At 59.6% G+C, this 57,671-nt stretch carries 48 protein-coding genes, 2 pseudogenes and 2 riboswitches (1 of these 52 running past the window's edge); of the genes and pseudogenes, 39 read left to right on the top strand and 11 right to left on the bottom strand.

The features are described 5' to 3' along the window. On the top strand, positions 1 to 1,024 hold the 3' portion of the coding sequence (locus CIC07_RS24290; protein WP_083688150.1) for a DEAD/DEAH box helicase. 389 nt of this gene lie to the left of the window's left edge; only the last 1,024 of its 1,413 coding nucleotides appear in the window; its start codon lies beyond the left edge, outside the window; the stop codon is at positions 1,022 to 1,024. Positions 1,025 to 1,321: 297 nt separating this feature from the next. Here CIC07_RS24290 and CIC07_RS24285 read toward each other — a convergent pair whose 3' ends face one another. Continuing rightward, positions 1,322 to 1,474, bottom strand: coding sequence for a DUF1540 domain-containing protein (locus tag CIC07_RS24285; protein ID WP_076357431.1), 153 nt, complete (start codon positions 1,472 to 1,474; stop codon positions 1,322 to 1,324). A 230-nt stretch (positions 1,475 to 1,704) separates the two neighbouring features. On the opposite strand from CIC07_RS24285, the gene CIC07_RS24280 reads away from it, so the two are divergent. The 7 genes from CIC07_RS24280 (at position 1,705) to CIC07_RS24250 (ending at position 10,735) form a co-directional block, all read left to right on the top strand. Beyond that, positions 1,705 to 3,405, top strand: a complete 1,701-nt coding sequence (locus tag CIC07_RS24280; RefSeq protein WP_076357433.1) for a methyl-accepting chemotaxis protein — start codon at positions 1,705 to 1,707, stop codon at positions 3,403 to 3,405. Between the two features lie 137 nt (positions 3,406 to 3,542). Beyond that, a complete protein-coding gene (locus CIC07_RS25790; RefSeq protein ID WP_083688152.1) occupies positions 3,543 to 4,730 on the top strand; it encodes a cupin domain-containing protein in 1,188 nt (395 codons plus the stop codon). A gap of 169 nt (positions 4,731 to 4,899) precedes the next feature. Further along, the gene (locus CIC07_RS24270) at positions 4,900 to 6,054 is read left to right on the top strand and encodes a DUF3500 domain-containing protein (protein ID WP_076357435.1); all 1,155 of its coding nucleotides are present in this window, start codon (positions 4,900 to 4,902) and stop codon (positions 6,052 to 6,054) included. Between the two features lie 122 nt (positions 6,055 to 6,176). Beyond that, positions 6,177 to 7,019: a KPN_02809 family neutral zinc metallopeptidase gene (gene ypfJ, locus CIC07_RS24265; RefSeq protein ID WP_076357437.1), complete on the top strand. Its 843-nt coding sequence runs from the start codon at positions 6,177 to 6,179 to the stop codon at positions 7,017 to 7,019. Between the two features lie 139 nt (positions 7,020 to 7,158). Further along, complete coding sequence (locus CIC07_RS24260; RefSeq protein ID WP_175619192.1) at positions 7,159 to 8,127, top strand: AAA family ATPase; 969 nt, start codon at positions 7,159 to 7,161, stop codon at positions 8,125 to 8,127. Next, positions 8,127 to 9,230 (top strand): DUF58 domain-containing protein, encoded by a 1,104-nt coding sequence (locus tag CIC07_RS24255; RefSeq protein ID WP_076357441.1) that lies wholly within the window; start codon positions 8,127 to 8,129, stop codon positions 9,228 to 9,230. Before CIC07_RS24260 ends, CIC07_RS24255 begins: the two co-directional genes overlap by 1 nt. Next, entirely contained in the window at positions 9,227 to 10,735 is a 1,509-nt protein-coding gene (locus CIC07_RS24250) for a hypothetical protein (protein ID WP_076357443.1), read from the top strand. Before CIC07_RS24255 ends, CIC07_RS24250 begins: the two co-directional genes overlap by 4 nt. Positions 10,736 to 10,799: 64 nt before the next feature. Here CIC07_RS24250 and CIC07_RS25575 read toward each other — a convergent pair whose 3' ends face one another. Next, a complete protein-coding gene (locus CIC07_RS25575) occupies positions 10,800 to 11,585 on the bottom strand; it encodes a hypothetical protein (protein WP_240923499.1) in 786 nt (261 codons plus the stop codon). 304 nt (positions 11,586 to 11,889) lie between these two features. Between CIC07_RS25575 and CIC07_RS25570 the strand changes: the two are divergent. The 6 genes and pseudogenes from CIC07_RS25570 to CIC07_RS24225 all read left to right on the top strand — a co-directional run. Then, positions 11,890 to 12,162, top strand: a pseudogene (locus tag CIC07_RS25570) (phospholipase D-like domain-containing protein); the annotation flags it as partial. A gap of 27 nt (positions 12,163 to 12,189) precedes the next feature. Beyond that, positions 12,190 to 12,336: a hypothetical protein gene (locus tag CIC07_RS25565; RefSeq protein WP_240923522.1), complete on the top strand. Its 147-nt coding sequence runs from the start codon at positions 12,190 to 12,192 to the stop codon at positions 12,334 to 12,336. 532 nt (positions 12,337 to 12,868) lie between these two features. After that, positions 12,869 to 13,639: an HAD family hydrolase gene (locus CIC07_RS24240; RefSeq protein ID WP_076357445.1), complete on the top strand. Its 771-nt coding sequence runs from the start codon at positions 12,869 to 12,871 to the stop codon at positions 13,637 to 13,639. Between the two features lie 93 nt (positions 13,640 to 13,732). Further along, positions 13,733 to 14,941, top strand: a complete 1,209-nt coding sequence (locus CIC07_RS24235; RefSeq protein WP_076357447.1) for an MFS transporter — start codon at positions 13,733 to 13,735, stop codon at positions 14,939 to 14,941. 155 nt (positions 14,942 to 15,096) lie between these two features. After that, positions 15,097 to 15,873, top strand: coding sequence for a tyrosine-protein phosphatase (locus CIC07_RS24230; RefSeq protein WP_076357449.1), 777 nt, complete (start codon positions 15,097 to 15,099; stop codon positions 15,871 to 15,873). Continuing rightward, positions 15,867 to 16,664, top strand: coding sequence for a GNAT family N-acetyltransferase (locus CIC07_RS24225; RefSeq protein ID WP_076357451.1), 798 nt, complete (start codon positions 15,867 to 15,869; stop codon positions 16,662 to 16,664). The genes CIC07_RS24230 and CIC07_RS24225 overlap by 7 nt, the downstream gene beginning before the upstream one ends. Before the next feature lie 105 nt (positions 16,665 to 16,769). Here CIC07_RS24225 and CIC07_RS24220 read toward each other — a convergent pair whose 3' ends face one another. Next, positions 16,770 to 17,714: an aldo/keto reductase family protein gene (locus CIC07_RS24220; RefSeq protein ID WP_076357453.1), complete on the bottom strand. Its 945-nt coding sequence runs from the start codon at positions 17,712 to 17,714 to the stop codon at positions 16,770 to 16,772. 154 nt (positions 17,715 to 17,868) lie between these two features. Between CIC07_RS24220 and CIC07_RS24215 the strand changes: the two genes are divergently transcribed. Further along, positions 17,869 to 18,201, top strand: a complete 333-nt coding sequence (locus CIC07_RS24215) for a winged helix-turn-helix transcriptional regulator (RefSeq protein ID WP_048745775.1) — start codon at positions 17,869 to 17,871, stop codon at positions 18,199 to 18,201. 84 nt (positions 18,202 to 18,285) lie between these two features. On the opposite strand, the gene CIC07_RS24210 is transcribed toward CIC07_RS24215, so the two are convergent. Further along, positions 18,286 to 19,236, bottom strand: a complete 951-nt coding sequence (locus tag CIC07_RS24210; protein WP_076357455.1) for a cation diffusion facilitator family transporter — start codon at positions 19,234 to 19,236, stop codon at positions 18,286 to 18,288. A 268-nt stretch (positions 19,237 to 19,504) separates the two neighbouring features. Here CIC07_RS24210 and rlmN point away from each other — a divergent pair, with 268 nt between their 5' ends. From rlmN to greA, 5 genes and pseudogenes are all read left to right on the top strand, one after another. Continuing rightward, positions 19,505 to 20,596, top strand: coding sequence for a dual-specificity RNA methyltransferase RlmN (gene rlmN, locus CIC07_RS24205; protein ID WP_076357457.1), 1,092 nt, complete (start codon positions 19,505 to 19,507; stop codon positions 20,594 to 20,596). 233 nt (positions 20,597 to 20,829) lie between these two features. Next, complete coding sequence (locus CIC07_RS24200; RefSeq protein ID WP_234992984.1) at positions 20,830 to 21,096, top strand: YnfA family protein; 267 nt, start codon at positions 20,830 to 20,832, stop codon at positions 21,094 to 21,096. 99 nt (positions 21,097 to 21,195) lie between these two features. Further along, positions 21,196 to 22,254 carry a GNAT family N-acetyltransferase gene (locus CIC07_RS24195; RefSeq protein ID WP_076357461.1) on the top strand — a complete coding sequence of 353 codons (1,059 nt, stop codon included), beginning with the start codon at positions 21,196 to 21,198 and terminating at the stop codon, positions 22,252 to 22,254. Positions 22,255 to 22,273: 19 nt separating this feature from the next. Further along, a pseudogene (locus CIC07_RS24190) lies at positions 22,274 to 22,495 on the top strand (GNAT family N-acetyltransferase); the annotation flags it as partial. A 203-nt stretch (positions 22,496 to 22,698) separates the two neighbouring features. Further along, positions 22,699 to 23,172: a transcription elongation factor GreA gene (gene greA, locus CIC07_RS24185; RefSeq protein ID WP_076357463.1), complete on the top strand. Its 474-nt coding sequence runs from the start codon at positions 22,699 to 22,701 to the stop codon at positions 23,170 to 23,172. A 142-nt stretch (positions 23,173 to 23,314) separates the two neighbouring features. On the opposite strand, the gene CIC07_RS24180 is transcribed toward greA, so the two are convergent. Together CIC07_RS24180 and thrC are read right to left on the bottom strand one after the other, a co-directional pair. Continuing rightward, on the bottom strand, positions 23,315 to 23,929 hold the full coding sequence (locus CIC07_RS24180) for an HD domain-containing protein (RefSeq protein ID WP_234992957.1): 615 nt from the start codon (positions 23,927 to 23,929) through the stop codon (positions 23,315 to 23,317). Positions 23,930 to 24,166: 237 nt separating this feature from the next. Further along, complete coding sequence (gene thrC / locus CIC07_RS24175) at positions 24,167 to 25,555, bottom strand: threonine synthase (RefSeq protein ID WP_076357465.1); 1,389 nt, start codon at positions 25,553 to 25,555, stop codon at positions 24,167 to 24,169. A 420-nt stretch (positions 25,556 to 25,975) separates the two neighbouring features. Between thrC and CIC07_RS24170 the strand changes: the two genes are divergently transcribed. Beyond that, on the top strand, positions 25,976 to 26,563 hold the full coding sequence (locus tag CIC07_RS24170) for a DNA-3-methyladenine glycosylase (RefSeq protein ID WP_076357467.1): 588 nt from the start codon (positions 25,976 to 25,978) through the stop codon (positions 26,561 to 26,563). A 202-nt stretch (positions 26,564 to 26,765) separates the two neighbouring features. Here CIC07_RS24170 and CIC07_RS24165 read toward each other — a convergent pair whose 3' ends face one another. Continuing rightward, positions 26,766 to 27,347 carry an NAD(P)H-dependent oxidoreductase gene (locus CIC07_RS24165; protein WP_076357469.1) on the bottom strand — a complete coding sequence of 194 codons (582 nt, stop codon included), beginning with the start codon at positions 27,345 to 27,347 and terminating at the stop codon, positions 26,766 to 26,768. Between the two features lie 180 nt (positions 27,348 to 27,527). Between CIC07_RS24165 and CIC07_RS24160 the strand changes: the two genes are divergently transcribed. The 10 genes from CIC07_RS24160 to CIC07_RS24115 all read left to right on the top strand — a co-directional run bounded on the left by CIC07_RS24160 (position 27,528) and on the right by CIC07_RS24115 (position 42,744). Next, on the top strand, positions 27,528 to 28,547 hold the full coding sequence (locus CIC07_RS24160) for an AraC family transcriptional regulator (RefSeq protein ID WP_076357471.1): 1,020 nt from the start codon (positions 27,528 to 27,530) through the stop codon (positions 28,545 to 28,547). Positions 28,548 to 29,311: 764 nt separating this feature from the next. Continuing rightward, positions 29,312 to 30,751 carry an FAD-binding oxidoreductase gene (locus CIC07_RS24155; protein ID WP_083688164.1) on the top strand — a complete coding sequence of 480 codons (1,440 nt, stop codon included), beginning with the start codon at positions 29,312 to 29,314 and terminating at the stop codon, positions 30,749 to 30,751. A gap of 11 nt (positions 30,752 to 30,762) precedes the next feature. Continuing rightward, positions 30,763 to 31,317 carry an MFS transporter gene (locus CIC07_RS24150; protein WP_083688166.1) on the top strand — a complete coding sequence of 185 codons (555 nt, stop codon included), beginning with the start codon at positions 30,763 to 30,765 and terminating at the stop codon, positions 31,315 to 31,317. Between the two features lie 62 nt (positions 31,318 to 31,379). Then, positions 31,380 to 31,483, top strand: a riboswitch (purine riboswitch). Positions 31,484 to 31,637: 154 nt separating this feature from the next. Further along, entirely contained in the window at positions 31,638 to 32,267 is a 630-nt protein-coding gene (locus CIC07_RS24145; RefSeq protein WP_076357473.1) for a xanthine phosphoribosyltransferase, read from the top strand. Beyond that, positions 32,261 to 33,565: a nucleobase:cation symporter-2 family protein gene (locus CIC07_RS24140; RefSeq protein ID WP_076357475.1), complete on the top strand. Its 1,305-nt coding sequence runs from the start codon at positions 32,261 to 32,263 to the stop codon at positions 33,563 to 33,565. The genes CIC07_RS24145 and CIC07_RS24140 overlap by 7 nt, the downstream gene beginning before the upstream one ends. Before the next feature lie 119 nt (positions 33,566 to 33,684). Then, positions 33,685 to 33,770: riboswitch (cyclic di-GMP riboswitch) on the top strand. A gap of 126 nt (positions 33,771 to 33,896) precedes the next feature. Next, positions 33,897 to 34,790: a hypothetical protein gene (locus CIC07_RS24135; RefSeq protein WP_076357477.1), complete on the top strand. Its 894-nt coding sequence runs from the start codon at positions 33,897 to 33,899 to the stop codon at positions 34,788 to 34,790. A gap of 124 nt (positions 34,791 to 34,914) precedes the next feature. After that, a complete protein-coding gene (locus tag CIC07_RS24130) occupies positions 34,915 to 37,122 on the top strand; it encodes a family 2 glycosyl transferase (RefSeq protein ID WP_200801151.1) in 2,208 nt (735 codons plus the stop codon). Next, positions 37,119 to 40,199: a hypothetical protein gene (locus CIC07_RS24125; protein WP_076357479.1), complete on the top strand. Its 3,081-nt coding sequence runs from the start codon at positions 37,119 to 37,121 to the stop codon at positions 40,197 to 40,199. Before CIC07_RS24130 ends, CIC07_RS24125 begins: the two co-directional genes overlap by 4 nt. A gap of 37 nt (positions 40,200 to 40,236) precedes the next feature. Further along, positions 40,237 to 41,289 carry a HEAT repeat domain-containing protein gene (locus CIC07_RS24120; RefSeq protein ID WP_076357481.1) on the top strand — a complete coding sequence of 351 codons (1,053 nt, stop codon included), beginning with the start codon at positions 40,237 to 40,239 and terminating at the stop codon, positions 41,287 to 41,289. Between the two features lie 30 nt (positions 41,290 to 41,319). Continuing rightward, a complete protein-coding gene (locus CIC07_RS24115; protein WP_076357483.1) occupies positions 41,320 to 42,744 on the top strand; it encodes a glycosyltransferase family 2 protein in 1,425 nt (474 codons plus the stop codon). Between the two features lie 158 nt (positions 42,745 to 42,902). Here the strand turns inward: CIC07_RS24115 and CIC07_RS25895 are convergent, their stop codons facing one another. Beyond that, positions 42,903 to 43,784, bottom strand: a complete 882-nt coding sequence (locus tag CIC07_RS25895; RefSeq protein ID WP_083688168.1) for a general stress protein — start codon at positions 43,782 to 43,784, stop codon at positions 42,903 to 42,905. 316 nt (positions 43,785 to 44,100) lie between these two features. On the opposite strand from CIC07_RS25895, the gene CIC07_RS24105 reads away from it, so the two are divergent. The 4 genes from CIC07_RS24105 (at position 44,101) to lepB (ending at position 46,703) form a co-directional block, all read left to right on the top strand. Beyond that, the gene (locus CIC07_RS24105; RefSeq protein ID WP_076357485.1) at positions 44,101 to 44,595 is read left to right on the top strand and encodes a hypothetical protein; all 495 of its coding nucleotides are present in this window, start codon (positions 44,101 to 44,103) and stop codon (positions 44,593 to 44,595) included. A gap of 77 nt (positions 44,596 to 44,672) precedes the next feature. After that, positions 44,673 to 45,455: a hypothetical protein gene (locus CIC07_RS24100; RefSeq protein WP_076357487.1), complete on the top strand. Its 783-nt coding sequence runs from the start codon at positions 44,673 to 44,675 to the stop codon at positions 45,453 to 45,455. A gap of 79 nt (positions 45,456 to 45,534) precedes the next feature. Beyond that, entirely contained in the window at positions 45,535 to 46,044 is a 510-nt protein-coding gene (locus CIC07_RS24095; RefSeq protein WP_076357489.1) for a hypothetical protein, read from the top strand. 35 nt (positions 46,045 to 46,079) lie between these two features. Next, positions 46,080 to 46,703 carry a signal peptidase I gene (gene lepB, locus CIC07_RS24090; protein ID WP_083688170.1) on the top strand — a complete coding sequence of 208 codons (624 nt, stop codon included), beginning with the start codon at positions 46,080 to 46,082 and terminating at the stop codon, positions 46,701 to 46,703. A gap of 84 nt (positions 46,704 to 46,787) precedes the next feature. Here the strand turns inward: lepB and CIC07_RS24085 are convergent, their stop codons facing one another. Then, on the bottom strand, positions 46,788 to 47,420 hold the full coding sequence (locus CIC07_RS24085) for a response regulator transcription factor (RefSeq protein ID WP_240923498.1): 633 nt from the start codon (positions 47,418 to 47,420) through the stop codon (positions 46,788 to 46,790). 278 nt (positions 47,421 to 47,698) lie between these two features. Next, complete coding sequence (locus CIC07_RS24080; RefSeq protein ID WP_076357491.1) at positions 47,699 to 48,715, bottom strand: LLM class flavin-dependent oxidoreductase; 1,017 nt, start codon at positions 48,713 to 48,715, stop codon at positions 47,699 to 47,701. Positions 48,716 to 49,017: 302 nt separating this feature from the next. Here CIC07_RS24080 and CIC07_RS24075 point away from each other — a divergent pair, with 302 nt between their 5' ends. Both CIC07_RS24075 and CIC07_RS24070 read left to right on the top strand, forming a co-directional pair. Beyond that, positions 49,018 to 50,769 carry a methyl-accepting chemotaxis protein gene (locus tag CIC07_RS24075; protein WP_076357492.1) on the top strand — a complete coding sequence of 584 codons (1,752 nt, stop codon included), beginning with the start codon at positions 49,018 to 49,020 and terminating at the stop codon, positions 50,767 to 50,769. A gap of 138 nt (positions 50,770 to 50,907) precedes the next feature. Beyond that, positions 50,908 to 52,968, top strand: a complete 2,061-nt coding sequence (locus CIC07_RS24070) for a catalase (protein ID WP_076357494.1) — start codon at positions 50,908 to 50,910, stop codon at positions 52,966 to 52,968. Between the two features lie 55 nt (positions 52,969 to 53,023). Here the strand turns inward: CIC07_RS24070 and CIC07_RS24065 are convergent, their stop codons facing one another. Further along, positions 53,024 to 54,307: an MFS transporter gene (locus tag CIC07_RS24065; RefSeq protein WP_083688172.1), complete on the bottom strand. Its 1,284-nt coding sequence runs from the start codon at positions 54,305 to 54,307 to the stop codon at positions 53,024 to 53,026. A gap of 224 nt (positions 54,308 to 54,531) precedes the next feature. Here CIC07_RS24065 and CIC07_RS24060 point away from each other — a divergent pair, with 224 nt between their 5' ends. Further along, complete coding sequence (locus CIC07_RS24060) at positions 54,532 to 56,355, top strand: ABC transporter substrate-binding protein (RefSeq protein ID WP_076357496.1); 1,824 nt, start codon at positions 54,532 to 54,534, stop codon at positions 56,353 to 56,355. Between the two features lie 73 nt (positions 56,356 to 56,428). Beyond that, positions 56,429 to 57,331, top strand: a complete 903-nt coding sequence (locus CIC07_RS24055; RefSeq protein ID WP_076357498.1) for a LysR family transcriptional regulator — start codon at positions 56,429 to 56,431, stop codon at positions 57,329 to 57,331. The last annotated feature ends 340 nt before the right edge of the window (positions 57,332 to 57,671 follow it).

Raw genomic sequence — 57,671 nt, 5'->3', positions numbered from 1 at the left:
TATCCTGATCGCGACGCCGGGCCGTCTGATCGACCTCATCAACCAGAAGCATGCCGATCTGCAGCATGTCGAAGTGCTTGTGCTGGACGAAGCCGACCGCATGCTCGACATGGGCTTCATCAACGACGTGAAGAAGATCATGACCAGGCTGCCCGCCAAGCGGCAGACGCTGTTCTTCTCCGCTACGATGCCTCCGGAGATCGCCCGTCTCGTGGAGTCGCTGCTCGTGAATCCGGTCAAGATCGAAATCACCCCGGTGTCCTCGACGGTCGATCGGATCGAGCAGTCGGTGTACCTCGTCGACAAGGAAAACAAGCTGTCCCTGCTTACCCATCTGCTGCAGGACGAGACGATCTCCTCGGTGCTTGTCTTCACCCGCACGAAGCATGGAGCGGACCGCGTCGCGAAGGGTCTGGCGAAGAAAAGCATATCCGCCCAGGCGATTCACGGCGACAAGTCCCAGAACGCGCGACAGGCTGCTCTGAGCAACTTCAAGAAGGGAGCGACGCGGGTGCTCGTAGCGACCGATATCGCCGCCCGCGGCATCGATATCGACGAGCTGTCCCATGTCATCCAGTTCAATCTGCCCAACATGCCCGAGACGTACGTGCACCGGATCGGCCGTACAGGCAGGGCCGGACATAGCGGAATCGCCGTTTCGTTCTGCGAGGTGGAGGAGCTTCCTTACCTCAAGGATATCGAGAAGGTGACGAAGAAGAAAATCCCGGTTGTGACCGACCATCCATACCCGATGCTGGGGGCTCCGGCACCGTCGGAGAAGCCGGCCGCGCAGGCGAAGCAAGGCTCCTCCAAGGGCGGAGGCGGCCAAGCGAGGCAGGGCGGCCGCGGCGGCCAAGGCGCGCAGGCGAAGCAAGGTTCCCAGGGAAGCGGAGGCGGCCAAGCCAAGCAGGGAGCCGGCCAAGGCGGCCAGTCGGGGCAAGGAGCCAAGCAGGGCTGGCAGCGCCGCGGCGGACAGCGCCCGGCAGGAGAGCGCACCGCGGCTCCGGCGAACAAGGGCCGCTAAGCAGCGGCCAGGAACGCATCAGCAAGCAAGAGCGGCGTCAGCCGTCCGGCCAGGAGGCCGGGCGGCTTTTTTGCGTCCAAGGCTTGGCTTCTAGGCGGGATCTGATGGCGCTCGGAGCGGCAGGCGTCCTCGGGTGGGGAAGATGGCAATCGAGGCATTCGAGGGGCTGATTCAAGCTGGCAAGGGGAGTCGGTTGAACATTTTTCGCCAACAGTGATAATCATTATCACTGTTGGTTATGCTAGAGGGGAGCCGGAAATGAAAACGGACAGCCGGCGGTCGGCTGTCCGAGTGGATTCAAATTTTCGGTTCGAACGTTTTGCAGTCCGTCTCTTCGGAATTGCTGGCTTTTTTGCTGTGGCTGACGACATAGATGGACGTAGCCGCGCATTGATTGCCGGCAGCCCAGTGCCGGCAGGAGTTCACTTCGCAAAGAACATCCTTGGCCATTGCCTTCACCTCCCTGCTTGTTAGCATGGCCGAACGGCCGGGGAGCTTATACCTTGGCCGCTTCCACGCGCCGTCGATTCGCCCGCAAGCTGATGCCCGGCAAGTTCCTCGATGATCTCTATTCCATCCAAACTGAAAGCCTGCCAATCACTTTTTACCATTCCTCAATATTTTTCTCCACTCCGTCGATAACATACGTATCTTTTGACACGGAGGGATCCACTGACCCCATGAAGATTAATTTCAACATTAGAATGAAGCTGATCAGCAGCTTTGTTTTGGTTTCCTTGTTGTTTGGACTGTCATCCGTCTTTACGATCCACAACGTGGAGGATACGAAGAAATCCTATGACTACATCGTCAATACGGCCGGTGAACTGAGGTCTCTCGCCCAATCCATCCAGACCGATTCCGCGGTGCAGATCAGCGCTTTCCGCGCATATATGCTGTATGGAGACGCCAAGTACAAAACCCAGATCTATGACGCCAACAGCCGGATCGACGCCGCCGTCAAAAACGGGCTTGAGCTTGCCGTATTGGAGGAGTCCAAAAAACGCCTGAAAGAGATTGGCGAGGCCAATCAGCAATTCAAGCAAGTAACCGTGAAGGTGATGAACAGTTATTTGAGCAATAAGAAAAAGGCGGCGGAAGAAGGCGTCACGATCATTCTTCCCGTCAGCGAATCCATTACGAGCCAGGCGGATTCCATGGCGGAATGGATGGGCGGCACCGTCATCCCCGACAATGTCAAGAAAGCGGGAGACCAGGCGCATGCAGGCTTGATCGCCGTCATCGTCATCAGCACGGCCGCCGCTCTGGTCGCGCTGGCGTTGGGCAGCCTCGTGTCGTGGTTCCTCACCCGTCCGCTCATCCGGCTGTCCGCTTCGGTGAAGCGGGTCGCGGAGGGGGATCTGACGGGGGACAAGCTCGTCATCCGCGGACGGGACGAAATTCACCGACTGAACGAAGCCTTCCATGAGATGACGGTCGGACTGAAAGAAATGATCGGGGGCATTGCCGGAAGCGCCGGACAGCTGGCCGCATCCGCCGAGCAGCTCAAGGTAGGGGCGCAGCAGTCGGGCAAGGCTGCCGAGACGGTCGCCTCCGCGATTCAGGAAATCGCGGGCGGCGCCGAGATGACGACGGTGCGGCTGGATCAGAACCAGAACGCCCTCCAGGAAGTGCTTGGAGGCGCCAAGCTCATCTCGGCGGGCTCCGAGAGCGTGCTGCAGTTCTCCCGACAGACGTTCGGCGAGGCGGAGGATGGAAGCCGGTATGTGGAGGACAACCTGAACCAGATGAGATTCATCCATGAGTCGGTCCAAAGATCCAATGAGGTGATCGGCTCTCTCTCCGGACGTTCCCGTCAGATCGGCGGCATTCTGAAAGTCATCGCAGATCTGGCCCGGCAGACGAACCTGCTCGCCCTGAACGCGGCGATCGAAGCCGCCCGCGCCGGCGAACACGGCAAAGGCTTCGGAGTCGTGGCAGGCGAAGTAAGGGCGCTTGCGGAGCAATCGCAGCAATCGGCCAAGAACATCGCCGCCTTGATCGCCGGCATCCAGCAGGACACGGAAGCATCCGTCGCCATCATGAGCGAGGTCGTCGCTGGCGCGCAGCAGGGACTGAGCATCTCGGAGCTCACCTCGGAGAAGTTCTCCCGGATTCTGTCCGGCACCGAAAACATGATCCCGCATATCGAGGAAATGGCGGCCGTTGTGAAGCAGATTACGGGCAGCATTCAGGAGGTCGCCGACTCGGCCTCGCAGATCGCCGGCATCGCCCAGTCCCATGCGGCCGGTTCGGAGGAAGCCGCGGCCTCGACCGAGGAGCAGCTCGCATCGATGGAAGAGATCCATGCTTCGGCCAGCAGCCTCTCCGCCATGGCGGAAGAAATGAAGCGGATGGTCGACCGGTTCAAGATCGAATAGGTGGAGGAAGCGCGGGCTTGTGCCCGTGCTTTTTTCTTTTTTTGGATGCAGGAACGGGCTTGCCGGCAGGAGGAGCAGATCAGCCGTTCTGGGCATACAGTGAACTAGACTGCAACCTAGAGTGGAGGAACAAGATCGTGACCGATTCCGTCCTGCAATCCCCGAATCTGACCTTATGCGCAGACTCCAATGAGGTGCTGAATTTCAAGCGAGATTCGCACAACTACATTACGCAGCTGTTCGGCGAGCAGCTCCCGGCCATCCGGACCGGCCTATTCAACGTTCACTTGACGAAAGGCATCATCGTTCAGCCCCATTGGCATACCAATGTGACGGAGCTGGTCTTCGTCATCAGCGGCGAAGTCATGACCTCCGTATTCGATCCGTTCACTCAGAAGCTGATGAACTGCAAGCTGAAGCCGGGTCAAGTGGCCGTCTTGCCCAAGGGCTGGTTCCACTGGATCGTGACGCTGTCGGAGAAGGCCCATATCCTGACGATATTCGATCAGCCGACTCCGGATATCGTCTATGGCTCGGACTTTCTCCGCTTCACGCCCAAGGAAATCATGAACCTCGCGTACTGCGTGGATGAAGAAGAATATGCCAAGGCCGTGGCGCCGATCCAGCAGTCCCTCATTCTTGGGCCGCCTCCGGGCTGCGGCAAGGTCCAGGCGCTGCAGGAGGCTCCCGGCATGTACGGCCATGGATATGGCGGCGGTCAGGTGATGCCGGAAATGCAAGGGGGACCCGGCATGTACGGCCATGGATATGGCGGCGGTCAGATGATGCCTGGGATGCAAGAGGGACCCGGCATGTACGGCCATGGATATGGCGGCGGTCAGATGATGCCTGGGATGCAAGGGGGACCCGGCATGTACGGCCATGGATATGGCGGCGGTCAGATGATGCCTGGGATGCAAGGGGGACCCGGCATGTACGGCCATGGATATGGCGGCGGTCAGATGATGCCTGAGATGCAAGGGGGACCCGGCATGTACGGCCATGGATATGGCGGCGGTCAGGTGATGCCTGAGATGCAAGGGGGACACGGCATGTACGGCCATGGATATGGCGGAGGTCAGATGATGCTTGGGATGCAAGGGGGACCCGGCATGTACGGCCATGGATATGGCGGCGGGCAGGTGATGCCGGAAATGCAGGAAATGCCGGGCTCGTACGGCCATGCCTATCTGTACAAATCCCCGGCTGTTCAGCATGAGGGGCATGAGGGCTACATGGGCGCTGTCCAGTCGGAGGAAGCCGAAATGTACATGTATGGCGGGGGCGGACGTTTCGCTCCGGCAGCCGCCCGAGAGAACGGATAAGTCGTCTGCAGAGGAGCGGCGCCGTCAGTCATCCCATTGAATGACGGCACCGCTCCTTTTTGCGTTTTCCGGAATAAGGGAATGATCAGGCGGCCGAATGCGAATGCTAGGCATGACAGGCAGGCGCCGCACCCGTTATCTCATCTCGATAAAGGAGTCTGAACCGATCATGAACAAAAGCATGGCCGCAGCGGCGCTTCTGGCGCTGACGCTGGCTTGGCCGGGCAATTCCGCCGGCGCGGAGGGAGCAGCCGCATGGGCCGCATCTGAAGGCGGGGCCAATCCGGTCCAGAAGCCGGCTTCCGGCAAAATGGGAAGCGGGGCGGATGTGTACAACGCCTTGCAGCAGGGCATCGCCCGCGAGGCGAAGGCAGCATGCTCCCGATTGCCCCATGACAGCCGAGTCGCTTGTCTTGCCCGCGCGTTCGAGGATACTCTCGCGCCGGAGCAGCGCAAGGCGATTCGGTATCCGTTCACAGCGAAGCATGCGGTGGATTGGAGCTATTTCCCGCTTGAGGAGGCGCCCCGCAACGGCATTTCTCTCGGCTCGATGAGTCCCGCCAGCCTGGAAGCCTTCAAGGCGCTCGCGGCGGAAGCCCTTGGGCCGCATGGCTACCATACGATGAAGGCGGTCCTGCTGGCCGATCAGGCGGAGCAGGAGGCTTCCGGCAATCCGAAGTGGGATTCCCGCTTTTATCATGTCGCGTTTCTGGGCGATCCGAGCGATTCGAGCCCATGGATGCTGCAGATCAGCGGCCACCATCTGGCCGTCAACCGGACGTATCATACGCGAGAGCAGGGCTTGACCCCCATGTTCGTCGGCATCGAGCCGAGAATCTCTGCGGCGGGCGGCCGGACCTATGGACCGATGGAAGGCCGGCTCCAAGCCGCCTACGAGCTGTTCCGCTCTCTGGAGCCCGATCAGCTGGCGGCGGCTCAGCTCGAGGAGAAGTTCGAGGAGGTGCTTCTCGGGCCCGGCAGGGATGCGAGGTTTCCCGAGCATGAGGGCCTTCCGTATTCCCATCTGGACGACAAGCAGAAGCGCAAGGTGAGAGAAGCCGTCACCGGCTGGGCGATCGACGCCCATCCTTCCGACATGCCGCAGCTGCTGGCGGATTACTTTTCGGAGGAAGCTCTGGATAGGACCTACATCGGCTGGTCGGGCTCGCTGGACGACAAGGAGCCGGGCTCCTACCTTCGGATCGAGGGCCCCCGCCTATGGATCGAATCCGTCGTGAAGAGGGAAGCCGCGATGCCGGGCCGCGGCCATGTCCATTCCGTCTGGCGCGACCGCAAAGCCGATTACGGCGGATGCTTCTTCTGACCGCCGGCGCCGGACCGGCTGCATGAAAGCTCTTCCAGCGTCAAACCGCCTCCTGCGGGTATATCAAAGGTAAACCTTTCAACGGGAAAACGACCTTTGGAGATCGACGAGGAGGAGTCGCCATGCGGTGGCAAGGCAGGCAGGGAAGCGGCAACGTGGAGGACCGGAGGGGAATGGGCGGCGGAGGCAAGCTGGTCGGAGGCGGCATCGGCGGGATCATCCTGATTCTGATCGTCACGCTTCTCGGCGGAAACCCCGGCGACCTGCTCGGAGGCGTGACCGGCGGGCAGAGCTCCTCGGAGCCCTATGAGCAGACGCAGCAGGAGCAGGAGCTGTCCCAGTTCGTGTCGGTCGTGCTGGCTGACACCGAGACGGTATGGACCGACGTGTTCGAGAAGCAGGGCATGACCTACGAGAAGCCGACGCTGGTCCTGTACAACGATTCGGTCCAGTCCGCCTGCGGCAGCGCGTCCTCGGCGGTGGGGCCGTTCTATTGTCCGGGCGACCGCAAGCTGTACATCGATCTCAGCTTCTATGACGAGCTCAAGCAGAGGTTCAAGGCGCCGGGCGACTTCGCGATGGCCTACGTCATCGCCCACGAGGTCGGCCATCATGTGCAGACGCTGCTCGGCACGATGGACAAGATCGCTCCGCTGCGCGATAAGCTCAGCGAGACGGAGTACAACAAGTACCAGGTCCGGCTGGAGCTGCAGGCGGACTATTACGCCGGCGTCTGGGCCCACTACGAGCAAGGAAACAATCTGCTGGAGGAGGGCGACGTCGACGAGGCTCTGACGGCGGCCAGCGCGGTCGGAGACGACAGCATCCAGGAGCAGTCCCAAGGATATGTCGTGCCGGAAAGCTTCACGCACGGCACATCGGAGCAGCGCAAGCGCTGGTTCTACAAGGGCTTCGAATCGGGGACGATCAAGGGCGGCGACACGTTCAGCGTCCAGAATCCTTGATTCCATCCGTGCAGGCGGACTCTTCCGGGAGTCCGCCTGTCTGTTTTTTCCAGCACCCATTTGCTAGAATAGAATCGTAGAGGCATGCGGCCTGCGGAAGGGCCCGCCTCAAGCGAAGATATCGAGAGGAAGTGGGAATGTGCATCAAGTGCAGCAGCTGGCCGCCAGAGTGAAGGAGAACATCAACCGGGTAATGGTAGGGAAGGATCGGGAGATCGACCTGCTACTGACAGCTCTGCTGGCTTCCGGGCATGTGCTGCTCGAGGACGTGCCGGGAACGGGCAAGACGATGCTGGCGAAGAGCCTGGCCGCATCTCTCAGCCTTGACTTCCAGCGGATTCAGTTCACCCCCGACCTGCTCCCCTCGGACCTGACGGGGATCCATTACTATCATCAGAAGGACGGCGAATTCTATTTCCGCCAAGGTCCTTTGTTCACGCAGATCGTGCTCGCCGACGAGATCAACCGCGCCACTCCCCGCACGCAGTCGAGCCTTCTGGAATGCATGGAAGAGCGGCAGATCAGCATCGAGGGCAAGACGATGGAGCTGCAGAAGCCGTTCATGGTGGTGGCGACCCAGAATCCCGTCGACAACCAGGGCACGTTCCCGCTGCCGGAAGCGCAGATGGACCGATTCATGATTCGGATGAATCTGGGGTATCCTTCCCGAGAGGAAGGAAGGGAAATCCTGCTGCGCACCGTCGGCGCCGTCTCCCCTTGGACGGAGGCGCTGAGGCCGGCCGCCTCGGCGGTGGAGGTGCTGGAGGCGCAGCGGCTGTGCGCCGGCGTATCGGTGCATGCCGACTTGCTCGACTACATGGTCGCCCTCGCGGAGGCGAGCCGCTCCAATCCGGGTGTCGCGCTCGGCATCAGCCCCCGCGGCACTCAGGCATGGATGCGGGCTTCCCAAGCCTATGCGGCCATGCACGGCCGCAGCTATGTGCTGCCGGATGACATCAAGCGGCTGGCTGTGCCGGCTTGCGCCCATCGGATCGTCCTGAAGAGGCGTCATTCGACGGAGGCTCGGCCGACGGAAGCGCTTGTTCAGGAGCTGCTGGACGCGATGCCCGTGCCGAGCGAAGAAGGCCTTGAGGCCGAGGCCCGCTGATGGAGCTGCTGCTCCTGCTTGCCGTCTGCGGAGCTCTCGTTTACGTTCAGGGACTGGTGCTCGGCAAGGGATCGCTGCGCGGGGTGAAGGTGTCCCGCCGCTTCAGCGAGGAAGCCTGCTACGCGGGCGAACGGCTGGAAATTGTCGAGACGATCGAGAACGCCAAGGGACTTCCCGTACCGTGGCTGCGCCTGGAGACGATGCTTCCCGCCTCCATCGTCTTCCGCGGCCGCGGAGATACGTCCGTCAGCCGCGGCCGCATCTATCAGAACCATACGAGCCTGTTCACGCTGCAGCCGCGCGTCAAGATCGTCCGCACCCATCAGACGACCTGCGTCAGCAGAGGCGTATTCGTCATGGAGACGGCGTCGCTGACAGGCGGCGACCTGTTCTCGATCCACACGCCGTCGATCACCTTGACGCTGCCGCATACGCTCACTGTATACCCGGCTCCGATGGAAGAGAGCGGCATGCCCGATTCCTGGCGAAGCTGGCAGGGAGAGCTCGAGGTGAGGCGCTGGATCGTCGAGGACCCGTTCGTCGTCAGCGGCACGCGGGCGTACCTGCCCGGAGACGCGTTCAACCGCATCGATTGGAAGGCGTCGGCCCGGTCGCTGGAGCTGCAGGTGCGCCGGCATGGGCATACGGCCGATCCCCGCGCCATGATCCTGCTGAACATCGAAGAATCCGAAATGATGTGGGACCGGGTGACAAGGCCGGACGACATGGAGACGACGATCAGCTGCGCGGCTGCGCTGGCTGCCGGGATGCTGGGCCGAGGCCTGTCGGCCGGATTCGCCCATAATGGAATGGTCAGCCGGCATTCGGACGACACGGGGAGAGTGGATTTCGGCAGCGGCAGCGGGAAGCTCGGGGAGACGCTCGCTTCCATGGCCGCGATAGAGCCGAGAATTCGGTTGTCGTTTCATGAGCTGCTTCGGCGGGAAGCGGAGCTGGAGCTGTCAGCCGGGATGGATTATCTGCTCGTGACGGCGTTCCGGTCGGACCGGATCGTGGAGGCGGCCGCGCTGCTGGAGCAGTCCGGCCACCGTGTTGCTTTCGTCGAACCGCCTGTCCGTACGAAGGGAGGGCGGCGGCCATGAGAAGAAATCGTTCCGCCGCCGGTCCCGACCCCCGTTCCGCGCGGAATGCGGCTTCTTCCACGCAGGGAGGAACTGCCCTCCCCGATCAGGCTGGAGACGGAGGGGAGCGCGCGGCCATGCAGGCTCCGCATTCCGGACTGGAGCTCCAGTCCGGCCAAGCGCCAAGGCTGGCCGGCCGTCAGCCTCTAGCGGCTCCGTCCATGCTGGCCTTTTCGCTGCTCGAATGTCTGGCGCTGTATCCGGTCCTGCTGCTGGGAGCCGTCTTCCCCTCGTTCCGAGCAGCGGAACTGCCGATATTCCTGCCGCCGCTGCTGCTCGGCCTCATCGTGCTGGCGCTCCATGCGGCGGCCGCGATCGCCGGGAGCCGCGTTTCCCTTGGGCCTGCCGGGCGGCTGGCCAAGGCATTCCTCGCTCTGGCGGGCGCCGGCGCGGGAGCCTGGATCGGCCTGCGGCTGTTCCCCGGCGCATCCGAGACCGCAGCCGCCATCCGCGCTTGCGTATGGGGATTTGCCGCCGGAGCCGCTGCCGTCAGAGGGCTTGTCGCAGGGCGTCGATCGCTGTGGAACCAGGCTGCGCCGATGCTCGTCCAATTGGGGATGCTGGCCTCGTTCGTCATCTATATCGTCGTTCTGACGAATGCCTACCTGAAGCCGTACGCCTTCTCCGTCCAAACCGCCTTCACGCTTGCCCTATGCCTGTATCTGCTCCGCCTGAACCGCCTGCAGGTCCAGAATGCCGCCGGCATGGACGGGGCCGGCTGGCGGGGCACTCCCGCGATGCGGCATTGGAACCGGCTGCTGACGGGGTCCCTCGTCGCGCTCATGCTTGTGATCGGCGCCTGGCAAGGGCTTGCCGATTCCTTGCGGCATCTCCGCGACGCGCTGCTGGCGGCGCTGAAGCGTCCTCCCGCAGATCAGGAGCTGCCGCCGCTCGAGCCGCAGCAGCCGCCTGCTGGCGGAGAGGGGCCCATGCAGCTGCCGGAGGCCAAGGAGCCGAACGAATGGGTCGTGCTGATCGGCAATATTCTCATCGTCATCGTACTCTTGATCGCCGCCGTCCTGCTGGCTTACTTCCTGTACCTCCTCCTGCGGCGCATCCTTCCGGAGCGGATCCGCGTGCTGGCGGAGGCGCTGTTCCGCAGGCTCAAGCTGCTGCGGTCGCTCAAGCAGCCGGACGGGGCGGGTTACTCGGACGAGGTCATCAAGCTGGAGCGGGTGCCCCGGAAGCGCAAGAAACGTTCCGCTGGACGCAAGGCGCAGGAGGAGCCGCAGGGCGACGGCCGCGATCCGCGGATGCGGTACCGCTCCTTCATCCGGAGCGCGATCGCCCAAGGCTACGAATTCAAGCCCAGCCTGACTCCTGAAGAGCATGCCGCCAATCTGTCCGCGGCGGAGGAGGCCTTCACCTCCCTGACGCCGGAGGAGGCCGGCAAGCTCGCGCAGACATACGGAGAAGCCAGGTACGGAAAGGCGGAGGACCGGACTCGAGGCCGCGGCGGCTCTTAGGGCTCCAGGCGCAGCGGGCCTGTTTCAAAAAGCAGCAAGGGCGGTACACAAGGGGAGATCCCTGTTAGGAGAGAACCCATCCATGAAACGAGCTTCGATCCCATCGCATCCACACTCTCCGAGCCGGAGCCAAGGCCGGTCCGGCCGGCATTCGAGGCCTTTTTACCGCAAGCCTTGGCTGGTTGCCGTCCTTGCTCTGCTCATCCTGTACGCCGGCGTCGTCGTTTATCAGACTCATAAGCCGCTTCCTCCCGGAGTATCCTTCGAGGGAACCGTCCATTACGTGCCGGACGGCAGCCTGGAGCTGCTTACCGACCTCACGCATCGGGACGCCGGCGGCGGGCAGCAGTCGGAGCAGCAGATTTTCGAGCGCATGTTCCGGGCGATCGGCAACGCAAGGCAGTTCATCGTGCTCGACATGTTCCTGTACAACGGCTATGCCAACAAGGGACAGTCCTACCCGCCGCTCAGCCGCAAGATGACGGACAAGCTGATCGAGCAGAAGAAGCGGTACCCCGAGCTGGCGGCGGTCGTCATCACCGACGATGTCAACACCTCCTACGGCTCCCATGACGATCCCGAGCTGGAGCTTCTTAAGCGTGCGGGCATCCAGGTGTCGATCACGAACGTCAATCCGCTGCGGGACTCGAATCCGCTCTACACCGCCGCCTGGAGGATGACGGCCGGCTGGTTCGGGCAGCACGGCAAGGGCTGGCTGCCGAACAAGATGGCGAGCGAGGCGCCGGACATGACGGTGCGCTCCTACTTGAAGCTCGTCAACGCCAAGGCCAACCACCGCAAGGTGCTCATCACGGAGAATGAGCTCGTCCTTGCGAGCGCCAATGCCCATGATTCCAGCTTCTATAATTCCAACAGCGGTTATGCCGTTAGCGGAAGCAGCGGACTGATCGGAGAAGCGCTGCGGACCGAGCAGGCGGCCCTCGATCTGTCCAAGGCGGGCATCAGGCTGCCTGACGCTCCTCCGCCTGCGGCAGCGGAATCCGCAGCGCAAGGAACGATCGGCGTGCAGCTGCTGACCGAGGGCAAGATCCGCAAGCATGTGCTTGCCGATCTGAAGGAGGCCGGCGCCGGCGACACCGTCTGGATGGGCATGTTCTATCTGGCCGACCGCAGCGTCGTGCGGGCGCTGCTGGATGCGCGGCGCCGCAATCCGGCTCATCCTGGACCCGAACGAAGTCGCCTTCGGCAACGGCAAGATCGGCATTCCGAACCGTCCCGTGGCGCAGGAGCTTGCGGACAAGTCGGACGGGAGCATCCAGATCCGCTGGTACAACACGGACAAGGAGCAGTATCATGTCAAGGCGATGCTCATCGCAGGTCCGGAAGGCGCGGTCATCCACAACGGCTCCGCCAACTTCACGGCCCGCAATCTCGACGACCTGAACCTGGAGTCGAATCTGAGAATAACAGCCCCGTCCGGAAGCCGTGCGGCGATGGATGCGGAGGCGTATTTCCAGCGGCTCTGGTCCAATGAGGATGCGCCGTATACAGTTGAATACGGCCAGTACGAGAACGACACGGTCTGGATCAAGCGCGTGCTTTACCGAGTCCAGGATCTGCTTGGCTTTACGACCTTTTGACGGATCAAGCCGCTCTCCGCCCTATGGGGCCGGGGCGGTTTTTTTTGCCGCTTGCGGTTGCAGGAACGGAAGCATTCGAAGAAATTCATCGGAATCAGGAGCTGGGGCGGGAAATGGGAGAAAAGGCGGCTATGGCGTGCATGGTTGTGCATTGGTGCGCAGTGGTGTCCAACGATGTGCAGTGGTGTCCAACGATGTGCAGTGGTGTCCAACGATGTGCAGTGGTGTCCAACGATGCGTATTGGCGGGCGGGAACAGGAGCCGGCGCTGCAAAGGGATCGGCATTCAGGCTTATTCGCATGAATAGCGGCAGCGATGAACAGCAGCGGATGGCATGATCGGCACAGACGATTGAGGAGGCTGTCCGTGAATATCGCGCCATTGCTTCTGCTTAATAGGCGGAGACAAGCGCGGCAAGCGCCTTGCCGTCCTTCCGCATGTCTATGCAAGAGCTATGCCGATCCTTTATAGTGGAAAAAAAGAGCGCTCCGCATACCGGGCGGAAAGCGCGACAAGGGAGAGGACAAGCCATATGCCGCAGATCGTCGCAGCAGGCCGCATATTCGAAGCGGAAGCCATTTTGTTCGACAAGGACGGAACGCTCCTGGATTTCGTTCATACCTGGGGGGCATGGGCGCGCCATATGAGGCAGCATTTCAGCGCCAGGCTGGAGCAACGGGGTCTTGAGCCTCTGTCTCCGGAAGAGCTGGGCCGCGAGTGGGGAATCACGTTCTCGCCGGAGGGCAACGCCGAGAGCTATGACCGCAGCGGTCCTCTGTCGATGGGCACGCTGCATGAGCTGCTGGCGCTGCTGAGCGCATGCGGCTACCGTCGCGGCCTGTCCTGGGCGGATGCCCGGGTGGCGGCCCATGAGAGCTGGCAGCATGCCGACCGGGAGCTCGACCGGGAGCGGGCGGCTCTCGCCTTGCCCGGCGTGACGGAGCTGCTGGAAGCCTGCCGCGCGGCAGGCATCCCGATGGCCGTCGTGACGGCCGACGAAACGAACGCGGCGGTCAAGCATCTTTCCTGGCTCGGCCTAGAAGGCCACTTCGGCGAAATCATCGGCACCGACCTTGTCGAACGCGGCAAGCCCTATCCCGATATGGCGGAGCTCGCCTGCCGCCGGATGGGCCTGGACATATCCAAGGTCGTCATCATCGGCGACTCCAACGGGGATATGCTCATGGCCAAGGCGGCCGGAGCGGCGGCTGCGATCGGACTGGCCGCGGGCGATGCGGCGCTTCAGCTGCCGGATGCCGACGTCGTCGCGGCGTCGTGCGCAGATATTCGGCTGCTGCCATAGTGCCGAAGCTGTCACATTTTCCTTATTGTGGAACATTGAATCCGTGATAGATTGAAGAAAACGGTTTCTTGACGGTAAGGAGGATGGACAGCCTTGAAGTCCTGGAAGCATGCAGCCCTTCTCGTCGGCGGGCTGGGGTTTTCGCATCTCGGCAACTGGATCTATTTCGTCGCCATCAACATCGCCCTGCTGGAGCTGACGGACGGCTCCGCCGCCGCCATGGCGGGACTGTTCGTCATCCGGCCGATCGCGCTCCTGCTGACGAACTTCTGGTCAGGCAGCATCGTCGACCGCACCGATGTGCGCAAGCTCATGGTGCTGACGGACGTCGTGCGCGGCACGCTCATGCTTTTCATTCCTTTCGCCTCCTCTGTATGGGTCATCTTCGGACTCATATTCCTCATCAGCCTGGCCGGTTCGTTTTTCGGCCCGAGCCAGTCGGTCTACATCACGAAGCTCATCCCGGCGGAAGACCGCCAGCGGTTCAACTCCATTCTCGGCATGAGCAGCTCGGGCGCTTTCCTGCTGGGGCCGGCCATATCCGGGCTGCTCATCTATCGTTTCGGCACGGACTTCAGCATCTATTTCAACGCCGTCACCTTCTTCGTCTGCGCCTTGATGATCTCACTGCTGCCGGCGGTTCCCCGGCTCGAGGGGCCGGCCCGGGAACCCGTCACGCTGCGCATGCTTCGGGCCGATTGGGGCGTCGTGCGGAGCTTCGTCCTGACCGCGCCGTCCTTCCTGGCCATCTATCTGTTGTTCCAAAGCTCCGTCATCATCGGCTACTCGATCGACTCTCAAGAATTGACGTATATCAAGCAGCATCTCAAGCTGTCCACGGAGCAATACGGCTTCATCGTCAGCGTGACAGGGATCGGAGCGCTGGCCGGCTCCTTCACGGCCGCCCTGCTCGCGAAGCGCGTCTCCTGGCGCTGGTATCTAGGCCCGGCGACTCTTCTGACGAGCGTCTTCTACTTCCTCTTCTATCTGTCGCATACGTTTTTCCTGGCGGCGGCGGCTTTCGTCCTGCTCGGATTTTTCATGTCCTACGTCGGCGCCGGCTACGCCACCTGGTTTCAGAAGCAGGTGCCGTCCGACAGGATGGGCCGGGTGGCCAGCCTTGCCGACGCGGTTCAGGGAGCGATGCAGATCGGCCTTACGCTTGCGGTCGGCGGACTTGCCGATGTGCTTGGGCTGCAAGCGGTGTGCCTGGCCTTCTCGGCGGCCGCCATCGCGCTCAGCTTAGGCCTGAGCGTGAAGGTATGGGATCGAAATCAGTCGAAAACAAATCTGGAATGTTAAGTAATTCTTCGTATTACCGATGGTTCAGGAGCCGCCGGCTGTAGAAAGACGGTGGCAGACCACGGCTGGCAGACCGCCGTCTGGCAGGCCGCGGCTGGGCGGCTGAGCATACAGGGCCGGCTCCGCTCGTAGAACAAGGATAGGAGAGTGAATTCATGAAGGAACAGCTGGAAACCCGCTTGAATATGAGAGAGCTAGGAGGCTGCATGGCCGCGGACGGCAGACGGGTGAAAGAAGGCGTCCTGTTCCGGTCGGGGGAGCTGCACGGCTTGACGGCGGAGGAAGCCCTTTATGTGGAGTCGCTCGGCTTGACGGCCGTCTGCGATCTGCGCACCGAGGAGAAGAGCGCCTCCAAGCCTGCTCCGCAGCTGAAGGGCGTGCGGCACGTATCGCTGCCTGTCATCGGAGGCGAGTTCAGCATGAGCGAGATGCCGCGCCTGCTGCAGCAGTGGAAGGAAGAAGGCGGCCAAGGCAGCCCGATCCAGGAAATCTACCGCCGGTTCGTGACCGAGAGCCAATCTCTGGCCGCTTATCGCGGCCTGCTGCAGGCGCTGCTGCGGGCGGAGGGGCGTCCCGTGCTGTGGAACTGCACGCTCGGCAAGGACCGGACCGGCTTCGCAGCGGCCGTCGTGCTGCTGGCTCTGGGCGTTCCGGAGGCTGACATTGCGGCGGATTATATGCGTACCGGGGCAAACCGCAGGGAAGCCAACGAGGCCATTCTTCGCCAAGCCGCCGCCTTCTTGAGCGACGAGTCCCATCTGGAGCTGGTCCGATCGGTGCTGGCTGTCCGAGAGGAATACATTCAGGCGGCGTTCGACGAGATCCGGCGCGTCCACGGCACGCCTGAAGCCTTTTTGAAGGAAGCGATCGGCTTGACGGAGCCGCAGCTGAAGCAGCTGAGAGAGTGGTATCTGGAGCCGGCCGCATGCTGATTCCGGCCGCGCAGCCCTGTTCCAAGGAAGAGATCGGCACTCTGATCGATGAATATGTGAACAGTGTTGCAGCTCCGTTCGACTCCTTCCTGGAGGAGCATATTCTGGAGTCCGCCTTCTATTCGTTCCAGTCCGGCACCGGTGTGGCCGGTTATTACGCCGTACATGGCGAAGCGCTGCTGACGCAGTTCTACATCCGCACGCCTTGGCTGAAGGACTCGCAGGCGCTGTTCGGACAGGTGATGGAGCGTCATACGATCCAGTCGCTGCTGCTCCCTACCTGCGACGAGCTGTTCCTCAGTCTGGCGCTCGACACGGGCTTTCCCATCCGCAAGCAGGCCTATTTGTTTCAGGAAGGGATCCCGCGGCACGCCGTTCCGGCGCCGGATCGATCGGGAGATAGTTTCCGTCCGGCCGAGCTCGGGGATGCGGAGACAATCGGCCGCGTGTGCGGCGAGTTTTTGGACCAGTACGAGCAGCGGCTCGCCAGCGGCGAGCTGTTCGTCCTTTTCAGGGGAGACCTGCTGCTCGGCATCGGAGTGCTGGAGAAGTCGAGGCTGTTCGAAGGGACGGCGAGCATAGGGATGTTCGTGGACGAGTCCTGCCGCAACCAGGGCGTGGGGAGGAGCTTGATCCTTCGGCTGAGGCAGCGATGCGCGGAGCAGGGGCTGACGGCGGTCAGCGGATGCGGGTACGGCAATGAGGCCTCCAAGCGGACACTGGAGAGCGCGGGAATGGTGACGAGAACGAGGCTGCTGAGAATTGCGGCTGACGGTCATTCTGTTCGATGACGCAGAGGATTGTCGAGGTCGCGGACTGATAGGCATAGGGAAGAAAAGTCCGAGCAGCTGGAATTCCAGCTGCTCGGACTCTTTTGGCTTTGCGCCGACGCGTCTTTATTTTCCTTCGAGGATGCTCTCGATCTTGTCGACGATTTCCTGGGTCAGCTTGACGCCGGAAGCCTTGGCATTCTCGACGACCTGCTCCGGACGGCTCGCGCCGACGAGGGCGCTGGCTACGTTCGGCTGGCGCAAAATCCAGGCGAGCGCCAGCTGGCCGACGGTCAGGTCCAGTTCGGAAGCGATGGCGCCGAGCTCGCGGACCTTGGCGATCTTCTCTTCCGTGATGCCGTTCTTCATCCACTCCAGCTTCGCGGCGCGGCTGTCGGCCGGGATGTTGTCCACGGATGTGTACTTGCCCGTCAGCAGGCCCTGGGCGAGCGGCGAGAAGACGACTTGCCCCACTCCGCTGCGCTCGCTGTACGGAATGATCTCCGGCTCGATGTAGCGGTTGAACATGTTGTACTGCGGCTGGTTGACGACGATGCGGTCCAGCAGGTAGCGGTCGGCGATGGCATGCGCTTCCGCGATCTGGGAGGCGGTCCACTCGCTGACGCCGACGTACAGCACCTTGCCTGCTCGGACGAGATCGTCCAGCGTGCGCAGCGTTTCATAGAGAGGCGTCTCGGGATCGTGGCGGTGGCAGTACATGATGTCCACGTAATCGACGTCGAGGCGCTTCAGGCTCGCATGGAACTGATCCGTCAGATGCTTGCGCGAGAGGCCCCGGTCGTTGGGCAGATCTCCCATCGGCCAGAATGCCTTCGTCGCGAGCAGGTAGGAGTGGCGGGGGAACGCTTTGATCGTTTCGCCGACGAGCGTTTCGGCCGCTCCTCTTTCGTACACATTGGCCGTATCAAAAAAGTTGATTCCCAAATCGTAAGCGGCATGAATGGCTTTCACCGCATTCTCGCGTTCGACGTAGCCGCCGTAGGTCAGCCAGCTGCCGAGGCTGATCTCGCTCACCTTGGCGCCGGTGCTTCCAAGCCTGCGATAATCCATAGAGAATCCCTCCTATAATCGAATGCTTGCCCTGACACGGCTAATTGTACGCATGTTTCTATCTGGGGGGAAGTAGTGAAAATATCCTCACTTTATTATATAGAGGATATCTACTATACTATTGGTTACTAGCTTTCACAAAGGAGATTTGTCCATGGCAAGCAGCAACTACATTCCCAAAAATCCCGACACGATCGATTGCAACATCGAAAAAACACTGGATGTCATCGGCGGCAAATGGGCCTTTCTCGTCCTGCGGGAGCTGTTCTGCGGCACCCGCCGCTTCGGCGAGCTGCAGCGCCTGATTCCGGCCGTGAGCCCCCGTGCTCTTACTAGCACCCTTCGCCATATGGAGGAGAAGGGCGTGCTGGAGCGCAAAGTCTATCCGACCGTACCCGTCACGGTAGAGTATACGCTCACCCCGAAGGGGGAGGACCTGCATCAGATCATCAAGGAAATGAAGCTGTGGGCGGCTAGATGGACATGAAAAAAGCGCCCGGAATAGGCGCACAATCAAGGTGTTATTAAGGAACGCTTAGCAATACTTTGACCGGCATGCAAGTCTGCCTGCTCAAGCTCGGCTGCCCGTCAGCTCCCGACGGCTCTTCAGGAATTCCCTGCCGTATTCGCCATGCGGGTTGATGCCGGCATGCTCGAGTTGAATCGTCGAATGGGAGATGCCGTACTTCTGCTTCAAGGTCTCGTTGATATTGAGGATGATGCAGAACGGCTGGATATTCTCGTCGGCGAACACATGGGCCGTAAGCGAATAATGGTCGGTCGAAACGGCCCATAGGTGCATCTCATGCACGTCCTCGACGCCTTCGACCTGACGGATCGAGGCGCGGATCGCCTCCAGATCGAATTCGCGGGGCACGGACTCCATCAGGACGAGATAGGCTTCGCGCGTGATGCGGGCGCCGCCGATGAAGATGATGCCGCCGATGACGAGGCTGATGAGCGGATCGAACCAGACTCTGCCGGTCAGCAGGATGAGCAGCGCCGAGACGATGACGCCGACCGAGCTCAGCAGATCGCCGAAGAAATGCCAGAGGGCGCTCTTCACATTCAGATTGTCCTCTTCCTTCATGCTGCGGCTGAGGACGATCGTCAGCACGAGATTGACGACGAGGCCGATGGAGGCGATGGCGAGCATCAGGCCGTACTGGATCGGCTCCGGGTGGAGAAAGCGGCGGATGCCCTCGACGAAGATGCCGACCGAGATGACCGCGAGCGCAAGCCCGTTCAGGAAGGAAGCGATGATCTCGAAGCGCAGGTAGCCGAACGTGAACCTTGCATCCGGCTGCCGGGAGGCCATGTAGATAGCGGTCATGCTGAGTCCGAGGGCGATGACGTCGGAGATCATATGGGCGGAGTCGGACAGCAGGGCCAGCGAGTTCGACAGCAGCCCGCCGACGATCTCGACGATCGTGAAGAACAAGGTCAGAAGCAGCGTGATCCATAACGTCTTCTTGGACCGGGATTGCTCCTTGACGTGCTGGAGATGATGGAAATCAACCACTCGGATCCCGACCTTTCATTTAAATTATAGTTATTATTATATTACTCCTATTATTAGATGGTTACAATTCTTTTAATTGAGACTCATTTTCAGCGAAGCGACGATGATAATCAGCTTCAGTGCGGCTTTTTCCGGCGAAGAATGCAGGCCGTCGGGCCCTGCGTGTCCGCATGCCTTCCCAGGTTTGACCCGGCTTGAAATATCGGGCGGCTTATGGGACGATAAAGCGAGCCTGGATGCTGAAAAGAAGAAAGAGGTTTGAATATAGATGAACACCCTGTATGGACTTACCCAGGAGCAGCTGGAAGCTTGGCTCGGGGAACGCGGACACCGCAAGTTTCATGCGATGCAGGTATGGGAAAGCCTCTACCGCAGACGCGTCCGGACATTCGGCGAAATGGCCGAAGCCGGAGTGAAAAAGGAATGCGTGCAGCTGCTGGAGGAGAACTGGCGGCTCGGCACGCTTGAAGAGCATACGCGCCAGGAATCGACGGACGGCACGGTCAAGTTCCTGTTCCGTCTGCAGGACGGCAACCTGATCGAGACGGTGCTCATGAAGCACAAGTTCGGCCTGTCGGTATGCGTCACGACCCAGGTCGGCTGCAATATCGGCTGCAGCTTCTGCGCGAGCGGCCTGCTCGCGAAGAGCCGCGACCTCACCGCAGGCGAGATCGCGGAGCAGATCATGCGGGTGCAGCTGTATCTGGACGAAGCCGGCCTGGACCAGCGGGTCAGCCATATCGTCGTGATGGGCATCGGCGAGCCGTTCGACAACTATACGCATCTCATGAATTTCCTGGCGATCGTGCAGCATCCGAAGGGGCTGGCGATCGGTCCGCGCCATATCACCGTATCGACGAGCGGCCTCTCCGCCAAAATCCGCGACTTCGCCGACAGCGGCGTGCAGGCCAATCTGGCCGTGTCGCTGCATGCGCCGAACAACGAGCTCCGCACGCGGATCATGAAGATTAACAAGGCGATTCCGATCGGGAAGCTGCTGGAGAGCATCGATTATTACCTTGACCGGACGCGCCGCCGCATCACGATCGAGTACATTCTGCTCAAGGATGTCAACGATCTGCGGGAGCATGCGCAGGAGCTGTCGGATCTGATGCGTTCGCGGCCCCAGCTGATGAAGCTGGCCAATGTGAATCTGATTCCGTACAATCCGGTCGACGAGCACAGCCAGTACCAGCGCAGCGCGCCGGAGGCGATCGACGGCTTCTACGACACGCTCAAGAAGAACGGCGTCAGCTGCAGCGTGCGGCTGGAGCACGGCGCGGATATTGATGCGGCCTGCGGCCAGCTGCGCAGCAAGCAGCTGCGTGCGGACGGCGGCAAGAGCGAAGCGGCGGTCTGACCCGCCTGTTTTCCCATAGAGCTTTCCGCTTCGGCGGAAGGCTTTTTTTGCAATCGGGCGAAGGCGCCATCTCTGGACAGCCCGCTTTCCCGCGTATACGATAAAGGCCGACGGCTGCCGCAAGGCAGCAGAATAGACAGGAAGATACAGAAGAAAAGGCAGGGTGAAGGGTATTGGGCAAAGCGTGGGTATTGTTCCTGCTGGCGGGAATCGCCGAAATCGGCGGTGGGTATATGGTGTGGCTGTGGCTGCGCGAGTCGAAGCCGCTCTGGTTCGGAATCGCAGGCGGCATCCTTCTCGTCTCGTACGGAATCATCCCTGCCCTGCAGGGCTTTCCTTCCTTTGGCCGGGTCTATGCGGCCTACGGCGGTGTCTTCATCGTCATGGCCGTTCTGTGGGGATGGCTCGTCGACCGCAAGACGCCGGATCTGTACGACTGGCTGGGAGCTGCGGTCTGCATGGCCGGGGTATCGATCATGCTGTGGGCTCCGCGCGGTTAAAGGCGGATATAGGCGTCTTTTACCTTTACCTGGAAATGGATCCGCTCCATAATGAGCCTCATAAGCATGCGGGGAACCGCGTCATGGAGGGATTCGAGCATGGAATTCAACATACGTCCGCTGGCATTGCCGGGTGACTACGAAGGCATCGCCGCCGTTTGGAATGAAGAGCTGTCCGAGCCGACGACGGCGGAGAGCCTGGCGGAAGCCGACAGCAAGCTGTATGAGCAAGGACATCTGCATATGAATGCCGACGGGCTGCTGGAAGGATATGACCGGTTCCGGAGAGTGGCGGTCAACGATGACGGCCGGATTGCCGGGTATTTGTGGACCTGGCGCGCTCCGTGGACAGAGGCTGGCGGACTGTACCACACCTTGGTCGTATCCAAGGCATTCAGAGGGCTCGGAATCGGCCGGGCCCTGCTCGGGGAGGCGGCGTCCTGGGCGTCGGGCATCGGGGCAGAGCGGATCTACACGGAAGTATGGGATGACGATCTGCGCTCGCTGCGGATCGCAGAGCAGTCCGGATTCGAGATCGAGCGCCGCTCCTGGCAGTCGGTGCTGGATCTCAAGCATGGAGAAGAAGCCGCGACCCTTGCGGACGGCGCCGTCATCGAGCGGCTGGAGAGCGAAGGAATCCGCTTCGTCTCCTTGGCGGATATGCCGGAGGAGGACAGGGAGCTGCTGCTCTACGAGCTGGAGTCTCCTACCTTCAACGACATTCCAGGGTTTCTTGGAACGCCTCCGGGCTTCGGAGATTGGCAGAAATGGTACTTGCGCGGAGACGGCTATGCGCCGGAGCGGGTGGTCCTTGCGCTGGACGGCGATCGGTACGTGGGCGATTGCAATCTGCGCTACTTCGAGGAGACGCGCGGCATGTACCACGAATATACGTGCGTTCATCGCGATTACCGGGGCCGCGGCATCGCCCGGGCTCTGAAAATCCTTTCCATCCGCCTCGCCGTGCGGACAGGGGCTCTCTATCTGCGCACAGACAACGACTCCTTGAACGAGCCGATGCTGGCCGTGAACCGGAAGCTCGGCTACCGCTCGCTGCGAGGAAGATACCGGATCAAAGGCGACGTCGGCAGCATCGCCGCAGCGAACGGGAAGCTTGATTCCGCTGATCGGGATGCGGATATACCGAAGCTGTCATGAGCAGGTTTTCCGGAGCGGTTGGCGGAAGGGATATGGCTCCGAGGCTGTACGAGCGGCTCTGGAGCTCGGATTCGGACCGCTTGGATACCATCGCATCGAGGCTCATATCAATGTGGACAACATCGCTTCTATCCGGCTTGCTAAGAGTGTCGGGATGGAATTCGAATGTATGAGAAAGGGCTTCATCCATGAATTCGGCGAATGGACGGATAATCTTGTCTACTACAAGAATGCGGAATGAGTTGCAATTGCTTGCTTGTTTTTGGTTCGTCTTCCCTCGAAACAAGTCCACGCCCCGTCTTATGGCCGGGAGTTTGGACTTGTTTGTCTTGTTCCGGAACAGGCTCCGATAGGGGGAGATAATGGCCGTCCGGGCCCGCGAAGCATCCGCGAGGCTTTTTTGTGCTACACTAGAGGGAGCAGGAACTGAAGGAGAGATCAGGAATGGACAATCATGAAATCATCTTGACAGCGGAAGGTCTGGCCAAGCTGGAAGCCGAGCTTGAAGATCTTAAGGGACCGCGGCGCAGGGAACTGGCCCAGCGCATAAAGACGGCGATCAGCTACGGCGATCTGAAAGAGAACAGCGAATACCATTCGGCCAAGGACGATCAGGCTTTCATGGAGACGAGAATTCTGCAGCTCCAGGCAATGCTGAAGAAAGCTCGTGTAGCGACCACGACGGATACTTCCTCGATCAATGTCGGCTCGGTTGTAGTCCTTCATGACCGTGAGTTCGATGAGAACGTAGAGTACCGGATCGTATCTCCTGCCGAGGCCGATGTGCTGGAGAGCCGGATTTCCTACGAAAGTCCGCTGGGCAAGAACCTGATTCGCAAGCGGGTGGGCGACGTGGTGGAAGTGGATGCGCCCATGGGCAAGATCAGCTACAAGGTGCTGGAAATCAAAACGGTCTGATATCTGCGTGTCAGCCTTGTTGCAGACAGCAGGCGGCAATCGCATGAACAAATGCATCATGGCAATCAGAAGCAGTCCGCGCCTCGACACCAGGCGGCGGGCTTTTTTTTATTGCCCGGGCAATGGAGGGATAAATGGGAGATTATGAAAGATGGGCAGACAATTCCAAATAGGAGCTCCGCAGCCAAGGATGCACGACCCGCAGCTTGTCCCGCTGGTCCCACATGTACGAGAGATACGCGAAGGCGGCATGAGTAACGGACAGCTCCAGCGAAGGCAGCAGGAGATTCAGATAGGGAGGCTCGCCGGTCTGATCCCACTTGATTTTGTCGGCGACAAATACGGCCCGGTCGAGAAGAGTGGAGCAAGGACGCAGCGTCGTATGACAGCCCGCGGCATCCAACACGGCGGCATCTCGGATGCCGAACAGATCATGCCCCATCTGCCGGGACAGCTTCTGATGCACAATCATCGGGAAGGCTTCTTCTTCGGGCAGCACGTCAAGGTTCAGCAGGCGCGCGGCTTCAATGCGGACGTCGTTGGGATAGACGGCGCCGATGTCATGCAGCCAGCCGGCCTGCTCCGCCTGGGCCGGATCGCAGTCTGCGGCTTCAGCCAACCGGCGGGCTTCGGCTCCTACGGCCATGCAGTGCGAGGCGGTATCTTCCCGTCCGTTGGTGACGAGAAAGGCATGGATATCCTTCTGCAGATCGCCGCTCAGCGGGACCGGCTTCAATAATGAATAAGCTTCCTTCAAGATTAACCCTCCTTGACCGCCCGTCAGCGGCAGCGGCCGTCGAAGTCCGTCATAGCCGAGCAAAAGGGAAGGGATGAGCTTCTGTCGCATGCGCCGCTTTAGGCTGCAGCGCCGACGAGTATCGATGTGCGGTTGCCATGCATCTCGCGCGGGGACATGACGATACGTCTGAGCGGAAGCGGCCGCAAGATGCGGGCGGCAAAAAGACCGGCGCCAGCAGGCTCCGGTCTTCGGAATTCAGAAAAACTCAGCCAGCTTCTCCGCGATCGCCGCGTTCGTGGCGGGAGACAGCTGCTGATGCTGCGGCAGATCGAACAGCTTGGCGATCTGCGGCGGGAACGGCTGCTCGATGCCGACGAGGCGGATCGACTCGTCGAACTTGGCCGGGTGGGCCGTGGACAGCGCCACCGTCGCCTCGCCGGAGGCGGCCAGCTTGTCTGCGGCAGCTACGCCGCATGCCGTATGAGGATCGAGCAGGTAGTCCGCATCGCGATGATACCGGGCGATCGTATCCAGGCATTCCTGATTGCTTACGGCGTAAGCGGCAAAGTCGGCCTGTACCGCAGCGAGCTTTTCCGCCGGAATGCTCAGGCTTCCTTCTTCCTTGAACCGAGCCATCAGACGGGAGATCGAGGCGGCATCCTCGCCGTAGAGATAGAACAAGTAGCGCTCGAAGTTGCTGGCGACCTGGATATCCATCGACGGGCTGTAGGTGCCGCGGAACTCTCCGGGCTGGTAGACGCCCTCGGCGACGAAGCGGGCAAGAATATTGTTCTCGTTCGTGGCGAGAATCAGCTTGTCGACGGGCAGGCCCATCCTCTTGGCGAGGTAGCCGGCGAAGATGTCGCCGAAGTTGCCTGTCGGCACGCTGAAGCTTGCCGGGGCGGTCTCTCCGCGGCGGGCAAGCTGCAGGTAGGCGTAGAAGTAGTAGACCGTTTGCGCCAGGATGCGGGCGATATTGATGGAGTTGATGGCGCGCAGATGGTAGCGGTGCTTGAACTCGACGTCGGCGAACAGCTCCTTGATGATGCGCTGGCCGTCGTCGAAGGTGCCGTCGATCGCCAGATTGAGCACGTTGGCGTCGTCGACGGTCGTCATTTGCAGCTCTTGGACTTTGCTCACCTTGCCGTGAGGGTGGAGGATGCAGATGCGGATCCCCTCCTTGCCGCGCACGCCCTCGATGGCGGAGGCGCCGGTATCACCGGAGGTGGCTCCGAGAATGTGAATGGTGGAACCCGTACGGCGGGCCACATAGCTGTAGAGATTGCCGAGAAACTGGAGAGCGACGTCCTTGAAGGCAAAGGTCGGGCCATGGAACAGCTCCAGCACGTCGAGGCCGTCGCGGATGCGGCGGACCGGCGTGACGGCCTCGTCACGGAACGTCGAGTAGCTGTCCTCGACAAGCGCGCGCAGGTCATTTCTAGGAATCTCGTCTCCGATGTATAAGGCGAACAGCTCCAGCGCCAGCTCCTGATAGGTCAGCTCCTGCCATTGCTTCAGCGTATCTGCCGACACCTGCGGAATCTTCGCCGGCACCAGCAGGCCGCCGTCATCCGCCAGTCCCATCAGAATGGCGTCGATGAAGCCGACTCCGGCAACCTTGCCTCTCGTACTGATGTATTCCATGCCAAGTCCCCTCGTCCGGTTTGAATTTTCCGTTATTGTATCAGAAATTCGCCCGCTCACCTACCCCAAAATTGCAATTTCACGTCAGGCTGCGGCCGCTTGACCCTGTCTTTGGAGCGATAACGGCGAGGGCGGATCGGAATGAGCGAGCAAAGGAAACAGAGGGATTGCGGGCAACGGCTGGAGCCGACGGGAAGCGGCGCAGCCGAGGAGCGAACAGAATTGGCGTAAGGGACGATGAGAGCCGACGGGAGGCGGCGCAGCCGATGAGCCGAGCGGGATCGGGCGTAAGGAATGATGAGAGCCGACTGGAAGCGGCGCAGCCGGGAAGCTGAGACCATGGGAAGAAGATTGGCTGCCTACAGCCGGGGAGACGGCCATGGATGGTATAATCAAGCGATAGAGAAGGAGGTGCGGACCATGATCGGACAACCGGTAAGCAAGGAGTTTTTCAGCCAGCCGACGCTGGAGCTGGCGCAGGCATTGATTGGAATGCTGCTGGTCAAGGTAACGCCGGAGGGCACGGCGTCAGGCTGGATCGTGGAGACGGAGGCATACCGCGGTCCGGACGACCGCGCGGCGCACAGCTACGGCGGACGCAGGACCAAGCGGACGGAGGTCATGTTCGGCGAATCCGGACATGCCTATGCGCATGTGATGCATACGCACTGCCTGCTCAACATCGTCAGCGCGGAGCTTGGCAGCCCGGAGGGCGTGCTGATCCGGGCCTTGGAGCCCTGCGCGGGGCTGGAGCTCATGCAGGAGCGGCGCGGCGCGGGCAAGAAGCTGCGCGACCTGACGAGCGGGCCCGGCAAGCTGACCAAGGCGCTCGGCATTACAATGGCGGATTACGGCCATCCGATGTTCGAGCCGCCCTTGTACATCGCGGAGGGAAGGGAGAGGGGCATTGTCGCGGCCGGTCCACGGATCGGCATCGACAACAGCGGAGAAGCCCGCGACTACCCGTGGCGGTTCTGGGAGAGCGGCAACCCGTTCATCAGCCGGTGAGGCAAGTATAGTTGTATTGTCTCTCCGAGCATGCGCGCTTGCGGTATAAGCCTGTAATATTTGAATGCGAGGGATTGGGAGCCCCCGGGCTGCTCTCGCCGCAAGCCCCGGCCGCCCGGGCACACAGAGGCGGCCATGCTGGCGGGATGATGGCGCTGCTTCCGTTCAGCGAGAGACAGCAGACAGAACGCCCTGGAGTTTGTCAGTCCATATTCTGTCCGAGCTTCTCGATGCGTTCCAGCCAAGCGGCCAGGCGCTCCGGCGAGGAGTCCTTCATGCCGCCAATACGAGTGGTGCGCACGGGGGATATGCCGCAGAATTCAAGGGTTCCTTTTTTCATGGCATGAATACCGGCATCCCTTAGTATGGTCTGGTAATACCAGGTGGGGGAGTCCATCGTAACTATCATGCGGCCCGTGCGGCCTTTGAGCAGCTTCTCCCAACCGGAGGAGCCCTCCTTGAATTGATAGGCGTATCCGGGCAGCAGGGTTCGATCCAAAAAGCCTTTGAGCACGGCCGGGATCGTAGCCCACCAGACGGGATAGACCCAGACCAGATGATCCGCGCTCTTCATCAGCTCCCTCGCTTGCAGAAGATCCGGTTCCAGCTCCATCCGCTTGCGGTAGCCATGCCGCAGATTGGGATCGAACGCCATCGATGCCAGGTCCAGCACTTGAACCTCGGCTCCGGCCGCTTCCGCTCCCCGGATGTAAGCGCCAGCCAGTGCGTGGCAAAAGCTCTCCTCATCAGGATGGCCGATGACAACCGTTATTTTTTTCTTCATAAGAAACCTCTCCTTTTGCATTTTCATGGGCAGTCAGCCGAATGTTTCCGCAGCCCGTGTTACAGCAGCGGCTTTTATGCCGCTCCTCCATGCATTCATGGTAAACTATCCACAAATGGTTTCCAGTGACGCGAAGCGCATCGTTGATGATCATTCGCGCAAAGGGAGGGGAGGCGCACGATGGAGGGAATGACGGTTACGCTGCTGGCGGCTTCCATGCGGGGCATGGCCGGTCGCGGGTACGATACAGCGAGGTTCTGCCGCGAAGCAGGACTGGATTCCCGCGTTCTCCTTCAGGGAGATGCCCGTATCCCGCACGGGGAAATGGTTCGGCTGATGGAGGCGGCTAGCCGGTTCACAAGCGATGAGCTGTTCGGGCTTCATCTGGGAAGCGGGATGGAATTCGCGGATCTGGGCATCGCCGGATACGTCATGCAGCATTGCGGCACGATTCGGGAGGCGCTGGCCGCCCTCGGCCGTTACCATGCGATGATTTGCAGCGGGTATGAGCTGGAAGAGAAGACGAGAGGGAATATGGCCGTAATCGGATTCCATATTTGGGATCCGTCGATCCCGGAATCCCGCCACTGCAAGGAGGATATGCTCTCTTCCATCTGCCGCGCCTTGTCCAGGTTGGCCGGGCGGCCGCTTCTGCCGGCCACCGTCTCCATGAGGCATCAGCCGGCAGCGCCGGCGGAGGCTTATAGGGAGGTCTTCGGCGTGATTCCCCGTTTCGGAGCGGAAAGGGATGAGATCGAATATCCGCTGGAGGTGCTCGATTTGCCGGTGCTGGTGGCGGATGAGAAGCTTCGTCTGGCCTTCCAGTCTGTGGCGGAACGGGTTCTGGATGATATGCAGGACGGACGCAAGGTCGCCGCACGCGTCTCGCGGCATCTGCTGAACCGTACCGGCGCCGCGCTGCCTTCTCTTTCGGATACCGCCAGAGAGCTGGGCATGAGCACGCGCAGCCTCCAGGCCAAGCTGAAGGAAGAGGGAACCAGCTACAACCGGATCGCCGGGGAGCTGCGCAAGGAGCTGGCAGTCCGTTATTTGGCCCGGGAAGAGCACAGCATCGCCGAAGTGGCTTATCTGCTCCATTTTTCCGAGCCGAGCGCCTTTCACAGCGCATTCAAGAAATGGACGGGAATGACTCCCGGCCAATACCGGCATGCCAGGCAGGGCAGCTCCGTAGCGAATTGAAGTCTCTCCAGCTGCAGGCTGCTTGGTGGTCGGAAGGCGGTCGAAGGACGTGATGCGTCAAGGCCTTGAACTCCGCAGAAACGGTTTGCCAAAGTCCAACTTCCTTGCGGGCCTCTCCCGGTACGTTTCGTAAAGTCCAACTTCCTTGCGGGCCTCTCCCGGTACGTTTCGTAAAGTCCAATTTCCTTGCGGGCCTCCGGGCACCGTCGCCCAGAGTCCGACTTCAATGACGACAAGTAGATATGGGGGAGACAAGGGGCGGTTCAGGAGGAGCTGTTGAATTCGACTGTTTAAAGGCAGCATTATCGCGTCCGTGCATCGAATGTGCGAATTGCATGAGGCTGGAGCGGATCTAAAGACGAAATGATTTGGATTAGTTTGACGGGCTGCTTATCGGACATAGGATCCGTTATTTGCGGAGTTGAAGGCGAATCATGCGATTATCGGACATAGGATCCCTTATTTGCTTTCAAGCTATCGATATGAGGGGATTTGTTCACAAATAGCGGATCGTATGTCCGATAGACAACCGATAATGGGATTTTGGCTAAAATAACGGATCGTATGTCCGATAGGTGTTGAAGACCGGCCTCCCGGTCCCAGGATCGGGCTGCCATCCATCGGGGATCGGCACTTGGAGCATCTTCGCCCGGCAAGCAGCTACTTCCCAGCGAGACAACAGCCCTCGGCCTCGCCTGCAGAGCTACCACGCCACCGCAGGAGACTGCAAGCATGACCGCCGGAACTCGGAAGGAGTCCCAAGCATGACCTCCAGAACCCGCTTGTTCGCAGCCGCCGCGGTCATCCTATACGCCGGGGCATTCGCTCTTTCCCTGACGCTCCGCTCGGCCATGCCCCGAGGCGAGGAAGCGACCGATGTCGGCCGCATCGTGAGCGCCAAGGTCGACAAGACCGTCGCGGTCCGGACGACGGAGGACGTCGCTGCCGCTATCCGCGACGCGCGCCGTGAAGGGCGGAAGGTGAGTGTCGCCGGGACGCGCCACAGCATGGGCGGCCAAACCTTCTATGAAGGGGCGGTCGTGCTGGACATGAGACGGTATGATCGCATTCTCGACCTCGATGCGGAGGCGAAGAAGATTACCGTCCAGAGCGGAGCGACATGGGAGCAGATCCAGGAAGCCATCAATCCCCAGCATCTATCCATCCGCGTGATGCAGTCCCAGAACATCTTCACCGTAGGCGGGTCGCTGGGTACGAATATCCATGGAAGAGATCCCTCCGAAGGCTCCTTGATCGAAACGGTGGAATCTTTTCGGCTGATGACGGAGGAAGGCAAGATCCTGACCGCCAGTCGCCGCGAGAACGCCGATCTGTTCCGGGCTGCCATAGGCGGTTACGGCCTGCTCGGCGTCATCCTCGATGCGACGCTCCTGCTGACGGACGATGAAGTCTACACGCAGCATATGTCGCTGCTGGACTACAAGAAGTTTCCGGATGCTCTGCGGGCATCGGTCGAGTCCGGTCGTACAGGCCTGGTCATCGCCCGGATTTCCACCGCTCCATCCGGCTTCCTCCGCGACATGTACATGACCGAATACATGGACAGCTCCATTCCGCTGGCGGAAGCCGATACAGGGCTGAAGGGAGAACGGGCTGTGGAGCTGACCCGCTTCGTGTTCGGCCTCCAGCGCAAGTACGGCTGGGGCAAGAATATGAGCTGGAGCCTGCAGGAGCGGCTGTTCCGCTCCACTGAAGGCAAGTCGATCACCCGCAACAATGCCATGCGTCCGGAGAGCGGGTTTCTGGAATACCGGGATGCGCAGAAGAGCGACTTGCTGCAGGAGTATTTCGTCCCGCTGGATCAGTATCCGGCATTCGTCGACGGGCTGCGGACGCTTCTGCGCGAGGAGCCGATCAACCTCGTCAATATAACGGTCCGCTACATGCCCCGCAGCGAAGAATCGCTGCTGGCCTATTCCCGGCAGGACAGCGCGGCGGTGGTGCTGCTCATCAACGAGAAGCGTTCCCCGGCAAGGCTGGAGCGGCTGAAGAGCGTGACGCAGAAAATGATCGGGCTTGCCGAGCAAGTCGGAGGCACCTATTACTTGACCTATCAGCCCTTCGCCTCGAAGGAGCAGTTCCGCGCGGCATATCCGGCAGCGGACGAATTCAAGGCAGCAAAGCTCGATTACGATAAGGAGTCCTTGTTCGTGAACGAATGGTACGCGGACTATTTGCGATGAGAGCCGTCGCGATGAGGTATGTGATGCTTTCCCAGAACGTCATGACGCTCGGCTCGGGCATCGTATTTCCCTTTTATCTGATCAGCATCAAGGAAATAGGCGGCGATTTTACCCAGTACGGCATCGCCTACGGCTTGTTTACGATCTGCTCCGCCTATCTGAACGGCTACTTCGGCCGCTCATCCGACCGGTTCGGCCGCAAGCCTTTCCTCCTGCTCGGCTCCTGGGGAATGGCGGCTCTCTTCCTGCTGTTCCCGCTCGTCACCAGCATGTGGCAGGTCTATGCGCTGCAGGTGGCGATGGGGGTGTTCGGAGCGATGCAGCGGACCTGCGAAAAAGCCTTGCTCGCGGATCTGACGGAGGAAGGACGGCGCGGGGAGCAGATCGGACGCTACCATATGGGCTTGTCGCTGTTCTCGGGCCTGGCGGTCATCGCCGGGGGATTCCTCGTCGACTATTTTACGCTGGATCTCATTTTCTACTTCGGCTCCGTCTTATTGTTCGCCAGCGGTCTGGTGCTCCTGCGGGTGCAGGAGAAGCCGGGCACGCCCGGAATGGAGACATGACGGATCTTGTCAGATTTTACTCTTGCCAGCATTCGCGTAACCGTGTAGGATAACAAAATAACAACGAACGCAATTTCATAACTCGTATAATCATGGGGATATGGCCCATAAGTTTCTACCGGATGACCAATGCAATCGTCCGACTATGAGTGAGAACGCCTTTTTTGGTTCCGTCTGCGCGCAGCTTGGCGCCGGACAAGCCAGGCGTATCAATGACTTGTCTTATCAGGCAGATCTCACTTGAGGGTACCAGCTCAGTGGGGTCTGTTTTTTGTTTTTTTCAAGAGGCCGGATAACAGGAAAAGGGGCGCTGAACAACGATGAAACAGCTGGAAGAACGCATTCGCCGAGAAGGTCAAATCCTCTCGGACAAAGTGCTTAAGGTGGACTCGTTCCTGAACCATCAGGTCGATACGGAGCTGGCGCTGGAGATTGGACGCGAGTTCGCGCGGATCTTTGCGGACCGGGGAATCACGAAGGTGCTGACGATCGAGGCGAGCGGCATCCAGTTCGCGATGGCGGCGGGCATCGCGCTGGGAGTGCCTTTCGTTTACGCCAAGAAGAAAAAAGCGGTGACGCTTACCGAGAACCTGTACACGGCTCAGGTCCACTCCTTCACACGCCAGGAGACGTATCAGGTCAGCATCTCCCAGAACTATCTCGGACCGGAGGAGCGCGTCCTGATCGTGGACGATTTCCTCGCTACCGGAGCGGCGCTTGTCGGCCTCGTCGATATCGTCAAGCAGTCGGGCGCCCGGTTGTGCGGCGTGGGCTGCGTCGTCGAGAAGAGCTTCCAGGAAGGCCGCGGCCTGCTGGAGGAGCTCGGAGTGGAGGTTCATTCCCTGGCTCGAATCGCGTCGATGGCGCCTGGACGAGTGACGTATGTCAGCGAGCTTGAAGCCGAGCCTGCTGCTGCCGGCGCCGCCGGAACGGACGGGGCCGGATGCTGAGCCGCCGCAAAACCGTCACGCTCGGCCTTCAGCATGTGCTCGCCATGTATGCCGGCGCCGTCGTCGTTCCCCTGGTCGTCGGAGGGGAGCTCGGGCTCACGCCGACCCAGATCGCGTATCTGATCGCCGCCGACCTGTTCACCTGCGGCCTGGCCACTCTTCTGCAGGTCATGAAGACGAGGTTCTTCGGCAGCGGCCTCCCGGTCGTGCTCGGTTGCACGTTCACGGCGGTCGGGCCGATGATCGTCATCGGCAAGGAATACGGCCTTGCGACCGTATACGGAGCCATCATCCTGTCCGGCTTGTTCGTTCTTCTCGCCGCGCCGCTGTACGGCAAGCTGCTGCGCTTCTTCCCGACGGTCGTCACCGGATCGGTCGTCACGATCATCGGCCTGTCGCTCATTCCTGTCGCGATGAACAACGCCGCAGGCGGTCAGGGCGCGCCCGACTTCGGCGCCCCGCGCAACCTGCTGCTGGCGCTGCTCACCCTCGTCGTCATTCTGGTCGTGAGCCGCTTCGCCAAGGGCTTCATGCGTGCCATCGCGGTGCTTGTGGGCCTTGCCGCCGGCACTGCAGCCGCGTATGCGATGGGCCTGGTCAGCTTCTCCGGCGTCTGGGATGCCTCCTGGCTCAGCATCGCGCAGCCGTTCTACTTCGGCGCTCCGCATGTGAGCCTCGTTGCCGTCGTGACGATGATTCTCGTCAATATCGTCAGCATGGTGGAATCGACAGGCGTATACTTGGCCGTCGGCAAGACGACCGACCAGCAGGTCGACGAGAAGCAGATCGTGAACGGCCTGCGCTCGGAGGGCGCCGCGATCATGCTGGGAGGCATCTTCAACGCCTTCCCGTATACGGCCTTCTCCCAGAATGTCGGGCTTATTGCGCTGACGAAGGTCAAGAAGCGCAGCGTCATCGTCGCTGCCGGCGCCATCATGGTGCTGCTCGGCCTGCTGCCGAAGCTCGCGGCGCTGACGACCGTCGTGCCCAGCGCCGTTCTGGGCGGCGCCATGATCGTCATGTTCGGCTCCGTCGCGGCTTCCGGCATGGGCATTCTGTCCGAGGTCGACCTGCGCAAGGAAGGCAACCTGATGATTGTCGCTTGCAGCCTGGCGGTAGGTCTCGGGTCCGCCACCGTTCCGGCGATGTTCGGCCAGCTGCCGTCGGAGGCTTCGATGCTGCTGCAGAGCGGCATCGTCACGGGATCGCTCACCGCGATCATTCTCAACATCATGATGACGAGGCGCCAGCGCGACGCGGCTCCGGCCGCTTACCAGGAAGCCCAGGAAGCTTCATAGAGAGCTTTAGCCCCCAGGTCGTCCGGAAGGGCGAATATGGATAAGTTGCAATTCCTCCTAAATATCTTGGACTTTTGGCGCTTCATGGCTTATGATTTCATTATTACTGATGATGTGCTTCACGATAATGGCAAACCTGTCGGAAAGGCAGGGACGCAAAACTAGAGGGCCTAAGGGTGAGAGCCTACGGCAGCCAGTTGCCGAACGAAGAATGAACTAAGAAGGCTACCATTTTCTTATTTCTCGTGTGCAACCTGCACAGTTCGGGTTTTCCCGGACTGTTTTTTTATTTCCGGGTCGCTGAAGCCTTTGCGGGCGAGGGGATGCCGTAATGAAACTGACTTCGTTGATCTGTGTTCTTTCCTTGCTCCTTCTCGCTTGTTCCGGAGTCGCCGATGCCAAAGCCAGCCATGCTTTTACGAAAGCTCCGATTCTGTCCACCTGGCTGTGGGATACTTCCAAAATTGTCTCTCAGACGGATGTCATCATCCAGGACTTGGCTGCCAATCGGGTGAGCCTGTTGCACCTGCAAATCGACCCCGCCATTGAGCCCAGTTATTATAAGGATTTTATCCGAAAAGCCTCCCAGCGGGGGATTCGCGTTCATGCTCTAGACGGCGCTCCCGATTGGGTCGAGGCCGGAGGTTCCGCCCTTCAGCAGGCATTTCTGACCTGGCTGCAAGGCTATCAGCAGTCGGCGTCGGACAAGGAGAGGTTCAGCGGAATTCATCTCGATGTCGAGCCTTATGAATTGAAAGGGTACGAGCAGAACGCCAATCGGTACATCGAGAACTATCAGACCATGATGCGTTCGTTTCAGGAATGGGCTGATCAGAATCAGCTGGAGCTCGGAATCGATATTCCCTTTTGGTTCCATGGCGTCAAGTATGACAATAAGCATGGAGCCGGGTTCCTTGCGGAGTGGCTCTGCAAGCAAGTCAAATTCATCACGATCATGGCGTACCGCGACAAGGCTGCCGGGGATGAGAGCATCCTGTCGGTATCGGCAGCGCAAATGAAGCTGTTCGAGAAATATCAGGTCAAAGGCTCCGTTGCCGTCGAGACCGGGAAGCTGACTCCGGATTACAGCTTCGTGACCTTTTACGCAAAGAACAAGGAATACATGTATGAGCAGCTTGACCAAGTGTATCAACGCTACAAATCCAATCCTGCATTTGAAGGAATTTCCATCCATCACTACGACAGCTGGATGAAAATGACATAGACTTCCCTCTAAGCGGGCTTCCGGAATTCATCCGGAAGCCCGCTTTTTATATAGGATCAATTTACTGGGAATTGCGTTGACATATGGGCGAAAATGCCTATAGAATGGCAAAGGAGGTTATGACATGACTGGAAAAATGAAGATATTCACCGGAATTTTGGCGATTTTTGTCGTTTTAGGAGCCGCAATCGTTTATCAATATCCTCTCTCTCCGAAAGATAAAAACCCTGAAACCGCTTTCCGCCAGGAGGGCGGTTTAAGTTTTGTCAGCAAGACGGATGCAGCTTCGTTTTACGTCCATGACGGACAGAAATGGAGCAGGATGTTCATCAAAGGCGTCAACCTGGGCGCCGGAAAACCAGGGGCTTTTCCCGGAGAGGTCGCCATCACTTATGAGGAGTACTTTCGATGGTTCAAATACATAGCTGAAATGAACGCCAACACCATCCGGGTCTACACCATCCAGCGCCCGCAGTTTTACAATGCCTTGCTCGATTTCAATGAACAGCGGGAAAAGGACGGCAAGCAGCCGATCTATGTGATTCATGGAGTATGGGTGAACGAAAATGATGTCTTGACGATTGAGGATGCGTTCGGCGAAAAGGACAAGATTCTGAATGATGTCGTCCAAAGCGGCAAGGACATCGTAGACATCATCCATGGAGACCGATACCTGCCCGTCAACAAAGGGCATGCGGACGGCACCTACACCTCGAATGTCTCGCGTTATGTCATCGGCTGGATTCTCGGAATCGAATGGGAGCCGTCCTTTGTTGTCGGAACCAATGAAAACAATCCCGCCCGCAGCGAATACAACGGCAAGTACCTATACACCGAACAAGCTTCCCCTTTCGAGGCTTTCCTGGCTGAAATGGGAGACAAGATCATTAGCTATGAAACCGAGAAGTACAAGATGCAGAGAGCCCTCGCCTTTTCCAACTGGGTCACGACCGATCCGCTCAAACACCCCAACGAACCTTATAAGAATGAAGATCTCGTGTCTGTGAACGTGGAGCATGTCAAAGGGCATGAAAGCTTCAAGCCCGGCATGTTCGCTTCTTATCACGTTTATCCGTATTACCCGGACACCTTCAGCTTCCAGATCGACTACATCGCTTACAAAGGCCTCGACGGAAAGCCGGATCCCTATCTTGCCTATCTGGAGGATATCAGGAAAATTCATACGATGCCCATCGTGGTGTCCGAATTCGGCATTCCTGCCTCTAGAGGAAAAGCTCATGAAAACAGGGTTACGGGCTTCAATCAGGGAATGATCGACGAGAAGACGCAGGGAGACATGCTTGTTCATATGATCAACGACATCCATGCGGCCAATCTTGCCGGAGGCCTGGTCTTTGCATGGCAGGACGAATGGTTCAAGCGGACCTGGAACAACAACGACCTCGATCTGCCGGATTCCCGGCCCTACTGGTCGAATCCCCAGACGAACGAGCAGCATTTTGGCCTGCTAGCTTTTGATCCCGGGAATGACGAGACGATTCGTTCCGTGGACGGACAGGTCGAGGACTGGGCCGGAGACGCCCCTCTTTATGAAGACGCAGACACCAAGCTGTATGTGAAAAGCGATGAAGCGTACGTATACTTGAGAATCGATGCCCGCGATTACGATTTTGACAAGGATACGCTGCTTCTTCCCATCGACAGTATCGAGGGTCAAGGCAGCGACCGGTATTCGGCTTATGGCATCAATTTCGGCAAGCAAGCCGATTTTGTTTTGAAGCTGCATGGCAAAAACGATTCCCGTCTCATGGTTGATCCCTATTATGACAACTATCTTTTCCGCTATGCGGTGCAAAACAGCCTGATCGAAGATCATCTGCATGCCGGACGCAAAAATTCGGGCCTGTTCAATCCGATCCGGCTCGCTCTGAACAAGAAGGTCGTCGTTCCTCCCGGAAATAAGGTTATTCCTTTCACGGGCTACGAGACGGGGCGGTTGACCTATGGCAATGCGAATCCGAATAGCCGGGACTACTACTCGTTGAGCGATTTCTACTATTCGGAAGGACATCTGGAGATCCGGATTCCATGGCAGCTGCTGAATGTGATGGATCCTTCCAAAAAAATGGTCATTGACGATATGCGCACCCGCGGCAATATTGCCCCGATCAAGACAGAGGGGTTCAACATCGGCATAAGGAAGCTTGCCGACGGATCGCCAGCAGCCTCCAAGCAGCCTGTGGCCATGGTGCCGTATGCTTGGAAAGAGTGGGACCAGCCCACCTACCACGAGCGTTTGAAGCCATCCTACTATATTCTTCAAAAAGGATTCGCGGCATTGCCGGAAAATGAGGGTTTGACGGAAAAATGAACCTAAAAAAAATCAAAGCACGTTATCTGATCCTGATTCTGTTGCTCCTTGCCTTGGGGGCTCCGTTCGTGTTGTGGCTCGTTTCCCCTTCGAAAGAGCTCGACATCGTCGTGCTTAACAAAACCTTTCCTGTCGAAACGAAAGCATCCGGCAGCGCCAAGCAGCTTGATTACAGCAAGCAGCGAGGCTTGTTCTGGCTGATGGATCATTTGAAAATCCGGAAGCCGGAAAACGGAAAGGCTTACGGCTTCCGCACGGACTATTACGGAAATTTCATGTCCGGAGGCAAGCTGGTCAACAAGCCGCTTCAAAAGCTGGACCGGACTCCCGACGCCATCTTCATCTCGGATACATACGGGACTGGGAATTCAAGGGCGGAGGGTGTCGAGGCAGCCGGAATTTCCGGCCTGACCAAAGAAGAAGTCGGCTTCATTGCTACAAGCTACGCCAAGGGCGCGACCGTAATCGGAGAGTACAATATTGCGGGCGATCCGACCTCGCCGTCCGTATCCAATGAGCTTGAGTCCATTTTCGGCGTATCCTTTACAGGCATGGCAGGAAAGTTCTTCTCGGACCTGTCGTCGAACGCCGATGTGCCGAACTGGATCCGAGCCACCTATGAGCAGCAGTACGGCAAGAAATGGAGCTTGACCGGAGCAGGCATCGTCATCGCCGGCAACAGCCGAATCGTTGTCCTGCAGCGTGATGCAGGCTTTACGGGAAGCTCCGTGCAGCTGTCCATGGACGAGGAGCATCAAGGCGATTACGGCACCCAGACGGTGGATTACTACAACTGGTTCGAGATCGTGAATCCGGTCAAGGACGCATCGGTGCTCGCATGGTACCGGCTGAATCTTACGGATGAAGGACAAAGCCAACTGAAGCCGTTTGGCCTCGACGGCCGGTTTCCCGCCATTATTTCTCATTCTGCCGGCGGTAAGCACGCTTTCTATCTCGCCGGAGATTTCACGGACTATCGCGGCCCAACCAAAGTGGGCTTCTTCACCGGCGCGTCCACGCTTTACCGCTATTTCAGCGTCAAGAGCGAAGGAGATCTAAGCTATTTTTATTGGCATTTTTATGTGCCTTTCATGTCGAAAGTACTGAAGGACACCAACATGGCGGAGAGAGAGGAAACTCTCGTCGAGGATCAGCCGACGTATCGGCCGCGGCTCGATGGGAAGCAGTTCTCCGTCTACAAGAACGGAAGCAGACAGAGCCTTTATGTGAACGGCGTCGACATCGGAGCCACCCTTCCGGGCTACGACAAGGGCGAGCTGCCGGACGCTCCTGCCTTCTACGCGGATTGGTTCTCCAAAATCGCAGGCATGAACGCCAATACGATCCGAGTATACACCTTGATGCCTTCCGTATTCTATCGCGCGCTGGATATATACAATCATGACCATCCTGACCGAATGCTTTACCTTTTGCAGAACATCGCCTTGGACGAGAAGCCTCGGGGCGGCAATTATCTCGATGCGGATTATCGGGCTGCGTTCGCCCGACAAACGGAAACGGTGATTGACGCGATTCATGGACATGCCGAGATCAAGCAAACGGACGGCAAGGGAAGCGAGCTCTATGCCAATGATGTATCCGGTTATTTGCTGGGATACTTGATCGATCTGAAATTAAGTGCGGAGAACGTGGAGGCAACGGATGCCGGGAATGCTTCCTTTACCTTCGCCGGCGATTATGCAACGACTGAGGGCAAGGGCACTCCGACTGAAAATGGCCTGGCTTCGCTTCTTGATAAAACCTATGCCTATGAGCAAGCCGCCTACGGCATGCAGCATGCTGTCGGAGCGGTAGGCATTCCCGAGCTCGAGGCGGGGTACCAGGAGCGGTTCGGACCGGCGGACGACGCCGGTATGCCGACGGTTGACCTCGGCCGCTTGCTGCCTGCTGCCAAATTGTCCGGAGGCATCTTCAGCGCATATGACGTCTTTCCGGACAAGCCCGCATTCCAGGCAGCGGACTCGGCCGGCAAGCCGTCCTATCCAGAATACGGATCCTATATCAAGCATTTGACGACCCGCAGCGGACATCCGGTGCTGATCAGTGAATTCGGTCTCTCCACAGGCAGCAAAATGACAGAAGCCGAGCAAGGCGAAGGGCTGGCGACTCTCATTCGCTTGATCCGGGACAGCGGAGCTGCCGGAGGCCTGCTCTATGAATGGGCCGACGAGTGGGGCAAAAGCAGCGGGCAGCCCCTGGCCGCGGCGGCGGCCAAGCGGAGGAACCTATGGCACAATACCGTCGACCCGGCTCAAAATTACGGCATTCTCGCCTTGGAGCCACCGGCGCCGGCCGAGTATTCCATGACACTCCGAGGCTCCGGGCCTCTGAGTTCCATCGCCTACGCGGCGGACGAGTCCTACTTCCACATCAAGGCGGAGTTCAGCCAATGGCCGGATTTCAGTCGGCAACAGCTGATGATCTATCTCGACACCGTCGATCGCAAAGAGGGCGAGTACATGCTGGCGCCCGATGTCAACGAGAACTGGTCCGGCGCCGAGTTCCAAATCCGGCTGGACAGCAAGGACAAGGCCGAACTTCTGGTCATGCCCAGCTACAACGCCAGCCGGGGATCGTATTATACGGCGGTCTCTTCTACCGGACTGTTCGAGCAGATGATAAGAATGGAGTCCCCCGAGTACGTCACCAAGGGGGGCAGGAAGATAGAGGCCGTCTATTCGGACGAATCCGACTTGAGTCGGGGGACGTTCGCAACGGGAGGAAGCAGCTTCTATATGGAAGGAAAGACGCTATATGTGCGGATTCCGTGGACACGGCTCAACTTCATCGACCCTTCCAGCCTGCTTGTATGGGACGATGACAAGAACACAGGACTTGATCTGCCGGCTGATTCCCTGTCCGTCCGGATGACCGACGGCATCGTAGGCTCCTTGGTCATCATGGACAAGCAGACCCGGCATGTCGACTACCATTTCCCGGAAAGCGTCACTTCATCGGGATACCGGACGTTCTCATGGAGCGCATGGGATGCGCCGGACTATGCTTCCCGCGCAAAAGGCAGCTACGATGCGGTCAAAGAAGCCTTTTCCCATTGAAAGCCAATGAAAATCATACCGCATTAGGAGATTCTACATGACGAAGCAAGCGTTGTATTTACTCTGGATATCGGGCGGATTGATTTCCGTCTTCCTCCTGGCTATTGTTCTGACATGGGTGTACGGGCACTTCATGGCGCAAAGGCTCGCCCATATGAACCGCAAGCTGAATGCGCTCTTCTCCTCCTTCAAGAGCTCGACGCATGAGGAGGAGGAGGAGGAGGCAGTCGCACGAATTGCGGATTTTGTCGGCCGCAGCCGGCGGAAGAAGGAGCAGCTCATCGGGATCATCATCGCTCAGGGCGAGAACTTCATCGTATCCGATGCGGAGCGTCTGGGACGATTGTACGAGCACACGGGAATCAGAACCTATCTGATTCGCCAGCTCGCCTCCAAGCGGGATTATATCCAAGCTTTGGGATGCCGTCATCTGGGGGATTTGGCGATCAGATCGGCTGAAAAGAACATTCATGCCCTTATGGACAGCAGCAACAACGACGTGATCTATCATGCGCTGCTTGCTCTGGCCAAGCTAGGCAATCCGCAAAGCCTGGCCCATGTCCTGGTCGAGAATTCCAAACGAATTTCCTTGTCCTTCCGTGCCGTCGTCGAGATCCTGACCGTATTCAAAGGCTCCAAGGAAGAGCTGTTCATCAACACGATCGAGCTCAGCGACGATTACCTCAAGGGAATCCTGATCAAGGCAGCGGCTGATTATGAGTTCGAAAGCCTGAGCAGCTATTATATCCGCTATCTGGACAGCGACAGCAAAAATCTGAGGATCGCCAGCATTCGAGCCTTGGGACAATTGAAAGACCCCGCCTTCGAGGTGTATCTGATCGAAATGCTCCGAGACCAGGAATGGGAAGTCCGGGCGGCCGCGGCTAAAAGCTTGGATAAAACGGGCACGAGCAAAAGCTTCGAGGCTCTGGAAAAGATGGCCGGCGACCGGGAATGGTGGGTCAGGCACAATGCCGCTGCTTCCTTGGTCACCATCCCAGGAGGCAAGGAATATGCCGAGCGCATTCTCGAAAGCGAGGATCAGTTCGCACGGGAAGCGATCATAGGGGTCATGGAGAGGTCCGTCTAGGCGGCGATATCAGGAGAGAGTTGGTAGGGTATGTATTATTTCTGGAAGTTCATTCTGTACTTCAGTGAATTCTGCATCATATACACCATTGCGATCAATATTTTCTACAATGGGCAAATGCTCATCTCGGTCGCCGATCTGTTCGGCTACATGAAAAAAATGAAGGCATCGGATTACAAACGATACGTGAATTCAAAAAACATGGTTCCGATCTCGATCCTCGTGCCGGCCTACAACGAAGAAAACACGATCGTGGACAACATCAAATCGCTGCTTGCGCTGAACTACTATCAATACGAGATCATTATTGTGAACGACGGGTCGACCGATTCCACCCGCGAGAAAATCATTCGGGAATTCGATCTTGTGAAGGTCAATCAGCCCGTCAAGAAAAGCCTGGAGACAAAGGAGATTCTGGGATTATACCGGAATCCCAAGTACGAGCGCCTGATCCTGGTCGACAAGGTGAACGGCGGCAAAGCGGATGCGCTCAACGCCGGCATCAATCTTTCGACCTATCCGATATTCGCGAGCATAGATGCCGACTCCATTCTGGAGAATGATGCTCTGATCAAGCTGACGATGCTGTTCGTGGAGAATCCGGAGACGATTGCCGTCGGCGGCATTGTCCGCATCGCCAACGGATCCGTCATCAAGGACGGCAAGCTGGTCAAGATGGAGATTCCCAAAAACAAGATCGCGGTATTTCAAATCGTGGAATACTTGCGGGCATTTCTCACCGGGCGTACAAGCTTGAGCAAGCTGAATTCAATCCTGATCATATCCGGAGCGTTCGGCGCCTTCAACAAAAGCATTGTCATCGAATGCGGAGGCTACAAGACGAACACTATCGGCGAAGATATGGACATCATCATGAAGCTTCACAAGAAAATGCTGGATGAGAAAAGACCCTACAAGATCAAGTTCCTGGCCGATCCGATCTGCTGGACCCAAGCTCCGGAATCGTTAAAGGACCTGAGGGTACAGCGCAGGAGATGGCAGATCGGGCTGTTCGACAACTTGCTTCAATATAAATCCATGCTGCTGAACCCGAAGTACGGCAAGGTCGGGATGGTCACCGTTCCTTATTACTGGCTGTTCGAGCTTATCGGACCTGTGGTGGAGTTTCTCGGGTATATCTTCATCCCGCTGGCTTATTTGTTCGGTCTTCTTGAGTTCAACAGCTTCCTCATCTTCTTCATCATCGCATTCCTGCTCGGAAGCACCTTGTCGATGGGCAGCATTCTGCTGGAGCAAATCTCTTTCCGCAAATACACGACCTTCAGGGACACCATGCGGCTGGTTCTGTTCGCTCTGCTAGAGAACCTGGGCTATCGGCAGCTTACTATCCTCTACCGAATTGAAGGCCTGCTGAAATTCAACCGATCCAGGCATTCCTGGGGAACGATCAAGAGGGAAAAGTTCACTGGAAGCGAGAAAGAAACATCGGCGTAACGGCTCTACGACCTACGATTCCTGCTGCATGCAGAAGCCGCCGTTATATCGGCCAATCAAAAACGGTACTCATACGCTGCATCCTTCTAAAAAAGGACAGCGGATGGTACCGTTTTTTCTTGTGTGAATTGATCGGCTAGAAGGGCGCTGAGACTTCGTCAGAAGCGGTTCTTCACGTTGTCGCCCAGATTCTCCGCCCGCTCGCGCAGGGTGACGTCGCCGTTCCCGTCGCGGTCGCGGTTCAGCGGCACATGGCCGTCCCGGCGTTCTTCATCGCTGTAGTAGCGGGAATCATGCGTGCGGTCCGGCTCCGCGTAGCCGTCCCCGGCTCTGTAGCTGCCGTCGACAGGATCGCGGTCGCTTCCCATGACGCGTCCATCCCGGTCGCGCTCGGAGAGGCCGGCGCCAACGCCTGGCGATGGGTCGAGACCGGCCCTGCGGACCGGCTCGCCGTCCGGGTACACGTCGGCTGCTGGCACGGCGCCGTCCGCTCCGACATGCTCGGCCGCTGCAGCCGTTTGATTGTACGGCTGAATGTCGCGTTCATAAGAAGGCGCGTTGATGGAGCCGGTCGAACGGAGCGAATCGTAGATGTCGTGGTCCCGTTCGGTTCTGGATTCAACCAGCACCAGAATATTGCCGTCCTGAACATATTCATTGTACGTGTTGGCTTCATTCTCTGGAATGCCAAGGCCGATCAAGCCGCCGACGAGTCCGCCGGCTCCGGCTCCTACAGCCGCGCCTGTGAGCGCAGCGGCGATCGGTCCGGCCGCGACGATCGGGCCGATGCCCGGAATGGCCAAGGCGCCGATGCCTACAAGCAGGCCGGTAAGGCCGCCGAGCACTCCGCCGCCTGCGGCTCCGGCTGCGACTCCTTCGGGAGCCATTGTGCCCGTTTCCTCCTGGATCGCCGCCACGTCGCCCTTGTCCCTCGCCAGAATGGATATGTCGTCGCTGTCGACTCCCCGCGCCTTGAGATCCTCGATCGCGCTGATCGCCGCGTCCTCCGTGTCGTACACGCCTACGATTTTTTTGCTCATTTCTTCCGCCTCCTTCAGTTTTGATGTCGTGAACGTTATATAACCGCTGTTCTTTCAATGTAAACGAGCCCAAATGCTTCCAACCTGGATCTAAAGGAGAAGATCATCTACTCCCATTGGAGATAGCTGACTTACGTTCCTGCCCTGAAAGAGCTCGCAGGGAGAAAGGGGTTCTACTCCTTTTACTCGACTTATTTGGAACTTACTGGGAGATGCAGAATTATCCTTATTGGTGACGATTAAGCCGTTCTCAAGCCCTATACTGAGTTCAGACACCAGGAATAAAGTCCCGGAGACTGAAAGCGGAGGTGAGGATATGAAACGCACGGTTCTGACGGCAGGCATTGCCGCTTTGGCGCTCGCGGCGGCCATTGGTTCGGGAACAGCCAGCGGCGCCGCGGATGCGGGAGCGCAGTTGAAAGCCTGGTACAAGGATGCCTTCTCGCAGAAGGCAGGCTCCCTTCGCTGGGGGCGGGAGGAGCCAGCCGGCGAATCGATCCGAGCCTCTGCTGCCGGTCTTGTCCAGGAACAGACGCAACAATCCGCCGAGCAGCTGAAGGGTTTTGCCGATCTGGCAGGACAGGAAGCTTCCGATGCCCTACGGGCGAGAAGCCGATCCTACGCCAGGCAGATCGATGAGGCCGCTGCCGAGCTGACGGGAAGCCAAGGCGTTGAAGGCTCCATCCAGCAGAAGTTCCGGGATGCGGCCCAGGCGAGGACGGCTGAAGCCGAGACCGGTCTGGAGCAGGCATTGGAACAGACCCTGGATCAATGGCTGGATCAGCAGACATCCGGGGAAGAAAGTCCTTGATCGGCTTGCAAGCCGGATCGGGAGAATTACATAGCTTGCAGACACGACAAAACCAAAATTAGAGGAGCGAATCAATCATGGCAATGAAATCCCTTAAAAGCAAAGTAGCAGTAGGCGTTCTGGCCACGGGCCTTATCGCAGGCATGGGTTCCGTCTTCGCAGCAACGGACATCTCCGGACAATTCCAAAGCTGGTACAAAACGAACTTCACGAACACGGTGACGGTTCCGGTAACGGCCAATGCGGCTGCCGAGCTGAAAAACCAGCTGAGCGGATACGCGACCGAGTTCACGGCGCTTACGGCCAGCTCCAAGCAAGCGGTCGTGACGGATCAGCAGGCGCAATCCAACGCATCGATGACGACGATCAACTCGAAGAAGAACGACTATGTCAACCAAGTCACGAATGCTAAAAACGACATCAAGAACAACCAAATCGGCCGGGATACGCAAAACCTGATCACGGGCCTCAACATCGTGGGCAACGTTGCGGTCAAAGGCGCGGAAGTAGCAGGCAAGATCAGCCTCAACAGCGACCTCGACGCTCAAGGCAAAGAGAGCGTGAAGCAGGTCAAAAAAGACGTGGCTGCTTACCAAGCATCCTCCACAGGCGATCTTGCTTCCAAGATCCAAGCGGCAAAAGACGAGCTGAAAGCTCTGATCGATCAAAGCGCAACGACGGCAGACGCTGAGGTGCGCAAAAACCTCGAGCAAAAAATCGCCGAGCTTCGCAAAACGCTGAGCGACTTCGCCGCTCAACAAGTCGCGGAAAACAAAGCTCTGGTCAAAGCGGCTGCGGACACGGATACGGCTGCAGCGCTGAAAGCGCTGGAAGACGTCGCCAACTCCATCAACAAGTAATTCCATGCACGGGTCGACACGGGGATTGGAGCCAATCCCCGTGATTTGACCTGGAATAACATCGAAGGGAGAGAACGGAATGAGAAAGCAAAGGGGTTCAACCGCCGCATCGTCGAAAACATGGAAATCCCGGGTTCTGCTTGGAGTTGTGGCTGCAAGCGTGACGGCTGTCGCTTCGCTTGGCGTATCGTTCGCGGACGTGGATCTCAAGGAAAAATTCCGGTTCGCGATGCAATCGAGCGCCGACCAGGTCATCGCCAAGATGAGCGATGGGATCCGCACGGAGACCGAAGCCGAGAAAATCGTCTTGCAGAAAGAACTCCAAGCGAAACTTCAGGAGCATCAAGCGGCATTGCAGGCTTATGCGGCCGAACGGAAGCAGGCAGCTATCCAGGCGATCAAGGATCGGTCGAGGGAGCTGGTCGCAAGCCGCGAGTTCAGCAGCGAGGAGCAGAAGAGGGCCTACGCAGAGAGCATCCAGTCCGTGGAAAGCCGCGCTCTCGCGGAGTTGGGCGCCATCACGATATCCGAGCCGACTCCTCCTGCCCCTTCCGTAACCGGGGATGTATATGCTCCGGAGCAGCCATAGCCGTTGATTGGATATGAGGAAAGAGGGTTGCAGCTATGAGCGGGCAGACGGTTGAACTAGAGAAGTCGGAAGCAGGCGGCTCAGCCTCCTCTGCGGGCCAAGCGGCTGACGAGAAGGCGGCTCCGGCCAAGCCATCCCGAAAATCCGAGCTAATCGGCTGGATTCGCTATATCATCCTGCTGACGCTGGGCTTGTTCCTGCTCACGCATACGATCGGTCTCGACCGCGTGCACGGGCATTCCATGGCGCCGACGCTCGGAGACGGCAATATTCTGCTGATCAACAAGGTCTCGACATACTTCGCGCAGCCGGCTGCCGGCGATGTGGTCATCGTGGACAGCGCGGCGCTCGGCTACAGCATTGTGAAGAGGGTCATCGCGACCGAAGGGGACAACGTCGCGATCCATGAAGGCATCGTCTATGTGAACGGCAGGGCCCTCCCTGAAATGTACACGACCGGCAAAGCGGCGGACATGGAAGAAGCTGCGGTCCGGCCAGGCTGCGTATTTGTGCTTGGCGACAACCGGGAGCCGGGCGAAAGCCTCGACAGCCGCAGTCCGGAGCTTGGACAAGTGCCGGTAAAGGAGATTCAGGGCTACGCGCTCGTGAGCCTGCTGCCCTGGAGAGGAATCGCCAAACCGCTCGAGGGAATTGGATGAGACCGTCCAGGCGAAGCTGAAGCCGGCAGACCTGCAGATGCTGGAAAACCCGCCCGGAAGCCCGGACGGGTTTTTGCAGCATCGTCAGACGATGTTCTGGAACATGGAGTTCTGATGGTAGAACAGAGCGGCTTTGGTCCGGTCGGTCAGCTCCAGCTTCGATAGCACTTGGCTGACATGCTTCTTGACCGTGTATTCGGTGACGACCAGACGAGACGCGATCTCCTTGTTGGATAATCCTTCGCTGAGCATCTGAAGCACTTCAAGCTCCTTGGGCGTCAAGTTGTGCGAATTCTCGGCCGGCTTGTCGGTCAGACGGGATTCCAGCAGCTCGACGTCGTAGTACTTGCGTCCGCGGTGGATCATCCGCACCGAATGGATCAATTCTTCGGTCAGCGCTTCCTTGAGCACGAGACCTTCGATGCCGAGGTCGAGCGCCTGTTGAAGCTCGGCCGGACGCATGGAGGACGTCAGGTACATGAAGCGGCAGGAAGCGCCCGCTTGCTTGAGCTTGGAGATGACGTCCAGGCCGCTCTGCTGATTGATCCGGTTGTTCATAATGCACAGATCCGGCTGCAGGTTCTGAATATGGGCGAGCGCCTCCTTGCGGTCAGAGGCTTCTCCGATGACTTCGATGAGTTCTTCGCCGGACAGGATGGAAGTGAGCCCTCTGCGGACCAGCTGATAGGGATCGACAACCAATACACGTATGGACATCGTACCTGCAGAGCCCCTCTCATTAAGCGTGGGTAAGGAATGGCATGGAAACGTATGTAAATGAAAGCACATAGATGAAAGGTTGGAAGGCGTATATTAAAGTATACATCTTCCAACAAAAGGCATCAACACGAAAGACCGTCTTCCCGGCAGCAGAGCTGCCGAAGAGACGGTCTTTTTTAGCCCAATAAGAAACCCTCGAACCCTTTCCGCTCTTTCGGCGCAAACGGCTATTATCCCAGTCCTGCATGGGGCAAGCCGCTTCGCCGGCCGAGTGCTTAGAGCTCTTGCACGGCTTCGGCTGCGATCCGGTACGATTTCAGCCTGGCCTCCTGATCGTAGATCTGGCCGGCAATGATGAATTCATCCGCTCCGGTCTCTTGTTGAATCTCCGGAAGACGGGTCTTGATCGTCTCTTTCGTGCCGACGATCGAGTACCGGAGCGTGCTGGCGAGAACGGCCTTCTCCTGCTCCGACCACAGTCCGTCCATGCTGTCGACGGGAGGCTTGAGCATCCCGGTGCGTCCGCGGACGATGTTCAGGAACTGCTGCTGCTGGGAAGTGGCCAGATAAGCCGCTTGGGCTTCGGAATCCGCGGCGACGATGTTGATGGCCACCATGGCGTACGGCTTGTCCAGGTGGCGGGATGGCTTGAAGCTGCTGCGGTACAGATGGAGCGCCGGGATCAGATAATCCGGAGCGAAGTGGCTGGCGAACGAGAACGGCAGGCCGAGCTCTCCGGCCAGCTGGGCGCTGAAGCCGCTGGATCCGAGCAGCCAGATCGGAATGTCGAGCCCTTCGCCCGGAACGGCGCGCACGCCGGAAGCGGCCGTGCCGAGCGACGGGTCGAAGTAGCCCCGAAGCTCGCTGAGCAGCTCGGGGAAGTCCTGGCCGCCGGCCGTCAGGCCCCGGCGCAGCGCGCGGGATGCCGGCTGGTCGGAGCCGGGCGCGCGTCCGAGGCCGAGGTCGATCCGTCCGGGGTAGAGCGATTCCAGCGTGCCGAATTGCTCGGCGATCTGGAGCGGCGCATGGTTCGGGAGCATGATGCCGCCGGAGCCGACGCGGATGCGGCTCGTGCCTCCGGCCACATGCCCGATCACCAACGAGGTGGCCGAGCTGGACACGCCGGGCATGTTGTGATGCTCCGCCAGCCAGTAGCGGGTATAGCCGAGCTCTTCGGCGTGGCGCGCCAGCTCGAGCGTGCGGCGGAACGACTCGGCGGGAGTGGAGCCCTCCACGACGGGGGCAAGATCCAGCACCGAGATCGGAATTCGTTTATGGTCAGATGCAGTCATCGTACATCCTCCTTTGGGAGCGTTGATCAGGGACAGAAATCCCTGCTTACTTATTATTCGTGATCAGGTTTCAAAAAGCAAGTTAACCGGTCGGATATGGAGATGGAAAAAACAACCCTGCGCGGATAGGCTTGAGGCGTCCATTTGGATGGAATTGAAGCCTTATTCCCGCCGGTTGAACCGCTTCTTCTATTTTTTTTCTGAAGGCGTCATAAATGGCGCATGATCTGTCGATCAAGTTTAATATACCCATGGGTATAAATAATAAATAGGGTTACTAACTTTATCGGGGGTTAAAGAGGATGAAAATCCGGACCAATCTTTTGCTGGGCTTCTCCGTCGTGCTTGCGCTTACTCTTCTTGTAGGCGCCGTGAGCTGGCAGCAGCTCCATTCGCTCCACCGGACGTACGAATCCCTCATCCAGGACCGGGTGGGGAAGATTCTGCTGACCAAGGATCTGAAATATGGGGCGGCCAGCGAAGCGAAAAACGTCCGCGGATACCTCATTACGGGACAAAAGGCATCCTTCGACGCCTACGAGGCCGACCGGCATTCCTTCGCCGAAGGAATGAAGGAGCTCCAAGGCAGCTTGCAGCAGGAGAAAGCGCAGGAGCTTGCAAGCCAGCTGGAGCGGCTGGAATCGGAGTATGCGGGAATCGTCGCCACGATTGCGGGCTACAAGCAGAGAGGCGATACGGCCGGATATACGAAGCTGGTGGAAGAGCAGTGCATCCCGATGGCGCTCAAGCTGTCGGCCGCGGCGGAGGAGCTTGAGCTATTCCAGCATAGGGAGCTTGCGTCATCTCAAGCAGAGGCGGCCGGTCATGTGGCCGACGTCCAGAAAGTGCTGGCGGCGGCGGTCGTGCTCGCGCTGCTCTTCGGAGCTGCAGCGGCTCTGGTCATTTCCAGGCGGATCTCCCGTCCGGTGGACGAGGCCGCAGGCGCCGCGCAGCGTATCGCGGAGGGGGACTTGACCGGGGACGACCTGGCTCCTGCCCGGATCCGCGAGCTGAACGTCTTGACCGGCGCCGTGAACGGCATGAAGCAGCAGCTGAGGCAGCTTCTCCGAACCATCGATCGGAATGCCGGCGAGCTTGCGGCTTCTTCCCGCCGGCTGGCGGGAGCATCGTCGAAGTCGGCCTCCGAATCGGAGCGCATTTCCCTATCGGTCCGAGCCATCGCGAAGTCGGCTTCCGTTCAACGGGAGCGGATGGATGAGAGCAGGACGGCCATGGAGGAAAGCGCCTTGAGCCTGCAGCGGGTAGCCGAAGCGGCCTCTATTACGGCCGAGTCCTCCGAGCTGGCTCTGCAGCAAGCGGACCTGGGAAGCCGCCTGATGTCGGAGACGAAAGGAAGAATGGAGGAAATACGGGTCGTCATGGAAGGAGCCGCTGGCACCGTCGGAAATCTGGTCGAGCAGTCCGGACGGATCAAAGCCATGGCCGCCTTTATTCATGAAGTGGCTTCCCAGACGAATCTCCTTTCCTTGAATGCTTCCATAGAGGCCGCCCGGGCGGGTGAGAGCGGGAGAGGATTCGCCGTCGTGGCCCGGGAGGTCAAGCAGCTGTCGGAGGAAACGAGGGAGGCTTCCGCCCGCATCTCCGAATTCGTGCTCGCGATCGCGGAGCATGGCGACCAGGCTGTCGAGTCGGTCAATAAAGGGATGGAAGAGGCGATGCGGGGAACGGAAAGCATCGGAAAGACCGAAGCGGCGTTCCGTTCCGTGGCGGATTCCCTGACGACCGTAGCCCAGCAAACCCAGGAGGTATCCGCCTCCTCGGAGCAATTGTCGGCTTCCATGGAGCAGATGCTGGCTTCCAGCGATGAGCTGCTGTCGCTGGCGTCCACGATTGCCGAACATTCCGGAGCTTCGGCCGACGGATGCGGCGAGCAGCTGGAGTCCATGCAGGACATATCCCGCTCTGCGGAATCGCTGCAGGCGATGGCGGCGCTGCTCCAGGAGAAGCTGGACGCCTTCCGGGTCGAAGAAGAGCCCGCGCTTTCGGCTGCCGAATCCGCGCATCCCCGGACAGCTGCCGTCTCCGCCCCTTGATCCGCTTTTTCCCGGACGCATCGTCATCTTCAGGCATGATTGGCCGGGAACGGCGTGGGGTAAGGAAAAGTGCTAATGTTCAGCTGATCTTTCAGCATGCAGAGCACCTTCCAAACCCTTAAGGAGGAGATACGAAGAATGAGCCAGGACCCGAAGCAGACCGCAGCCGGAACGAGCAAGGACGAACAGCTTGCGCAGCATACCGTCGACAACGACGGGCAGAAGCTCACGACGAATCAAGGCCTTCATGTGGCGGAGGACGAGCATTCCCTGAAAGCCGGCGTGCGCGGCCCGACTCTGATGGAGGACTTCCATTTCCGGGAGAAAATGACGCATTTCGACCATGAGCGCATTCCGGAGCGCATCGTCCATGCCAGAGGCTTCGGCGCCCACGGCTACTTCCAGGTGTATAAGCCGATGGCGGAGTTGACGGAAGCCGGCTTCCTGCAGGACCCGTCGGCCAAAACGCCGGTGTTCGTCCGCTTCTCTACGGTAGCGGGCTCGCGCGGCTCGGCGGATACGGTCCGCGACGTGCGCGGGTTCGCGGTGAAGTTCTACACCGAGGAAGGCAACTTCGATCTCGTCGGCAACAATATGCCGGTCTTCTTCATCCAGGATGCGATGAAGTTCCCTGATTTCATCCACGCGGTGAAGCCGGAGCCTCATAACGAGATTCCGCAAGCCCAGTCGGCGCATGATACGTTCTGGGATTTCGTCATCAACAACACCGAATCCGCCCATATGATCATGTGGGCGATGTCCGACCGCTCGCTGCCGCGCAGCTTCGGCATGATGGAGGGCTTCGGCGTCCATACGTTCCGCCTCGTCAACGCGGAGGGCAAGGCGCGCTTCGTCAAGTTCCACTGGAAGCCGGTGCTGGGCACCCATTCCCTCGTCTGGGACGAGGTCCAGAAGCTGGCCGGCAAGGATCCGGACTTCAACCGCCGCGATCTGTACGAAGCGATCGAGGCCGGCAGGTATCCGGAATTCGAGTTCGGCATCCAGGTGCTTGAGGAAGAGGACGAGTTCAAGTTCGACTTCGACATCCTCGATCCGACCAAGCTGTGGCCGGAGGAGCTCGTGCCCGTGCAGCGCATCGGCAAGCTGACCCTGAACCGCAATACGGACAATTTCTTTGCGGAAACGGAGCAGATCGCCTTCCATCCGGGACATCTCGTCAAAGGCATCGATTTCTCCAACGATCCGCTGCTGCAGGGGCGGCTGTTCTCCTACACGGATACGCAGCTGTCCCGTCTCGGCGGCCCGAACTTCCATGAGCTTCCGATCAACCGTCCGATGTGTCCGGTCCACAACAACCAGCGGGACGGCATGCACCGGATGACGATCAACCGCGGACAGGTCGCTTACAACAAGAACGGCATCGCCGGAGGCTCGCCGCATCCGACCGAGGACGGCTACAAGCATTACCAGGAGAAGGTCGACGGCCGCGTCACGCGCGAGCGCAGCGACAGCTTCAAGGATCATTACAGCCAGGCGATCCTGTTCTGGAACAGCATGTCCGAGGTGGAGAAGCAGCATATCATCTCCGCCTTCAGCTTCGAGCTCGGGCATGTCAAGGACAAGAACATCCGCCAGGGCGTCGTGGACATGTTCGCGCAGGTCAGCGGCAAGCTCGCCGCGTCCGTCGCGGCCAACATCGGAGCGCAGCCTCCGGCCGACCTGGACGGGGGCTCGGAAGTGAAAGCAGCCTCGCCGGCCCTCAGCATCATGAATACGGTCAAGTCGGCGAAGAACCGCAAGGTGGCGATTGTGGTCGCGGACGGCTTCCGCGGCGCGGAGACGGCGGAGCTGGCGGCTGCCTTGACGGCGGCCGGAGCGCTGCCGGAATACCTCAGCTCGACTCTCGGCATGGTAAGCGGAGACGACGGCAGCGAGGTGGAAGCGGCGCACAGCTTCCTGACGAGCGACTCGGTGCTCTTCGACGCCGTATTCGTCGCCGGCGGAGCCGCGAGCCTGGCGATGCTGAAGCCGAATCCGAAGCTGCCGGTCTTCCTGAAGGAAGCGTTCCAGCATTTCAAGGCAATCGGCTTCAGCAGCCCGGAAGATGCCGCTCAGCTGCTGCAGCTGGCCGGACTGAAGGCGCAAGCCGGCGATCCCGGCATCGTGAGCGCCGAAGGCTCGGCCGGCGCCTTCGTCGAAGCGGTCGCGGCGCATCGTCACTGGGCGCGCCAGATGTAGGCCTGTAAAGTCATCATTAAGAGTGCGACCAAGTATTACTTGGTCGCACTCTTTTTTAAGCCGTTTTCCATAAGGAACCAGTGCGGCATGCCGCCGCCGTGGACAGGTGGATGAAGGCCGCGGCGAGGAACACGTGAGCCGTGGAGCCGAGCTCGCTTGCCCAGCCCCCGGCATAGATGGCCAGCGGCATGCCGAGCTTGAAGATCGACCCGGTGAGGCCGTTGATGCGGCCGATCAGATGGGCCGGCGTCGATTCCTGCCGGTAGGTCCAGATGCAGATCGTGCCGACGGCTCCCGCCAGGCCGTCCACGAACAGGCCTGCCGCCATCATTCCGGTGGAGGCTGCCAGGGCAAGCAGCAGGCTGCCGGCAGCCGACAGCAGCGAGCTCGCGGCGAGCAGCGCGCCCAGCCGGAAGCGCCGCTTGAGCGGCGGCAGCAGCAGGCTGCCGGCCAGTCCGCCGGCGCCGGCGGCGGAGAGCGCGAGGCCCAGCATGCCGGAGCTCAGGCCGAGACGGTCCTTGGCCGTGAAGATCACGGTGGCATCCACCATTCCGGATGCGGCGTTCATGAAAACGACGAGCAGCGTAATCTGCCACAGCGCGCGGTTGCGCCGCAGCTCCCGCCAGGCCTCGGCCAGCTCCCGGCCCCAGCCGGCCGGCTTCTGGCGCGGCGAGCGGCCATCGGCCGGGAGCAGCGAGAGCAGCAGCAGGGCGGGAACGTAAGCGGCTGCCGTCAGAAGCAAGCCGTCCTGCAGGTCCGATAAGGAGAGGATCAGTCCGGTCAGCGCCGGGCCTCCGATGCCGATCAGCGTCGTCATGAACGAGTAGGAGGCGTTGGCCGGCGCGAGCAGGCCGGCCGGGAGGCATTGCTTGACCAGGGCTGCCCGCGCGTTGTTGTAGGCGTAGCCGAACGTCATCAGCAGGAAGCCGCCGATATAGTAGGCATATAGGGAGGATGCGCCGGGTCCTTTCTCGGTCCACAGGTACAGGCCGGCAAGCACGGCGATCTGGAAGAAGACCGACAGGATCGTCCAGCGCTTCTTGCGGGAACGGTCGACCAGGACGCCGATGAACACGGCAAGCAGCAGATTGGGCAGAAATTCGATGCTGCGCATCGCGGACATCGCGACCGCGGAATGCGTGAGGTCGTAGAGGAGCAGCGGCAGCGTCAGCTCGTAGAGCTTGCCGCCGAGCGCCAGCACGAAGCCGGAGGACAGCAGCAGCATGAACGGGCGGCTCCTCCACAGAGCCGGCCGGAGGCCATTTGGATGGGCAGCTGCGGCTGCGGCGGAGACAGGATGCGGAGACGCTGGGAAGGTCGGGCGGTTGTCGGGCGGCATGACGGCATTCTCCTTGGTTTATGAGAACAGAAAGGATATCATACGAGTACGATCTTTTCTTCTCGAGTCGCAAGTTCCTTGCTTGCATTGCGGCTTGGCTGATTGGCTCGCGCAGGCTTGCAGCAACAGTATAATCGGCCTGCGCGTGGCCGGAAAAGCGAAAGATATCGCGGCGCCGTTCGCCTTTTGGGGCGAAGGTCCGCTCTGTGGAGGGAGCCTGTGGAATGGAAGCGGAATGGTACTATTACAAGCTGAGAGAACGGCATGCTTCCATTCCGGAGGGCGCGGCCTTCGAGCTGTCGATGGATCAGGTATGCGAGGCGCTGGCCTGCACCAGGCGCAATGCCCAGCTGCAGCTGGCGTCGTTGCAGGAGAGAGGGCTGCTGACGTGGGAGCCGGGCAGAGGACGGGGCAACCGCTCCCGCCTCACCTTCCGGGCTTCCCTTCGGGAGCCGCTTCTGGACAAAGCCCGAGGCCTGGCTTCAGCCGGCAAGCTGGCCGAAGCCCGCAGGCTGCTGGAGCCGTTGGGCGATGACGCTCTGAACTTTGCCTTCGGGGAATGGCTGGGCGGGCAATTCGGCGTGCATCGTCCGGATGCAGGTCGGGATCTGCTGCGGTTTCCTTTTTACCGGCCGGTCCCGGCTCTTGACCCGGCCAGGCTCATGCGGCGCACCGAGGCGCACTGGGTCGCTCAGATCTTCGATACGCTGTGCGCATACGATCCGGACAGAGGCGGAGTGAAGCCTTCTTTGGCCCACGCCTGGGAACGGGACGGACAAGCCAGGCGCTGGCGCCTTTACCTGCGCAAGGGAGTGAGGTTCCATCACGGCAAGCTGCTGACCGCCGAGGATGCGGCCTTTACGTTCCGGCGCATCGCGCGGCTGAATCCGGAGGATTTCCTCTTGAGGGATTTGCGGGATATTCTGGTTCTCGACGATTACAGCCTCGAGCTCCGTTTCAGCCGTCCCGCCGCCCTGCTCATGCATGCTCTGTGTCTGGAGCGGTATTCCGTCGTGCCCTCGAATCTGAACGAGGAGACGTTCGCCCGCCTGCCGGTCGGAACGGGGGCGTTCCGCGTGACGGGCAATGACGAGTCGATGCTCGCCTTGGAGGCGCATGACCGCTATTTTCTCGGAAGGCCTCATCTGGACCGGATCGAGATGTGGGTATGGACGGATTACAAAGGCATTCTCGAGCATGCGGAGAAACTGGCCGGATCCCATTTGCTGTATTTGGAGACGGGCATCGGCAGCGAGGGGGAGAAGGCGCTCAGCCGCCTCGAAGCGGGCAGCACGTATGTGGCGTTCAACCTGAACAAGGCCGGACCGATGCAGGATCCGCTCTTCCGCGAGGCTGTCGATGCCGCTCTGGACCGGCAAGCTATGGTCGAGGAGCTGGGGGGAGTGCGCGGAATGCCTTCCCGCAGCTTCTTTCCGGAATGCTCCGCGATGGCGGAATCCCAGGGAAATGTCTGGGATGCCGGCCCGGCGGCCGGGAGCGGCACAGCGGAGGGACTGCTTCGCCGCTCCTCTTACCGTGGGGAGACGCTGCGGCTGTTCACGTACTCCATGCCGGACAATGACCGGAATGCGGCCTGGATTCGAGACCGGTGCGGAGAAATCGGCATCGTGCTGGAGGTCGTGTCCATGCCGATTGAACGGCTGTCCAATCCCGCCGTCCTGGCCGGTGCCGATCTCGTCGTTGCGGGAGAGGTGCTCGGCGAGCAGCCGGATCTGACCTTGATTGAAATGTACCGGATGACGAGAGGCTTCATTCCGAACCTGCTGAGTCCGTCCCTGCGGGCCGAGAACGAGAAGGCGATGGACGCCTGCATGTCCGAAAACAGCGCGGAGCGGCGGATCGCGCAGCTGAGCTGCTGGGAGCGGAGGCTGAGCTCGGAGCGGTTCCTGCTGTTCCTCTTCCACTCCAAGCACACCGCCAGCCTGGATCGGCGGCTGGGCGTCGATGCCCTGAACGCCTGGGGAAAGGTCAGCTATAAGGACGCATGGGTGAAGCCCGCCAAGGCCGTGGATTGGCCGCAGGGCTGAGGATAGCCGAAATCAAGTCATTCCGGGTAATACTTTGTTTTCCCGTTAGGTGAAGAGGAGAAGGGGGAAGTCCATGACGCTACAGCAGCTCAAATATGTCATTGAAGTTGCGGTCCGCGGATCGATGAACGAGGCGGCCAAGCGGCTGTTCATCTCGCAGCCGAGCCTGTCCAAAGCGATCCAGGAGCTGGAGAATGAACTGCAGATCACGATTTTCCGGCGCACCAACAAAGGAATCATCTTGTCCGCACAGGGAGCCGAGTTCCTCGCCTATGCGCGGCAGGTCATCGAGCAGGCGGAGCTTCTGGAGAGCCGTTATCTCAGCGGCAAGCCGTCGCCGCAGCATTTTTCCGTCTCGACCCAGCACTATGCCTTTGCGGTGAACGCTTTCGTGCAGCTGGTGCAGGAGTACGGACAGGAGGAATACGAGCTCGCCCTCCGCGAGACGAAAACCCATGAAATCATCGAGGATGTGCGCACGCAGCGCAGCGAGATCGGCATTCTGTACCGCAACGAATTCAATGCCCAGGTCATCCAGAAGCTGCTCTCCTCGGCCAATCTGGAATTCCGGACCTTGTTCACCGCCCAGCCGCATGTGTTCATCAGCATCCGCAATCCGCTCGCCAAGCAGGCCAGCGTCACGATCGAGGATCTTCAGCACTATCCCTACCTCTCCTTCGACCAGGGGGAGTACAACTCGTTCCATTTCTCGGAGGAGATCCTCAGCACGCTCTCCCATCCCAAGAGCATCCGGGTCAACGACAGGGCCACGCTGTTCAATCTGCTGATCGGCCTGAACGGGTATACGATCTCGACGGGCGTGCTGAGCGCCGATCTCAACGGCAACGAGATCATTCCCGTGCCCCTCGAATGCGAGGAGACGATCGAGGTCGGCTGGATCAGCCACCGGCATATTGCCCTGTCCAAGCTTGGAGCGGCTTATGTGGAGGCTTTGCATGAGGTCATACGCGGCTGATACAGCTCTCTTGCATCACCTGCTCGGGTCGCCAGGCAGTGGACGGATCGAAGGCCGCCGCCGACGGGGAGCACCGCCGGTCCTGCCGGAATCTCGATTTCACGCGGCATTTGAAAGAAAAAGGCTGGAGAATGCAGCCGGGAGACTTGGTCCCGTAAGGGAGCAGGTCTCTTTTTGCCGTCAGACGAGGAGCCTTGGGCGGGAGGCGTGTGCGGCCGACCGCCTTCCGTGTATATAGCCCAGGAAATCGAGCTCGCCCCCGTTCCAATCCGCAGCATGAGCGGCCGATCCTTCGGCTGCTGCGATGGATCCGGCCTCCGCCTCCAGACCGATGCGCCGC

The organism is Paenibacillus sp. RUD330 (genome assembly GCF_002243345.2).
Taxonomy (GTDB): Bacteria; Bacillota; Bacilli; order Paenibacillales; family Paenibacillaceae; genus Paenibacillus_O.
Note: the sequence above shows the minus strand (reverse complement) of the source record. Positions and strands in the feature narration are given on the sequence as shown.

Bases quoted from the DNA above. Each gene is read 5' to 3' on its own strand.
- CIC07_RS24065 (WP_083688172.1), bottom strand. From the start codon at position 54,307: ATGCCGCCCGACAACCGCCCGACCTTCCCAGCGTCTCCGCATCCTGTC.
- CIC07_RS24170 (WP_076357467.1), top strand. From the start codon at position 25,976: ATGATCGGACAACCGGTAAGCAAGGAGTTTTTCAGCCAGCCGACGCTG.
- ypfJ (WP_076357437.1), top strand. From the start codon at position 6,177: ATGCGGTGGCAAGGCAGGCAGGGAAGCGGCAACGTGGAGGACCGGAGG.
- CIC07_RS24130 (WP_200801151.1), top strand. From the start codon at position 34,915: ATGACTGGAAAAATGAAGATATTCACCGGAATTTTGGCGATTTTTGTC.
- CIC07_RS24255 (WP_076357441.1), top strand. From the start codon at position 8,127: ATGGAGCTGCTGCTCCTGCTTGCCGTCTGCGGAGCTCTCGTTTACGTT.
- CIC07_RS24165 (WP_076357469.1), bottom strand. From the start codon at position 27,347: ATGAAGAAAAAAATAACGGTTGTCATCGGCCATCCTGATGAGGAGAGC.
- CIC07_RS24250 (WP_076357443.1), top strand. From the start codon at position 9,227: ATGAGAAGAAATCGTTCCGCCGCCGGTCCCGACCCCCGTTCCGCGCGG.
- CIC07_RS24105 (WP_076357485.1), top strand. From the start codon at position 44,101: ATGAAACGCACGGTTCTGACGGCAGGCATTGCCGCTTTGGCGCTCGCG.
- CIC07_RS24160 (WP_076357471.1), top strand. From the start codon at position 27,528: ATGGAGGGAATGACGGTTACGCTGCTGGCGGCTTCCATGCGGGGCATG.
- CIC07_RS24225 (WP_076357451.1), top strand. From the start codon at position 15,867: ATGCTGATTCCGGCCGCGCAGCCCTGTTCCAAGGAAGAGATCGGCACT.
- CIC07_RS24115 (WP_076357483.1), top strand. From the start codon at position 41,320: ATGTATTATTTCTGGAAGTTCATTCTGTACTTCAGTGAATTCTGCATC.
- CIC07_RS24215 (WP_048745775.1), top strand. From the start codon at position 17,869: ATGGCAAGCAGCAACTACATTCCCAAAAATCCCGACACGATCGATTGC.
- thrC (WP_076357465.1), bottom strand. From the start codon at position 25,555: ATGGAATACATCAGTACGAGAGGCAAGGTTGCCGGAGTCGGCTTCATC.
- CIC07_RS24140 (WP_076357475.1), top strand. From the start codon at position 32,261: ATGCTGAGCCGCCGCAAAACCGTCACGCTCGGCCTTCAGCATGTGCTC.
- CIC07_RS25575 (WP_240923499.1), bottom strand. From the start codon at position 11,585: ATGGGCATTGGCGCTCGCAAGGACGAGCTCATTCTCCGTGATGAGCAC.
- rlmN (WP_076357457.1), top strand. From the start codon at position 19,505: ATGAACACCCTGTATGGACTTACCCAGGAGCAGCTGGAAGCTTGGCTC.
- CIC07_RS24060 (WP_076357496.1), top strand. From the start codon at position 54,532: ATGGAAGCGGAATGGTACTATTACAAGCTGAGAGAACGGCATGCTTCC.
- CIC07_RS24155 (WP_083688164.1), top strand. From the start codon at position 29,312: ATGACCTCCAGAACCCGCTTGTTCGCAGCCGCCGCGGTCATCCTATAC.
- CIC07_RS24195 (WP_076357461.1), top strand. From the start codon at position 21,196: ATGGAATTCAACATACGTCCGCTGGCATTGCCGGGTGACTACGAAGGC.
- CIC07_RS24120 (WP_076357481.1), top strand. From the start codon at position 40,237: ATGACGAAGCAAGCGTTGTATTTACTCTGGATATCGGGCGGATTGATT.
- CIC07_RS24095 (WP_076357489.1), top strand. From the start codon at position 45,535: ATGAGAAAGCAAAGGGGTTCAACCGCCGCATCGTCGAAAACATGGAAA.
- greA (WP_076357463.1), top strand. From the start codon at position 22,699: ATGGACAATCATGAAATCATCTTGACAGCGGAAGGTCTGGCCAAGCTG.
- CIC07_RS24150 (WP_083688166.1), top strand. From the start codon at position 30,763: ATGAGGTATGTGATGCTTTCCCAGAACGTCATGACGCTCGGCTCGGGC.
- CIC07_RS24070 (WP_076357494.1), top strand. From the start codon at position 50,908: ATGAGCCAGGACCCGAAGCAGACCGCAGCCGGAACGAGCAAGGACGAA.
- CIC07_RS24240 (WP_076357445.1), top strand. From the start codon at position 12,869: ATGCCGCAGATCGTCGCAGCAGGCCGCATATTCGAAGCGGAAGCCATT.
- CIC07_RS24285 (WP_076357431.1), bottom strand. From the start codon at position 1,474: ATGGCCAAGGATGTTCTTTGCGAAGTGAACTCCTGCCGGCACTGGGCT.
- CIC07_RS24270 (WP_076357435.1), top strand. From the start codon at position 4,900: ATGAACAAAAGCATGGCCGCAGCGGCGCTTCTGGCGCTGACGCTGGCT.
- CIC07_RS24100 (WP_076357487.1), top strand. From the start codon at position 44,673: ATGGCAATGAAATCCCTTAAAAGCAAAGTAGCAGTAGGCGTTCTGGCC.
- CIC07_RS24080 (WP_076357491.1), bottom strand. From the start codon at position 48,715: ATGACTGCATCTGACCATAAACGAATTCCGATCTCGGTGCTGGATCTT.
- CIC07_RS24085 (WP_240923498.1), bottom strand. From the start codon at position 47,420: ATGTCCATACGTGTATTGGTTGTCGATCCCTATCAGCTGGTCCGCAGA.
- CIC07_RS24125 (WP_076357479.1), top strand. From the start codon at position 37,119: ATGAACCTAAAAAAAATCAAAGCACGTTATCTGATCCTGATTCTGTTG.
- CIC07_RS24220 (WP_076357453.1), bottom strand. From the start codon at position 17,714: ATGGATTATCGCAGGCTTGGAAGCACCGGCGCCAAGGTGAGCGAGATC.
- CIC07_RS24055 (WP_076357498.1), top strand. From the start codon at position 56,429: ATGACGCTACAGCAGCTCAAATATGTCATTGAAGTTGCGGTCCGCGGA.
- CIC07_RS24200 (WP_234992984.1), top strand. From the start codon at position 20,830: ATGGTGTGGCTGTGGCTGCGCGAGTCGAAGCCGCTCTGGTTCGGAATC.
- CIC07_RS24230 (WP_076357449.1), top strand. From the start codon at position 15,097: ATGAAGGAACAGCTGGAAACCCGCTTGAATATGAGAGAGCTAGGAGGC.
- CIC07_RS24075 (WP_076357492.1), top strand. From the start codon at position 49,018: ATGAAAATCCGGACCAATCTTTTGCTGGGCTTCTCCGTCGTGCTTGCG.
- CIC07_RS24135 (WP_076357477.1), top strand. From the start codon at position 33,897: ATGAAACTGACTTCGTTGATCTGTGTTCTTTCCTTGCTCCTTCTCGCT.
- CIC07_RS24280 (WP_076357433.1), top strand. From the start codon at position 1,705: ATGAAGATTAATTTCAACATTAGAATGAAGCTGATCAGCAGCTTTGTT.
- lepB (WP_083688170.1), top strand. From the start codon at position 46,080: ATGAGCGGGCAGACGGTTGAACTAGAGAAGTCGGAAGCAGGCGGCTCA.
- CIC07_RS25895 (WP_083688168.1), bottom strand. From the start codon at position 43,784: ATGAGCAAAAAAATCGTAGGCGTGTACGACACGGAGGACGCGGCGATC.
- CIC07_RS24145 (WP_076357473.1), top strand. From the start codon at position 31,638: ATGAAACAGCTGGAAGAACGCATTCGCCGAGAAGGTCAAATCCTCTCG.
- CIC07_RS25565 (WP_240923522.1), top strand. From the start codon at position 12,190: ATGGATGCGGAGGCGTATTTCCAGCGGCTCTGGTCCAATGAGGATGCG.